Genomic DNA, 55,606 nt, shown 5'->3' with positions numbered 1-55,606 from the left:
GACACGAGCGCGACTCGACGACCACCGCAACAGCGAACGTTTAGCCCCGCACACCTCGGAAAATAAATGTGATTTTAGTCACCCAAGCGGCCACTAAGGCGATTTAGGCGCTGCGCGCTCGCTCCTTCCAGACCACGGAACTCTACCTCGATGTCCCGATCGGCATATTTCTTCTGCACCGCATCCAGCGTCGCCACCGTAGAGGCGTCCCATACCTCGGCCTTGCTCATATCAATCACCACGCGCTGAGCGTCCAGCGTGTAATCGAAGGCGTAGACCAAGTCATTGGAAGAGGCGAAGAAAAGCTGGCCGCGCACCGCATACTCGGCATCGCCTACGTGCTCCACCTCCACCAGGTGGGCCACGCGGCGGGCAAAGCCGATCGAGGCCGCCACCACGCCGAGCACCACGCCCACTGCCAAGTTATGCGTGGCCAGCGTTCCTACCACCGTCACCAGCATCACGAGCGTTTCTGATAGCGGCATGAGCTTCAGCGTGCGCGGGCGAACCGAATGCCAATCCACCGTCGTTGCGGCCACGATGATCATCACCGCCACCAGCGCGGCCATCGGAATACGACCGACGGTCTCGCCAAAGAGCAGGCAGAGGATGAGGAGGAATACGCCCGCGAGGAACGTCGACAAGCGCGTGCGCGCCTGGGACGCCTTCACTCCGATCATGGTCTGGCCAATCATGGCACACACGCCCATGCCGCCAATGGCCGCGGCGAGGATATTGCCCACGCCCTGGCCAAAGGACTCGCGCGTCTTATCGGAGTGGGTATCCGTAATGTCATCGACCAGCTTGGCTGTCAGCAGCGATTCCATCAGGCCCACCAATGCCATGCCAAAGGCATAGGGCGCAATCAGCTGCAGAGTATCCAGGTTCCACGGAATATCCGGCACGAAAAGCCCCGGCAGCGAGGTGGGCAGCTCGCCCTGGTCCGCCACATCGGGCACCTTCCACCCAGCCGCCACCGCAATGATGCTGACCACCAGAATGGTAATCAGCGGGGCGGGAATCACCGTGGTCAACCGCGGTAGCCCCAGCATGATAGCCAGGCCAATGGCCACCAGCAGATACACCATCCACGGCACATCAATAAGGTGCGGCAGCTGCGTAGTAAACATCATGATGCCCAGCGCATTCACAAATCCCGTCATCACCGAGCGCGGAATAAAGCGCATGAGCTTAGCGACGCCCACCGCGGCCAATACCACCTGCATGATTCCCGCCAACAGCACTGCGGCGACCACATAATCATGCCCATGCTCATGCGCGAGCGGAGAGACCACCAGTGCCACCGCACCGGCCGCGGCGGAAATCATCGCCGGCCTGCCGCCAGTAAAGGTGATGGCCATGGCCATCACCACGGAGGAAAACAATCCCACCCGCGGATCTAACCCTGCGAGGATGGAAAAGCTTAAGACCTCTGGGATCAAAGCAAGCGCCACCGCCAGTCCGCCGAAGACCTCCTTGCGCAGGCGCGCAGGCGAGGAAAATGCATAGCGGAAACTGGCGATGACGCCGGTAGGGGCAGGCAGTTCTTTAATCACGCCTGCACATCCTAGTGGACTTTAGGAGCCTTCCTTAAACGAGCCATCCGCGGTGATCACGGGCAGTACGGACCACGCGAAGTTGATCCACTGATCGGTCTTCTTCCACGAGAAGTCCGGCTCAAAAATGGTCTTCGGCTTGGTGTAAATGACGGCCGAGCGCACATCGTCTGCGGTTTCCTTGAGCAGGTTAACCACCAGATCGAGGGTCTTGCCGGAGTCCGCGACGTCATCGACGACCAGGACCTTCTTGCCCTTCAGCGAGTCCGTATCTAGCTGCGGGGAAAGAATTACAGGCTCGTCTAGGGTCTGGCCGATGTCAGTGTAGAACTCCACATTGATAGCGCCCATGGCCTTCACGCCGATGGCATAACCAATAGCGCCGGCTGGGATCAGGCCGCCGCGGGCGACGCCCACGATAAGGTCTGGGAACCAGCCAGATTCCACAATCTGTTCCGACAGGTTACGGCTCGCCTCGCCGAAGACCTCCCAGGTGAGGTTTTCCCGGTCCGGGTGGATCCAATTTTCAGTCACGATTGTGTGGCTCCTTTTGCGTCATGGGATTTCTTTGTAGTTTAACGAGCATTGCCTGCCAAAGAAAAGGCACCTACCGGAATGGAACCTCGCCCAAAGTCCGGCGCAACTTGCGCGTGCGCAGGCGCTCCGGATTTTCGGCTAGATGCTCCATCGCTCGCACCGCGCACATCACGTGAGCTTCCTTCGAATTGGAGTAGAAGGCCTGCGCCTGGGCCGGCAGCTTCGGCACCGCGTGTAGCGGCAGGTCAGAGACCGAAAGGAGAGTTCCATAAGGAACGCGGTAGCGGTAACCATTGGCCGCGAGCGTGCACGATTCCATATCTACGGCCACCGCGGTGGAGGTACGCAGCCACTCCCACAAATCCCGGTTAGTGCGCCACTCCCAATTGCGATCATCGGTGGAGAGCACCGTGCCCGTTCGCATGAGCGAATTATCGTCGCCGTACACCGCCTTCACCGCAGACTCGAGCATGCGCTGTACCTCCGGAATCGCCGGGATGGGAGAGGTCGCCGCGACCTTTTGATCCAAGATGTGGTCATTGCGTTGATAGGCATTACCCAAGATGAGGTCACCGATGCGCATGCGTCCGTCCATGCCAGCGCAGTGGCCGATCATGATCCAGGCCTCTGGCCGCAGCACCGCCAAGCAATCCGTAATGGTTTTGGCATTCGAGGGCCCTACGCCAATATTGATCATCGTGATGCCATCACCACCGGCAGTGATCAGGTCAAAGCGCGGCATTTGGAAGCGAGACGTCAAGGTCAGACCGTCCACATCGAGGTCCACCGCATCGTTGGGATGAATGGTCTCCCCATTGGGCAGCACCAAGGCGGTATAACGCGAGTCTTCCCTGGTCAGCTCGCGCAAACCGAATTTCACAAACTCGGTGGTGTGCATCGCGTAGTTAGTAAACAAAATGTATTTTTGCACCGTATCGACCTCGATGCCGGTGTAATGCTCAATGCGCGCACACGCGATATCAAAGCGCTGGGCACCAAAATGAAAAAGCGGCTTTTCCGCACCGTGGAAGGCATCCCATTCGCCATCAATGATTGCATCATTGACCTCATCCAGCGTCGGACGCGGAATAGGCCCGCGTTCCTGCGGGGCTTTCCTTGTGTCCTTGATGTACTCCGGTGGAATGCGCTGGTCGGATTGGCCAACAAAGATATCGCACGGATAATTCCCCGCCAGGCGAGTCAGCTGCTCGTGCAGGTAGTCCCGAATGATGTGCGGCTTGGAGATTACCGCCGAGTACTTGCCCGCCTCGTTGACGTAGCCAAACGGCTCGGAACGATCGATCGGCTGCCATTTGCGGATATCCACCGTGACCTTGGGATAGACGACATAGCGATAGTCATCAAGGTTTCCTGATTCCAAAGTCTTGCGCGCAAGCTCGCAGGAATTCTCGTAAATCTCAATCAGGCGATTTACCGCCTCATCAACGGAGTGGACATGCTGCAGATCGGTCATAAGCGCGAGTGTAGCGGGGACTTCGCAGCGCGGCAGCGGTCCGCGCATTTCATTATTCTTTTCCGCGGTAGCTTCAGTGATACCAATACTGACTGATTTACTGCGAGAAAATCAAAGACCTAGGATCAGTCCTTTTAGCTGCTAAGAGTGTCAAAGCAAAAGTCTCAAAGGGAATGCGACGAAGAGCTCGACTATGTCAATTCGGGCATCGTCCCATCAATCCGAAGTATTCCTAATTCACATTGTCCCCAGTATGAGAGCGAGAAGAGGCACTAGCCCCAATACTGCAGACGATTCCTACTAGGACTGCACCTAATGCTCCTAACAGGATTCCCGTGGAGGAGGGCAACAGTAATCCACCCACTGCGGAGCCGACTGCCGAGCCAAGGTAGTTCGCAGATGCATTAGCAGCAACAGCAGTCGCCCCTTCATCAGGGTTTGCACTAAGCATTGAATGCTGCTGCGGCGCCATTGACGACCACCCCAAAAGCCCCCAAGCAAAAAGACACACCACTGCCACCACGTGGCTCGAAGGGAAGAGCAGCAGTAGAGCGAAATCAGTCACGAGTAATGCAATGATAATGACCGTTAGTTTGCGTGAACTATTAACCTTGTCGAGCACCCTCCCAATCCCAAAAGCACCCACTGCCCCGCCGATACCCCAGACCCAAATACCAGCAATGGTGTCTACCTGCACACGATCAAGCACTACAGGAATATAGGTGTACAACCCCAGCGAACCCACTCCCACGAAGAAAGTAACTAAGGTCGTCAGGAAGTTATCCACTCGGCCGATGACTCGGAGTCGCTGCCCCAACGAGGAGGAGGGCACAGCTGGTACCACACTCGCTTTGCGCAACGCTAGACCCGCTAACGCCACTATTCCAATGGCCGAGACCAAACCGATGGTAGCCCTCCAGCCTAGCTGTTTAGCTACCCCCAATCCCACCGGTACGCCCACGACAGTTCCCACCGCTAAGCCAGCCAGCACCATTGACAGTGCGCGCCCGCGATACTTTGCTGGGACAGACATCCCCGCTACGGCTGAGGACAACGGCGAATAAATTCCCGCTGCCGCACCTGCGATTAAGCGCGACACGAGAAAAGCGCTCACTGTAGGCGAGACTGCAGTCACGACATTCGCCAAAGAAAACACAGCAACAGCTCCAAGCAGACCACTCCGCGGATCTTTGCCTGCCCTACCCGAGAACAGCGGACCAGATATTGCGTACGCGCCGGTGAAGGCGGTAACGCCCAAGCCGATCACACTGCCACTTGTACCCAAGTCGTTTGCAATCTGTGATAGCAGCCCAGCGATAACATATGCGTCCAATCCGAGCGCTACACTGCCCAAAACTAACGGCCACAGCTGTTTAAGCATTCGAAATCACCATATCGAGCAAACCAGGGAACCGTTCGTCTAGATCGCCTCTGCGCAAAGAGATAACACAAGTTCGTCCCTGGCTTCTTGTCCACGTCACACCGGCTTCACGCAGCTGCCGAGTGTGGTAGGTCAGGGTAGATCGAGGCAGGTCATCAGCGAGCGTCAAACTATCGTGCTCCTGACCGTCTGCCAGGCGCCTAACCATCTCTAACCGGATGGGATCACTTACCGCAGCCAGAACACGGACGAATTCAAGGTCCTCGGTGGCCGGATGCTCATACCTTCGTGGGCTCATCACAACTCCAATCGTGCAAGAATTCCTGAACGATTGACCACAGTAAGCTACCCGAGAGATTCGTGCAAGATTTCTTGCACGAATTCAGGTGCGCAGATAAAGCCCCACCCAGACAGCGATAAATGAACACCGGAGTCTTGAGGAGCTCTATTTTTAGATACCAAGCTTTCAACCCCAGACGTCTCTAATTCATAACCTTCAACGTTGGCACAATAAATCGAGCCAAGTTTATGAAAGTAGAGAGCCTTATTCCTTCTTCTAACGGTGCGTACAACGTAGCTTGATTTAATAGACCCTTCTACCCAAAATATGCTCGAAGGTTCTTTGGTCAGGAAAGCATGACAGACACCGTCACCCCTTCAGGGAAAAGCAACTAATCTGCAGCACCAGAAATGATTTAGAGAACGAACAATCGCTGGTGACCAGTTGAAATGTTTAGTTCTCACGCGCTTGCAGTTGGTTAAATGCGCAGAGCACACCGAAGCCTCCGACGGGCAGGAGTTATGGCTACCAACTCGCGCCACTTCACTGCATAGAATTGCCCCTGCAAGAGCAGTTCCCTGCAGAGAGTGGCGTCAGCTACTCCTAGGCTTCTGGGGAGGTAAAGAAGCGGTATCCCAATCCGGGTTCAGTAAGTAGGTATTGGGGATTAGATGGATCGGTTTCCAGTTTGCGGCGCAATTGCGAGGTGTAGATGCGCAGGTAGTGGCTTTGTCCTTCGAAGCCCGGGCCCCAAATCTCTGCGAGCAGATCTTCTTTGCGCACCAAACCGCCGTGGGCACGCAGCAGCGTCGTAAGCACGCCCCACTCAGTGGGGGTCAGGTGAAGAGGCTTTCCTGCCTTGGTGATGGAGTGTCGAGGGACGTCGATCAGCACATCGCCCGCCCGCACCATCGTGGCTTCCCGCTGGGCAGATGGATGCTGGGGACTGCCATGCCGCAAAGCCACGCGCACACGGGCCAAGAGCTCTTCCATAGAAAAGGGTTTGGTCACATAATCATCAGCACCGCGATCTAGGGCCGAGGCACTAAATAGGGGATCGGACCGGGCCGTAAGAATCAGAACGGGAATTGCTGACCACCCTCGAATCCCATCGAGGACCTCCCGCCCATCCATATCCGGCAGACCCATATCCAAAATCACCACGTCGGGCTGATGCTGGGAGACCACCTGCAGACCCTCCGCCCCGGTGCTGGCTGAATACACCTCATACCCACGCGCTTTAAAATTAATGCTCAAGGTGGTGAGCAAACGCGGATCATCATCCACAATGACTATCGTGGCCTTTTTATCAGTCATGGCTTTTCTCCTCCCGCAGCGGGAAACTCAGGATAAAGGTCGCTCCTGGAGTGGCCTCTACGGTGATAGTACCGTCCATGGCCTCCACAAATCCGCGTACAACGGAGAGGCCTAAACCCACCCCGTTGTCATTGCTGGTATCGCCCAAGCGCTGAAAAGCTTGGAAAAGCTCCTCCTGCTTTTCTGGTGAAATTCCCGGCCCTTCATCGCTCACACTCAGCTCCACGCGCTCATCTATAACCTGCGCATCAACGTTGACTGGTCCGCTCGGCGCATAACGCAAAGCGTTATCGAATAGGTTCGCCAGCACGCGTTCCAGCAAAACGCTATCCGCGCAACAGGTGCGGCCACGGAGTCCAGAACCAATATGAATGCGACCAAGTTGGTCCTTGCTATGTCCAAAGGCACAGGAAGCAATAGCCCGATTGGCTACCTCGTATAACTCCACAGTATCCCGGCGTGCAGTTACCGCTCCTGCACTCAAACGCGAGTGATCCAATAGGTTGGTCACGAGCAGCGTGAGTTGATCGATGCTAGCTGCGGTTTCCGCCAGCAGTATTTCTTGATCCTCTGGACTGAATTCGATTTCGGAATTCCGCAAAGAGGACACAGCCAGCTTGGCCGTTGCTAGGGGCGTGCGCAGATCGTGGCTCACGCTCGATAGCAGCGCACGACGCAATTCATCAGCGGCAGCAATGGCATCGGCACGTGCGGCTTCAGCCGAAAGCTTGTCGCGGCGCACGATGCCGGCTAAGTAACCTGCCACAACCGCCACCAAAGCACGGTCGCGGGCGGATAACGCTGGGCCTTCCATCACAATCTGGACCGTAGTGTCCTCGCTGGAGACCAACGTTTCTACCTCACGTTTATGAGTCTTTGCGGGGATATGCAGGTGTTTACTCTGCCAGGGCGAGGCCGCCGAAGCGTGCCAGGTAGAGAGTATGTCCCCGGAGGCGTCAAGAAGCACGGCCTTATGGCAGCCGAAGGTCTCTCCTACCTTGCGAAGCACTGTGTCGATGGGAGATACGTCCGCACGGCGGTTGAGGGCTGCGCGGGAAAAGACCGTCAAGAGCTCAGCATCGCGCGTGGCAATGGCCGCATTATGGTGCTCTATTTTGGTGCGCCGCACTTGTAAACCCACGGCCAGGGCAATGGCTACCATAACCACGAGGATGACAGCGTTAGCTGGCTCAGCAATATCGAACGTGTACAGGGGCTCGGTAAAGAACCAATTGACCGCCAAGCCCGAGGCAAACGCAATAATTACCGCCGGCCACAGGCCAGCGAGCATGCTCACGAGGAGGATCAGCGCAAAGTAAAAAGCAGAACACGTGCCTGTTCCCAATGCTGAGCCGTCGATGCCTTGCAACAGTGCGGTCAAGGCGATGAAAGCGACAGCTGCGCCTACCCAAGACACCGCCCGGCGCGGGAGGGAATGCAATGGTCGCAGCAGTGGTGAAAGAGGCGAGGGTTTATCGGACGGAAGATTAACAATGTGACAATCAATCTTGCCTGAATCCCGCAACACGGCCTCAGCAACGGTGCCGCGCCAGTGCAGGCCTAAGCGACGCCGTGGTGAAACCCCCAGGACCAACTGGGTGGCGTTGACGCTGCGGGCAAAATTAAGCAGCGCTTCTGGCACCGAGTCACCGGTGACCTGATGCAAACGGGCACCCACGTCCTGAGCCAAGGATTGTAATTTGGCCAGTTGTTGAGCGGAACCTGCAACGGAAGATTCACCGGAAGAAAAGGAGTCCCCAAAAATTACGTGGACCACATGTAGCTCGGCTGAGGATTTGGACGCGATGCGGCGCCCGCGGCGAATGAGCAGTTCTGCGTGCGCAACGTTCTGAATGGCCACGACCACCCGTTCCCGCGCCTCCCAGGTATCGGTAATATCCTGCTCAGAACGGTAGGATGCGAGAGCCTCATCAACCTGGTCCGCCAACCACAACAGGGCTAGCTCCCGCAATGCAGTCAGATTGCCCACCCTAAAATAATTATTCAAGGCTGGGGCAATGCGCGCTTCTTTATAGATTTGGCCATCACTCAAGCGGGTGCGCAAGAGCTGCGGGGATACATCCACCAACTCGATCTCATTCGCCGCACGCACCACCTCGTCTGGCACCGTCTCCTGCGGGGAAATACCGGTGATCTGGTTTATTACGTCATTGAGGCTTTCAAGGTGCTGGATGTTCAGGGTAGAAATCACATCGATTCCTGCGGCTAGGAGTTCCTCTACGTCCTCCCAGCGCTTAGCGTGTTCCTCACCGCGCGGATTGGAATGGGCAAATTCATCGACCAGAACGGTTTCCGGCTGGCGCGAGATGATGGCTGCAGTATCGAGTTCTCCGGTGGATAGCCCGGCGGCGTAGCGCCGCGGGATGGTCTCAAGGCCATCACACAGCGCCCGAGTGAATTCGCGCCCATGATCTTCCACGATGCCAATGACCACATCGCGGCCGGCCAGCACAAGGCCGTGCGCCTCGTTGAGCATTGCACAGGTCTTACCAGACCCAGGCGCCGCGCCGAGGTAGATCTTCAAAGCGCCACGCTTGGTGCGCGCCGGAACTTTCTTGTCGTTCATATAGCACTCATCTTATGAGCAGGACGGTGGAATGGGCAGTGCTCGGTTGAGAGTAGTGACGTTGACTGCGTCTTCGCCCAGGAACCCGAGGCTGGCATGCTCCGTGTTGTCCTCGATGAGGCTTCGCACCTCTTCGGTGCTCATCCCCTGCTCTCGTGCGACACGCGGAGCCTGTAGTTCAGCGTACGCAGGGCTAATGCCAGAGTCGACACCAGAGCCGGAACCGGTTACCGCATCGGTGGGAACATCTTCTGGAGCGGCGCCTTCGCGCTTGGCGATGTCCCCGCGCCGCTCCTGCACGGCTTTTTCTAGCTCGGAGCTACTAGCGCCGTAATTGCTCATGCCTTCGGCACGGGGGAAGAAGTACGGGCCTTCGGTCTGGCCATCTTGAAGCTGGGTCGAGCCAGCTAGGCACTCACCTTGGTAAATGAGGTTGCCCTCGGCCGAGTCCGGCTTGATGCGGGAGATTCCCCACACGGCAGCGGGATAGATCATTCCTAGTGCGACAACGCACAATAGTACGGCTACGAATCCAGCGGCGAGGTTACGAAAATAGACACGCATTTTTGGTCCTTCTTTTTCTATATACCTGGAAGCAGGTTGACTACCTGGTCAATCAGCCAGATGCCTAGGAATGGGGTGATAACGCCGCCTAGGCCCCAGATGCCCAGGTTACGGCGGAGCAGGGACGAAGCAGAGGCCGGCTTATAGGCCACGCCCTTAAGCGCCAATGGGATAAGAGCAACGATGATGAGCGCGTTGAATACGACTGCAGACACAATGGCGGATTGCGGCGAGTGCAGGTGCATCACGTTGAGGCGCTCAAGGTGCGGAAGCTGGGTAGAAAACAGGGCCGGCAAGATGGCGAAGTACTTCGCTAAGTCATTGGCCAAAGAGAAGGTGGTGAGCGCCCCACGGGTGATGAGCAACTGCTTGCCAATGCGCACGACATCGATAAGCTTGGTCGGATCAGAATCCAAGTCCACCATGTTGGCGGCTTCTTTCGCTGCAGAGGTACCAGTATTCATGGCCACGCCCACGTCCGCCTGCGCCAGCGCCGGCGCATCGTTGGTACCATCACCGGTCATAGCGACCATGCGGCCGTGCGCCTGCTCCTCGCGGATCCTGGCCAGCTTGTCTTCTGGGGTGGCCTCCGCGATGTAATCGTCGACGCCTGCCTCTTGAGCAATGGCCGCTGCCGTCAACGGGTTATCGCCGGTCACCATGATGGTTTTGATGCCCATCTGGCGCAGTTCGGCGAAGCGCTCCGCCATGCCCGGCTTGACGACGTCACTGAGCTGCACCACCGCAATAACCCTGCGGGTGCCGTCGGATTCTTCCACAGCAACGGGCAGCGGGGTTCCACCACCTTCAGCAATCTGGGTCACGGAGTCTTCAATTTCTTGCGGCCAGTGGCCACCCGCCTCGGTTACCCACCGGCGTACAGCATCGCCGGCGCCTTTACGCAGCTTTCGGCCTCTGAGGTCAAGCCCAGACATGCGGGTAGAAGCGCTAAATGGAATGACCTCAGCGGTCTTTTCTTCCTCTCCTGCTGCGGTAGAAAGGTGGTAGTTTTCAGTCAACCACGACACGATGGAGCGCCCCTCCGGGGTCTCATCGGCAACCGAAGCAACGCGGGCTATCTCCGCAGCTTCCTGCTCATCGACACCGCGCGCAACGATAAGCCCGGTGGCCTGCCGGTTGCCATAGGTGATGGTGCCGGTTTTATCCATGAGTAGGGTCGCTACGTCGCCCGCCGCCTCTACCGCGCGTCCGGACGTAGCCAGAACATTGTGGTGCACTAGCCGGTTCATTCCCGCGATTCCCACCGCCGACAGCAGGGCAGCGATGGTGGTTGGGATGAGGCAGACCAACAGGGCCACCAGCGAGAGCGGGGAAAGCTCCGCGCCAGTAAACAATCCCATTGGGGCCAGTGCGGTAACCGCAATGAGGAAGAGGATAGTCAGGGTAGACAGGAGGATGCTCAGCGCGATCTCATTCGGCGTCTTGCGGCGCTCCGCCCCCTCTACCAAGGCAATCATCGTATCGACGAAGGTTGATCCCGGCTCCGAGGTGATCTGTACCAAGATGGAATCAGACAAGACCACGGTTCCGCCGGTCACAGCACAGCGATCGCCACCGGCCTCGCGAATCACGGGAGCAGACTCGCCGGTAATGGCAGATTCATCGACGGTTGCCGCGCCTTCAATGACGTCGCCGTCACCCGGGATAGTCTCTCCGGCCTCCACGCGCACGATGGCGCCCTTGGTGAGCTCAGAAGCGGCGATGACCTCGATGCCGTCATCGGTGACCAGGTTAGCGGTGGCGTCATCACGCACAGCGCGCAGGCTATCTGCTTGGGCTTTGCCGCGGCCTTCGGCATATGCCTCAGCAAATGCGGCGAACGCAATGGTAAACCACAACCATACGGTCACCACCCAGCCATAAACACTGGGGCTAAAGATGGACCACAGGGTAGTCAGCGCGGCACCTACCCACACCACGAACATGACTGGGTTGCGGGCTTGGGCGAGTGGGGACATCTTGTGCGGCAAAGATTTCAACGCTGCCGCAGCCAACCCACTGTTTTTGGTGGCAGAGCGCTGAGAAGTGCGTTGCTCAGTGGTCAAAGTTGGTGTTGTCATGAGAGTGCCTCCGAAATGGGTCCCAAGGTAAGAACGGGGAAGAAGGTAAGGGCGGCGACCAACACAATGACGCCGATGGTAAGCAGAGCGAAGGTCACGCCGGACGTCGGCAAGCTGCCGGCGGTAGTGGCCTGCCGGCGTTGACCGGCTAGGCTGCCCGCCAAGTACAGGGTGAAAACGATGGGTAGGAAGCGGCCCAACAGCATGGCGATTCCGAGGGTGACTTGCCACCAGGGCTCGGTTACCGTCAGCCCGGCGAAGGCCGAGCCGTTATTATTCGAGGCCGAGGTAAAGGCATAGAGCACCTCGGAGAGACCGTGCGCGTTATCCGGGGTTCCCGGCGCGCCGAAGTTGGTCGCAGAACGCTCCACCAGCTTGCGCTGAGCCACCGATGCCCCCACGCCTACCAGGACAAGGACCGGCATGGTGAGGATGTACAAGCTCACCGCGGAGATTTCCTTGCGGCCGACCTTATTGCCCATGAACTCCGGTGTGCGCCCAACGAGCAGGCCGCCGATAAATACGGCGAGGATTGCCACCATCAGCAGACCGTAGAGGCCAGTGCCCACGCCACCCGGTGCAATTTCGCCCAGGAGCATATTGAGGATCAACAAGCCGCCACCCAATGGTGAATAGCTATCGTGCATCGAATCGACCGCACCGGTAGAAGTGCCCGTAGTAGATACCGCAAAGAGTGCGGAAGCGTCAATACCTAGGCGCTGTTCGATGCCCTCCAAGTTGCCGCCCGCAGCCTGGGCTGCCGCACCGGTGGTAGTGTGCTGCGCCCATACCACCAAGGCAACCATAACGGTCCAAATGCCGCCGATGACGCCAAGCAGGGTCCAGGCATGTTTTTGCGATTTCAGCATTACCCCATAGGCACGGATAAAGCAGAAAGAGATAACCAGCAAAGAAAAGATTTCCACGAGGTTGGTAAAACCAGTGGGGTTCTCAAAAGGGTGCGCCGAGTTGGCACCGAAGATACCACCACCATTGGTTCCCAGCAGTTTAATTGCCTCCTGGCTAGCTACCGGAGCGCGCGGAATATCCACGCCCGCGGAGCTCACCAGGTTGGACCCGAAGGTTTGCATGGTTCCGCCCAAGATGAGGACGAAGGAAATCAATAGAGAAAGCGGCAAAAGAATGCGCACCAAACCGCGGGTGAGGTCAACCCAGAAATTTCCGATGAGGTGCTGTCCGCTCTCAGTGCCCAACTTGTCACGGCTATATCCCAAGTGACCGATACCGCGAATGAGCGCAACCGCCACACACATGCCAACAGCCGCGGAGGCGAAGTTCTGGACGGTCAGGCCAAGCATCTGTGCAGCATTGGTCAGGGTTTCTTCGCCCGAATAGGACTGCCAGTTGGTATTGGACACGAATGACGCCGCGGTATTAAACGCCATCCACGGTTCCACCGCTGCGGAGCGGGAATTGCCAAAGCTAGGCACAACGGTTTGTAGGCGCTGCACCGCGTAAAGAACGAGTACGGATGCCAAGCTGAAACCAAGCAATGCACGGCTGTAATTCTTGCTGTTATGCCCGCGGTTTGGGTCAACGCGCAGGACCTTATACACCGCACGCTCTATCGCCCAGTCCTTGTCAGAGGTGTAGCTGCGTGCGATCCAGTTGCCCAAAGGAACATATGCCGCCGCGAGCAAAACGACGAGGGCGAGGAACTGCGGTAACACCGCCCCAATGCTGGCGATCATGCGAAACGCTCCGGATCAACTAAGGAAATGATGAGGTAGATCACCAAGGCCACAACAATGACGAGGCCAATGACCGCTGTAATGGTGTTCATGGTTATGCATCACCGTCCAAAAGCTCGTTGAGGACGGAGGGACAGCCAACCGTCAGGATGGCTATCAGGATTGCCACGATGTCTAACATGTGGGAAACCCCCTTGTGCGAGTGAAACTTTCCTGTGCCTGACAGGTATGCCTGCCAGGTGCCGGTACCAAGGCAGCACCTGCTACGCACAAACGTTAAGACCACACCCCCGCTGCCCTAGGCAATCTTTGCGCTATCTTTACGCCTCTCGCTCGCAATTTTTATATTTCCTTTACACCCCTTTTGCGCCACCTTTTCTTCAGGCCGGGAACCGCCCCTTATCCACAACGAAGGCCCGCCGACAGCACATCGGCGGGCCTTCTCCCCATGACTAATCTCTCGGTACCCAAGGAGGGAATGGAGCGCACCCTCCTACAAGCACCGCCCGTGATTAGGCAAGCCTAAGTTTATAAACCTTTCGTAGGATGGTCAAGGGTTTGCCCATAAATTTCTTAATTCCTACCAAAAACACAGTTAACCTGCAATAACGAGTACAATCCGGAACCATGGCTGAGTTGAAATCCACTATTTCCGAGCAACTCCGCAAATTCTGGCGTGCCAACGAGAAGGAATTGACCGATTCCCCGCGTCGCGGCGTCGCCTCCCCTGCCGAGGCCACGGCACTGCGCGAGGAGGTCGCGGCCGAAATCGCGGACCTCATCAAAGCCCAGAAGGGCAAGACCAGCCCCGGCGATACCGCGCTCGATGCTGATGCCGCCGCCACCCTGCCCCTCGGCGCACGAATCAAGCCGCGCGGCGTCTTCGAAGATGACTGGGGCGCGCGTCCTACTGCGGAGCGGCCTTGGCCGGTCATCCTCATCCACGGCACCTGCGATACCAAAGGCGTATGGCAAATCCTCGGCAATGAACTGCGCCAAGACGGCTGGGCCGTCTTCGCCCCTGATTATGGGCACCGCGCTACCCAGCCGCTCGCGGAATCCGCACGCCAACTTGGCGCTTATATCGACACCGTCCGCGCAGCCACCGGCGCAGACAAGGTTATTCTCATCGGCCACTCCCAAGGCGGGCTACTTGCCCGTTATTGGATGCGTATGGAGGGCGGGGCAGAAAATGTCCTGCACCTGATGTGCATTAGCGCGCCGAATCACGGCACCACTTATGGCGGCATCGCCAGCCGCCTCATTCGCACCCCGCGCCAAGAAGCGGTCCTGCGCTCCATCATTGATGGCTGGTTTGGGCCGGCGGGCATGGACCAGGTCGTCGGCAGTGAGGCTCTGCGCGAAACCAACCGGGACGGCGATCTAGAATCCGGCGTGAGCTATACCTGCATTGCCACGCGGTCCGACGCCGTCGTTGTTCCACCCGAGACCTGCTTCCTCGACCCCCGCGGCGTCGCAGAGGGCACGGTCCGCAATATTTATGTCCAAGACTTCGACCGCCTCGCGATGGTCATGCACGAGGATATGCCTATGGATAAGCGCGTCCGCGCGATCGTGCGCACCATTTTGGAACTGGTGGAGAGCATCCCGCGCTAGTTATAGCCCCAGCTCATCGAGTACCGCGTCAAAGGCCGGTCCCACCCGGGTGCGCCACAGCGTATCCACTTTCTTATCACCCCGGCCGGGCCCACCATTGATGACGGCCACACGTTTGCCCTGTTTCTTTGCCTCCAGCACAAAGCGATACCCGCTCATTACCGCCAGCGAAGACCCAGCAACCAGCAGCGAGCGCGCCTGTCCTAACACGGCAAAAGCGGCATCACGGCGCTCCGCCGGCACGGGCTCACCAAAGTAGACGACGTCCGGCTTCAACAAGGCAGAACCACAGCGCTCGCACCCTGCCATGCGGAAGGCTGCCACATCGGCCTCATCAAGCGTCACATCACCGTCCGGGTTCACCTGATCCGCCTCCACGACAAGGCGTTCCAGGTACCCCGGGTTCGCTGCAGCTAGACGCGCATCAAAGTGCGGCCGCGCCTCCCGCTGCCCGCACATCAAGCACACCACGGTTTCCATATCGCCATGCAGCGCCACCAAGTTCGCGGTTCCCGCCTGTTTATGCAGGCCATCCACGTTTTGCGTGACCACGCCATTGACCAGCCCGGCGCGCTCCAGTTCCACGAGCGCATAGTGCGTGCGATTCGGCACCGCGGAATCCATGACCCGCCACCCCACAAAGCTGCGGGCCCAATACCTATGGCTTGCGGCCGGGTCGTGGCGAAATTCCTGATAGGTCATCGGCCGGTGCCTACTGAGCGATCCGCGCGGGCCCCGATAATCCGGCACGCCCGATTCCGTAGACACCCCAGCCCCAGTCAGCACCATCACTGGGCCCTCGCGCAGCTGCTTTACGACGTCCCCTAAGGCCTTCCCTTCCTCCGTATGCGGCGCCGATTCTTCGACCACTCGGGCGATCGAACGCAGCGCAGACTGGTGGGCAAGGGAAACGGCGGGATCCATGCCCCCGATGCTAGCTTTCGGGCAGGTGCTCTACATAAAGCCACTCCGAATCCAGCTCCCCGTGGCGCGAGCACTTAGTATGCCAGCCATCGGGGCGCACCTGGGCCACCATGCGGCGGCCACAGATCTGGCAGTAGCGCGGCACGTCGAGGCCGGCTGCAGCCGCGGGGTGCAGCGTGAAGACCTCTTCGATCGGCTTGCCGGTATTCGGATGGAAAATCGGCTCATCCCCAGCCAGCACGGCGGCAGCCAATTCGGATGTTGGCTCGGATAAACCAGGCACTATAGGGCCTTAATCGGCAGGTCGATGCGGTTCAACATGTCCACATCCTTTTCAATCTGCTGGCCCAGGGTGGTCAGGTAGTTGCCGGCGATAATGGCGTTGATGCCGCCGAGCAGGCCGCGCTCAGTGCCGTCGTCGCCAAGCGAAAGCTCGCGGCCACCGGCAAAGCGCAAGGTGGTAGACGGCATGGCCAGACGGAACGCCGCCACGGCGCGCAGGCCCTCGCCCAGCGGAACCAGCGGGCGATCCGCAAAGGGGGTGCCAGGTCGCGGATCGAGGAAGTTCATTGGCACCTCGCACGGATCAATCTCTGCCAGCTGCGCGGCGAACTCGGCGCGCTGCTCCAGGGACTCGCCCATGCCGATGATGCCGCCGCAGCAGACCTCCATGCCTACCTCACGTACATAATCGAGGGTCTGCTTGCGCTCCTCCCAGGTGTGGGTGGTGACCACATTGGGGAAGAAGGAGCGGGAGGTCTCCAGATTGTGGTTATAGCGCTGCGCGCCCATGTCCTTCAGGCGCTGTGCCTGCTCGCGGGTCAGGGTGCCCAGGGAGCAGGAGATCTCAATATCGACGGCGTCATTAATCGCGGCAATGGCCTCGCCCACCTGGTCCAGCAAGCGATCGTCCGGCGACTTCACCGCGGCGACGATGCAGAACTCGGTAGCGCCGGACTTAGCGGTCTTCTGCGCTGCCTCCACCAGCTCAGGGATGTTGAGGCGCACGGCGCGCACCGGGGACTCAAAAAGGCCGGACTGGGAACAGAAGTGGCAATCCTCTGGGCAGCCACCGGTCTTAATGGAGATAATGCCTTCCACCGATACGTCCGGACCACACCACTTCAGGCGGGTCTGGTGGGCGATATCGGCAATTTCCTCCAGCTGGGAATCCGGAACCTGCAGTACCTGCAGCAGCTCTTCCTGGTTGAGGCCTTTGCCTTGCTCTAGGGCTTTCTCACGGGCGATGTCAACGATGCTCATGGTGCTAAACCCTACTTGAACGGCGTTCAACTTTGGTTAAAACCACATATAAATCTGTACGGAACTACCCTCGGGGGCATGACGCTTTATGATGACACCCTCTCCCTCCTCCAAGAGCTGATCCGCAATGCCTGCGTTAATGATCTCACGCCGGATTCCGGCCATGAGGTGCGCAATGCGGATAGCCTGGAAAAATTCTTCACAGGTGAAGACGTGCAGATTGAGCGCTTCGAGTCCCACCCGGGCCGTGTTTCCATCGTAGTGACCGTCCCCGGCGATCCGGACAAGGAACCGCTGACCCTCATGGGACATACCGACGTCGTCCCCGTGGACGAGCCCAAGTGGACCAAGCCGCCTTTCGAGGCGCTTATCGAGGACGGCAAGCTCTACGGCCGCGGTTCCGTAGACATGCTCTTCATTACCGCCACCATGGCCGCCGTCACGCGCGAGGTCGCCCGCGCCGGTAACACGGGCGGCACCCTCGCCTTCGTCGGCATGGCCGATGAGGAGGCCCGCGGCGGCCTTGGCGTGCGCTTTATGTCCGAGAACCACCCCGACGCCTTTTCGTGGAAGAACTGCCTGTCTGAGACCGGCGGCAGCCACCTGCCCGGCGCGGTGGGCTTCAATGTGGGAGAAAAGGGCGCGGGCCAGCGCCGCCTGCACGTGCATGGCGATGCCGGCCACGGTTCCACCCCTTATGGCAAGGACTTTGCCATCGTGAAGATCGGCGAGGTGGCCCGCCGCATCGCCACTGCGGAGCCGCCCACGGCCTCCAATGAGATCTGGGAAGGCTTTGTGCGCACCTTCAAATTTGATCCCCAGACCGAGCAGGAGCTTATCGACGGCACCGGCGACTACTCCAAGTTCGGCAACCTCGACGCCTACGCGCATGCCTTTAGCCACACCACCATCGCAGAAACCGTCCTGCGCGCCGGCGGAGCCATTAACGTGCTGCCTTCACATGCCTATCTGGAAATGGATGTGCGCCCCTTCCCCGGCCAGACCCAGGAGGATCTGGATGACTTCCTGCGCAGCGCGCTCGGGGACATGGCCGATGAGGTAGAAATCGAACACCTCATCACCGAAGATGCCACGCAATCCTCCACCGATACCGAACTATGGCGGGCGATTGAGGCCACCTCCAAGGAATTCTTCCCGGACAAGGACGTTGTCCCAGTTCACGCCACCGGCGGCTCCGATCTGCGCTTCGCCCGCCGCAAGGGTGGCAATGCCTATGGCTTTGCCATGCACGCCGAGGGCCGCGATATGGCCAGTGCCAATTCGCAGCTGCACAGCCACGACGAGCACCTCTACCTAGAGGACCTCGAGCTCACCGTGCGTGCCTACCGCAGCCTGGTCAATCGCTTCCTCGGCCTGTCACAGGCGTAACAAGTGTGGCAAGATGTCTGGCATGAGCTTTGCACGTAAGTCCGCGCTGCTATCTGCAGCTACCGCCCTGACCGTAACCCTCGCCGCCCCTGCCGCTGCCCATGCCGACGCCGTTGATAATCTCCTCGACAAGATGCCTGCCGGCCAGATTTCCTGCTCCCAGGCACAGCAGTACTGGACCAACTCCGCTGACTACAATCAGAAGAAGTCCCAGGCCCTCGCCGTTGCCACCGTGCACCCACGCGGCAACGAGGTCCGCGGCGCCATCGGCCGCATGGATGAGGCCATTGCTCGCTGCGGCCTGAACGGCACCACCGGTCAGGGCAAGCCGGTCAACACGGGCGGCCAGCGCGGCAATGCTCCCGCACCAAAGCCAGCTCCGGCTCCGGCCCCAGCTCCAGCCAAGAACGCCAAGGTCATCGAGCTGGGCACCATCCCTGGCCAGCCGACTGTCGATGTCCCCTTCCTGGGCCAGACCTTCCGCATCCCGGACGCGGCCAAGATTGCCCAGAACGCCGTATCCCAGTTCCAGCTGCCACAGATCCCACAGATCCAGCAGCTGCAGCAGCTGTCTTCCTTCTAAGACGCTGACCTCGGTGGGGCCACTTATCGGTCCAGCTGAAAATAGATCCCGGCATGCGCACTGCAGCCGGGATTAAATTTATGTCCACAGTGGGGACACGCAGGCGCGGCGGAATAGGCGTGGTAGTTCATTTCGGTGCGGCAGGCGCCGCAGAGTACCGAGGGGGCGTCGACAAGCATGGGCCCAAACTCATGCTCCGTGAGCTCGGCATGGCACAGCGCGCAGGCAAAATACTCGCGGCAGGTGGCGCACTTATTGGCCACCACATCCAGCGGCGAATGCCAGTGCTTGCACCGGCCCTCCGCATCAATCGCGCCGTGAATCTTCATGGCCGTCAGCATACGCGCCATCCTGTTGCCACTGCTGCTTCTTTTCCTCTGATTTCTTGGCATTGCGCACGGCCTGAATGCCCACCACGATGGCGATGATGAGCGGTACCCACACCTTGGTGTAATCCATGAGGAATACCAGCCAATCGGGCGGATCGATGTCGATGTTGAAGTCGAAATTCGGCACCGGCAACTCTATCTGCGGAAACTCCGGTACGGGGAGCGCGATATCCGGCAGGTTAATCTCCGGCAGCTCCCAATCCGGCAGCAACCGGGACAAAATGCGGCTGATGATCGGACCGAGCACGATCACGCCAATGGCCCAGCCGGACTTTCCCAGCCCGCCCATAAGTGGATACAGCACCCGCTTGAAGGAGCTTTCCTCCATGGCGTGGCGGCGCTTTTCTCCCAATGAGCCGGCCGGGGGCTCGAGGGCGACTGCCTCCTCCCCATTGCGGTAGTACACGTCGAGGAGCTCGCCAAAGGGAGAAGCTTGGATATCTAGATAAGGTTTGCTGCGCGGGGCGGAGTTCTCGAGCAGGGTGAGGTCTTTTTCAATCTTTTTCTTGAGCGAATAGCGGCCCGCGCGGGGCCGATCGTGGCGGCTGCGTACCTGACCGTTCACTACAATTTGCAGGCGCGGGCTGGGATTTTTCCGCCAGAGTTGGACGCGCTCCAACAGCGAAGCATCGCCCGGAACCGGGGTGAAGTCCTTCGCTTTCTTAGGCCACTGGCCCATCTCCACGAACTCGGCATCGTATCCGCGCTGCACCTCGATGGTGCCCACTTCGGGGTGCTCTAGGCGCCACGTCTCCATTAGCTCTTCCCTGCCTTGGAGCCCACCGCGGCCCCCAGCTTGCTCGCGGCCCATGCCAGGAAAACAAATACCGGGAGGTATATCCAGGTGCCCTCGTTGAAGTACAGGGACATGGCGACAAAATAGGCCAACCCTGCTACACAGAAAATGGTCCAGGAAGCGCGGAAAGTGGCGCCGTCGGCAAGAGCAATGACCACCGTCAGCACGGCCATGAGGATGAGCAGAACTACGCCGGAGACTAGGTGATAGACCGCGGGCGGCAGACCAACAAAGACCGCGGCCATGGCGATGGGCGCCCACCATTGCCACCAGACGCGGCTAGGCTCGTCTTTTGTTTCCGCTTCTTCTTCTAGCTCCTCAAACACGCACCCAACCTATCACAGGGCTTGGCAGAACTTATGGGGGAGAAATCCTCCCTATGTCCGGCTTAATCCTCCCCGCGGAGGATACCGCGATGAGCAGGGCATACCTAGCGTTGAGTGTATGAAAAGCACACCACTCATCCTCGCGGCGGGCGTGGTATTTGGCGCCATCTATGGCACCAATGCACTCCTGCCAGACATCTATGACAACCCCACTTCTGAAGTGCAGGCCGGACAGGCCCGCATCCCCGGATTATCCTGCACGGAAGAAGATGGCTCCACCAGCAGTGAACCACGCTGGGACTGTGACGGCACCCAAATCCGCGCTAAGGAAGTCGGCGTGCAAGACAAAGACCAAGCCACCCGACGCTACCTCCGGGCAATGGGTGAAGGTACGGCCATGCCGGAAGGAGACATCGACCGCGACGGGGACAAGCGCACGCTTAGCGATGGCGACCTTGTAGCCATCAGCATCGAGGGCGATGGCCCCACCACGTTCCTCTCCCTGCGCGGACCGCGCGCTGCAGAACTTGCCCAGGAGGTAGAAAAGGCATGAAGAATCTGTATTGGTTATCTATCGCTTTTGGACTGGTAGTCTCCGGCTTCTTTTTGGCCGATCGTCGGTTTACTGAGGTTGGGCTCATCGGTGCGCTCATCTGCGTGGGCCTTACACTCGGCTTGGGATTCTTGTGGTTTAGGCCGCGGCCGATGTGGCAAGGCATCCTATGGGGTGCGCTCGCCCAGCCGGTGGTGGTGAGCCTCAACAACCAAATGGTGGGGATTTCGAACAAGCTGGGGCTTACCTTCCTGGACTCGGCCTTTTACTCGCCACTTCCAGAGGAAACCATCAAACTCCTCGGCGTTGTCATTATCGTTGCAGCCTATAAGAACGTGCGGCATCCCTACCAAGCCGCCGCGATCGGCATGGCGGTAGGCCTTGGCTTCGATGCCATGGAAAATGTGCCGTTCATCCTCCACGCGGCCATCGATAACTTGGACGGCGACCTCTGGGGCGTCATCATTACCGGTATCGGACGATTCTTCACTGGCGCCTTTACCCATGCTCTGTATACGGGGGTTGCGGCGTGGGGCGTCGGCAAGCTCTATGCGGGCGCGCGCCACGGGTATTGGCAGGTCGCCGGATTCTGGCTGGCCGCTATTGCCCTACATACCTTGTTCAATGGCGCGACCATGATTGCGGGTAACTGGCCGGCGACCATCCTTGTTATCGCCCTCATCACCTGGACGCTTATTATCTGGGGCCTGCGATTCATGCGCAAGCAGGACAAGAAACACGCGGCACAAAGCAGCGAAAAGTCCCTACCCGCTAAAGATTCGGAATATAGCTCCTGAGCTGGATCAATGCGAAGAAAAAGGCTCGTGTCCGAGGGGTGTTATAAGGTGTAAATCGTACACAAGTTCACACGATAATTTAGGTACGATGCGCCATGGAAGAACCCTACTTTTCCACGACCAACACCACCGACCCCACCACACGCTTAGCCTTTGAGATGCGAAAGGCGGAGTACGAGTTCTGGGTAAGCCAAGTCCCGGATCTCGATTCTGATTTCGAATTAGTTACCCAATCCCTCTACCGCACCACCGGCGTTAATGAAGGCCGGATCGGCCATATCCTCATGGCGCTGCACCGTCTGGAGGAGCTGCCCGAGCTCCAGGCGCTGCAGCACCGCCTCTATCACTTGGACCTCGACCGCATTATTGCCATCAATAAATCCCTCAACCGCTTGGGAAACCCCACACCGGAGGTGGTGGCGCGCATCGATGAGCAGCTCACCGCCTACCTCACCCCTACCCGGCCGAACCAGGCCATGCGCACGCAGGCGCAGATCAAGCGCAAACTCAACGAGCTCATCAACCTCGCCGATGACACGCTGGCCGTCACCCAAGGCCCTACCCAGCCGCGCTACACCATGGAAAACTGGGGCGATAATACCTCGGCGGTGACTTTGAGTGCGGACCCGGCGGTTATCGCGAGCGTCGATAAGTGCATCCGGCAGACCGCGCTGGAGCTAGATTGCTCGCTTGCCGACGCCGCCGTTGCGCTCCTCACCGGCCGCACCCAAGCCCCCGAGATCATCCTCAACGCCTACAAGGCCACCGACGTGCCCAATTCCCCGGCATTTATTGAGTCCGTAGGCTGGCTCGACCCGGCGCGCTCCAATGCGCTGCCCTACACTAAAATCCGGGAGATGAACCCAAACCACGAGGTCAAGGGCTATGTCACTCCCACCGCCATGGCCGCGTACCTGGAAGGTTTCGACGGCACCTGCCGCTACCCTGGATGCAACCGCCCAGCCACGGCCTGCCAGAAGGATCACCGCATCAACCACGCGGACGGCGGGCCGACCACCCCGGCAAACCTCGCCTGCTTATGCCAGCACCACCACAACGTAAAGACCGATGGCCGAGCCTTTTATGTCATGGATCCACATACGCGCGACATCATCTGGCTTTTTGAGGATGGCACCTGGACCACCACCGAGCCCTCCGGCCCGCTGGCGCCCAAGAACAAGAATTGGGTGCAGACATTTGCTCAAACCATGACTGCCCAGCGCGCCCGAGCATATGAAGAGGCGCAAGAACTCATGCGCCAGCAGAAAACCACCCCTAGGGAGGAGGAATAAAACCAGCAGCTTCCCTACAGTGGCTGGTATGACGCAAAATTTATTCACACTTGACGAGCTCGTAATTACTCAGACCAAGTCCTTCCTCAACGATCAGTTCATGATCACCGATCTAGACGGCACTCCTGTGGGCACTATCCTGCAATCCACCAGTCTCAAAGACATGGTGTTTAAATCCTCCCGCAGCTTGGAGGTTGCCATCACGGATGCTGAAGGCAACCCGCTACAGACGGTCATGACGATTTCGGACCCGCCGAATTTTCTGCGGGATACCTATGAGGTGCACTTGCCGGGAATCGAAAAGCCCATGGCCGTCATTACCAAGCGTTTCTCCATGCTCAAGACAAAGTTGGACTTGACCATGGAGGGCTTTGCCGACGTCGAAATTCACGGCGACTTCTGGGATTGGAACCTTTCCATCACTTCAGAAGATCGCCTGCTTGCTGACGTCTCTAACGAATGGACTGGCATGGGTAATTTCTTCATGGGCAAAAACACGTATCGCCTGCGCATCACGCCGGGCCTCAATGAGCAACATCACGCCGCCATCATCGGCGCCGTGATGAGCATGGATATGCTGCGCACTAAGCAAAAGAACAGCGACTAAGAAAAATAAAAAGGTGCTGTTGCAAAATTGGGCGGAGAGCAGCGAAGACTCAGTTTCTCGTTCCCTGATGGCCGCTGCGTGTGGGCGTTGTTAGGCGGTCTCGAAGACCCGGTTGACGATCACCGCGTCCGGGTTCGGTTGCCTGTTGGCAAACATCGCGCCTTGCCCTTTCCGCAATGAGTACATCGCCTCCATCCCTTTCAACGTCCGATATGCAAATGTCCGGTTCTTAAACGCCCCTTTCGGACCGAGGATCCGCTTCAGCCGACCATGGTCGCCTTCCAGGATGTTGTTGAGGTTTTTCACCTGCCGGTGTTCCACTGTTGGCGGGCAGATTCCCTCTGACTTCAACTCGGCGATTGCCCTGGCCAGGGAGGGTGCTTTATCGGTGTTGATCACTCTGGGATACCCGGCTGACGCATTGGATCTGACGGCCTTGGCCAAAAACACTTCGCTGCGGCCACGTTCCGCTTCGAAGAGATAAAAGTCCAGGGTCTGGCCACCGGCGGTGATCGCCCGATAGAGGCCTCATCCACCCGCCAGGAACTAGCCTGCCAGTCAGGTACCTGCCGGTACCACCGTGTTTGCTTGTCCAGCTCACGGGCGTATTTCTGAACCCAGCGGTAGATCGTGGTGTGATCGACCGGCACGCCCCGCTGAAGTCATCATTTCCTCCAGATCGCGGTAACTCACCCCGTAGCGGCAGTACCACCCACTGCCCACAGAATAATGTCACGGGGGAAATGACAACCGGAGAAAATACCCATGGCTGTGACTATTTCACGTCACTCTGCCTACTGCCCCAACTTTGCAACAGCACCTTTCAGGGTCATATGGGGGCAGTGGAGAGAAGTGGTGGATCAGTGGACGGCGGTGGATGCCGGAGTAGGCATGGCGTGTTCCTCTTTCGACTCGGTCGGAGCCAGGTGAGCCGGATCCAGATCAATGCGGCGCAGCAGCTGGGCGTTCAGGGCCACCACGATGGTCGAGGCAGACATCAAGATCGCGCCCACGGCCGGGGACAGCACGAACCCGATCGAGGCGAGCACTCCGGCGGCCAACGGCACGGCGAGGATGTTGTAGCCAGAGGCCCAGATCAGGTTCTGGATCATCTTGCGGTAGCTGGCCTGGGACAGCTCAATCATCGACAGCACTGCCCGCGGGTCATCACTGGCTAGGACCACCCCGGCAGATTCCATGGCCACATCCGTGCCGGCACCGATGGCGATACCGACGTCCGCGCGGGTCAGAGCGGGGGCGTCATTGACACCGTCACCGACCATGGCCACGCTCAAACCCCGGTCCTGCAGCTGCGTGACCTTGGTGTCTTTGTCCTGGGGCAGGACCTCGGCGAAGACCTCATCAATGCCTAGGTCCTGACCAACCGCCTGGGCCACCTGCTGCGCGTCGCCGGTGATCATCGCGACCTTCACCCCGCGGTCCTGTAGGGCTTTCACAGCGGCGCGGGATTCGGGGCGGATCTTGTCCTCGACGGCCACCGCACCGATGATCTGACCGTCGCGGACAATATGGAGCACACCGGCCCCACGCCCGGTCCAGGCGCTGGTGGTGTCGGTGAGCTCGGCCGGGGTCGTGAGGTTGAACTCGCGCAGCATGTTCGGCCCGCCCACGAGGATCTCAGCGCCATCGACAGTGGCCCGGACCCCCCGGCCGGAGGCGGCGCTGAAACCAGTTGCACGGATTTGCCGACGGGAAGCCTCGGGATGGGCGGCCGCGGCCGCCACGATGGCGCGGGCCACGGGGTGCTCACTGTCGGCCTCCGCGGCGGCGGCCAGGGCCAGCAGCTCTCCCTCGGTGACGCCGACAGCTGCCGCGACACCGGTGACCGCGTGCGCGCCCTCGGTCAGGGTGCCGGTTTTGTCGAAGAGCACCACGTCGATGGTGCGCATCCGCTCGAGCGCCATACGGTCCTTGATGAGCACCCCGGATTTCGCGGCCCGCTCGCTGGAGATCGCAATGACCAGCGGAATCGCCAGGCCCAGGGCATGCGGGCAGGCGATGACCAGCACCGTGACCGTGCGCACGACGGCATCGTCCGGGCTGCCGATAATGGTCCACACCACCGCGGTGATCAGAGCGGAGATCAGCGCGAACCAGAACAACAACGCCGCCGCCCGATCCGCCAGGGCCTGGGCCCGGGAGGAGGACTCCTGGGCGTCGGCAACCATGCGTTGGATCCCAGCCAAGGCTGTGTCACCGCCGGTAGCCTCCACCCGGATGCGGACGGTGTTGTCGGTGGCCACGGTACCAGCGACCACCTTGTCACCGGTGTCGCGGAAGACGGGACGGGATTCGCCGGTGATCATCGCCTCATCGAATTCGGCGGCTCCATCGAGGATGGTTCCGTCGGCCGGCACCCGGGCACCGGCCCTCACCAGCACGACGTCGTCGACGACCAGGTCGGAGATGGCCACGGTGCGGGTGGTCCCGTCGATGACTTTCTCGGCCTCATCCGGCAGCAGGGCAGCCAGCGCGTCAAGCGCGGAGGACGCGGCCCCGAGAGCAGACATCTCCAGCCAGTGGCCCAGCAGCATGATGGTCACCAGCAGGGCCAGCTCCCACCAGAAGTCCAGCTCAAAACCGCCCAGCCCCAGAGTGGTGACCCAGGAGGCGACAAACGCCACGGTGATGGCCATGGCGATCAGGAGCATCATCCCGGGTTGGCGGGATTTCAGTTCTCTCCATCCGCCCTTGAGGAAAGGCGTTCCGCCGTAGACGAAGATGATCGTGCCCAGCACCGGGGGGATCCAGGTGGATCCGGGGAATGCCGGGAGGTGGTAGCCGAGCAGGTTGGCGACCATGGGGCTGAAAATAACTACGGGAATGGACAGAATCAGCGACCACCAGAAGCGGTCCCGAAACATTGCGGTGCTGTGTCCGGCGTGTTCGCCGTGACCATGAACGTGGTGGTCTTCGTCCAAGGCGGAGTGTGGGTGATCGTGGGGCATCGCCTGGCCGTGGGTGTCGGCATCCGCGTGGTGTTCCTGGCCGGCATGATCCGGGTGGTGGGTGTGGTCTGTTTCCGGAGCGGGGTGATCACCATGGTGACCACCCGAATGGTGGGGAGTGCTCATGACGTTCCTTTCGCTCAACCCGGTCGGGGTCGAGATGATGGGTAAAACTGATCAGGATAAGACGGTGTAGCCGGCCTCCTCGATGGCCCAGCGAACCATCTCCGGAGGTACGACACCGGTGACCGTGACGGTGGAAACTTCACCAGCAGCGAGATCAATCTGGACGTCGTCGACCTGGGGGAGGGCCTGAAGGGCCTGGGTCACGCTTTTCGCGCAGTGCCCGCAGGTCAGGCCGGTGACCTGGTAGCTAGGGGAGGACCCTCCTGCTGACGAGTCGCTGGTGGCAGGGGTGGAGGCGGTGTCGGCACGTGAGGCAGGTCCGCAACAGCTGCAGCCGTGGGAGGCCATCGGCAAGAGGCGGGGCGGGGAGGTGATCATGGGAAAGCTCCTTCGGTTCGGTGGGGTGCGGCGATGCCGCTCTCTAGCGCATACCCCCCTGGGGTATATTCCCTAGCGTATACCCCGGGGGGGTATATTTTCAAGGGGTGAAGGGCACGGCCCTCACGCGGGGCAGGGTGTGGTCACCGAGCAGCCTCCTCACTGTCGGGAGGGGACAGCGGGAGGCGGAGGGCAAACACCGCTCCGCGACCGGGTCCGGGGGAGGTGGCGGTGAGAGTGCCGCCGTGAGCCTCGATCAATGCCTTGGAAATGGTCAGACCGATACCGGCCCCGCCGTTGTCCCGGCTACGGGCGGCATCCCCCCGGTAGAAGCGTTCGAAGATGTGTCCGAGCTGGTCAGGTGGGATGCCCTCGCCGTCATCGGCGACCTGGATGAGTACGGTGGACGCCCCCTGTCGGTGGACGCTGATCCGGACCTGCCCGCCGGCCAGGGTGTGTCGTAGCGCGTTCGACAGGAGATTGCTCATCACCTGGCCGAAGCGTTGCCGGTCCACGAGCACCCGGGCGGTGTCCGTAATGGTCTCGACCTGTAAATCGACGCCTTTGTCAGCATAAGCTTCCCCCGCGGCAGCAGCGGCGGTATGGAGCAGATCCCCGAGCCCTTCCTCCGCCAGGTCCAAATCGATCCGGCGTTCCTGGGCCCGGGAAACATCGTCAATGTCTTCCATCAACCGGGTCAGGCGGGTGAGTTGGTCAGCCATGATCATGTGGGTGGCATTATTCCAGTCCACGACTCCGTCCTGGAGACCATCGAGGTAGACCGTAAGCACCGATAAGGGGGTGCCCATTTCGTGGGCCAGATCAGAGAGCATCTGGCGGCGGACCTGTTCGATGTGTTCCAGCCGGTCGGCCATGGTGTTGAAGGCATGCGCCAGGGTGGCGACCTCGGGGCCTGCTTTTCCGGCGGGCACGCGGATACGGGAGTTGCCGGCCGTCAGACTGGTAGCGGCGCGGGTGAGATCCTGCAGGGGAGTGCGCAGACGACGCGATAACCACAGGCTGGCCAGCAGGGCACTGATCAAGGCGGTGGGCAGGGCGACGGCCAGGGTGATCAGGTTGGCGCCCCGGTAGGCCTGCTCGGCATGGAACAGCTCCAGCGAGGGGTCCTCCTGGCCGGTCATCAACATATGATCATGGAACAGGGTCGGCCCCACCATCGTGGCCACGGCCGCGGCCACCAGCAGGCTAATCACCACAACCAACACCTGGGCGGCCAGGAAGCGGAAGGTCAGGCCGGGTCCGTGATTCATGGCTGCCCCACCCGGTAGCCCACGCCACGCACGGTGCCGATAAACCCCCGGCCCCGGGTGTCGGTGCCGAGCTTGCGACGCAAGTTGCCGATGTGGACATCGACGATGCGTTCATCACCGACCCAGGTGGTGTCCCAGACCTCGGTGACCAGGTCGTGGCGGGTCAGCACCTGGCCGGGGCGCCGGGCCAGGGCAACCAGCAGCTCGAACTCCGTGCGGGTGAGCTCCACGGTCGTCTCCCCCACCCGCACCTGATGGGCGACGGGGTCAAGGATGAGGTCACCAACGATCAAGGGGGTGGTCACCTGCGGTGAGGTGGTGCTGGTGCGCGGGCGGCGCAGCACCGCATGCACCCGGGTCACCAGTTCCCGGATGCTAAAAGGTTTGGTGATGTAGTCATCCGCCCCCAGGGTCAAACCGCTGATCTTGTCGTCCTCGCTGCCCCGCGCGGTGAGCATGAGGATGTAGCAGTCCGAAAAGGTGCGGATCCGTCGGCACACCTCCAAGCCGTCGAGTTCGGGCAGCCCCAGATCCAGCACCACAACATCGGGGGAAAAGCGACGGGCCTCATCCACGGCCTGGGTGCCGGTGTGCGCCTGGCGGGTATCGAAGCCGGCCCGGATGAGGTAGGAGGCCACCATCTGAGCCAGGGGTTGTTCATCATCGACGACCAGCACCCGCCCCGGGGGCGTGGCGATGGTCGGTGTGCGGTCAGCCATAGACCCCAGTATCGCTCCGGCCAGGGGGGAATACCACCCTCGCTCAGTACCCGGCGGGGAAATCTTCATCAAATCTTCAAACATCACCCTTCGACCGCCGTCACCCCTGTGCCCCACCCCGGGCCGGCGGCATCGCCTCCCCTGGTCGGTTCAGCAGGCGCCACCAGGGATTTCACTGCCTGCACCGCATACCCGGGGCGGGTAGAAGGACATCGCCCACGGCTGTGGGGCGGTGTCCCGGTGGTGACCCAGCTCACCGAATTCACCCCCTTTTCGCCCTGTTATAAGGCTGTGAGCAGGGTTTTTGATTTCTAGTCCGTCAGGCCCCGTGCTAGATAAAGGTATGGCATCGACCTTGAGGCGGTGTCTTCTCACGGTCTTACCACGATCCAAGGAGATTGACGTGAAACGAGCAGCGATCGCAGCCGCCGCCCTTGCCCTCGCCCTCACGGGGTGTTCGGCCGCCGACCCGGAACCCACCGCCGACGGGACGGTGTCCCAGGATACATTCCTGACTACCCATGGCCTGGCCGGCATGGACGCGGTGGAGATCATTGATCACCTCGACCGGCAGAAGGTCTCTGAGCGTCCCACGGATCTGAACGCTTCAGTGCGTGCCGATGAACTGCTGCTCTCGAGCGATGACCAGGAAGTCGTGGTCGATCTTCCCGACAATCAGACGTATGTCTCGATCGCACCCTATCTCACCTCCACCCACGACTGCTTCTACCACAGCCTCACGACCTGCCAGGGGGAACTCGACAATGAGGATATCCAGGTCACGATCACCGATGAGGCGACCGGTGAGGTTCTGGTGGACGAGGCGACAACCACCTTCGACAACGGGTTTATTGGCTTCTGGCTTCCCGATGATGCCACCGGCCTGATTGAGGTGAGCTACCAGGGGCGTACCGGCACCGCGGAGTTTTCCACCGCCGACGACGGTGCCACCTGTGTCACAGACCTGCACCTGACGTGATGGCTCAGCAGGGTCCTCACCTGCGCCTGTCTCCCGTGTCACTGAAATCTAGCACCAAGGAAGGTTAAATCATGATGAACGCGTTTTCCCGACGACAGTTTCTGCTCGGCGGGCTCGTTCTCGCCGGCACTGGGGCCGTGGCCGCCTGCACCAGCGACCCTGGACCCGCTGCCTCGGCACCAGGTTCCTCTCTTCGCCCCACTCCCACCCCCACTGCGCTCGGTGAGCCGACGGTGCGCCGGACCTTGACCGCCCGGCCCCTCTCTCTGGATATCGGCGGCATCGAAGCCAAGACGTGGGGATACGTCTCTGACACTGGGGATGCGGCCATTGAGGCCACCGCCGGCGACGTCCTCCAGGTCGATATCACCAATGAACTGCCTGAGAGCACCTCCATCCACTGGCATGGCATCGCACTCCACAACGCAGCCGACGGTGTGCCCGGCATGACCCAGGACCCCATTGAACCTGGCGAGTCTTTCTCCTATGTTTTTGAAGTCCCCCACGGTGGCACCTACTTCTACCATTCCCACTCCGGCCTGCAGCTTGATCGCGGCCTCCACGCCCCACTGATCATCCGTGACCCGCAAGACGCTGAGGACCAGGACGTCGAGTGGACCATCGTGCTCGACGACTGGGTCGATGGCATTCAAGGCACTCCCGACGATGAGCTCGACAAGCTCACCGGAATGGGTTCGGGCGACCATAACGGGAAGAAGGGGATGGGAGGTCACGGCCATATGATGCACGGCACCCCGGACCGGGTACTGGGCGGGGATGCCGGCGATGTGATGTATCCGCACTACCTCATCAACGGACGTATCCCCCGTGCTCACCGGACCTTCGAGGCTCGCCCGGGCGACAAGGCCCGCCTGCGGTTTATCAACTCCGGCGGTGACACCATCTTCAAGGTGGCCCTCGGTGGTCACCGCATGACCGTCACCCACACCGACGGCTTCCCCGTCCAGCCCCGGGAGACCGAATCGATCTACCTGTCGATGGGCGAGCGTGTCGACGTCGAGGTCATCCTCGATGACGGCATCTTCCCGCTCACGGCTTTGGCGGTCGGTAAAGACGACCGCGCCTTCGCCGTCATCCGCACCGCCGGCGGCCAAGCCCCCCACCCCGATGTCAACTTCCCCGAGTTGTCGTCCACCGGACTGCTTCTGTCCTCCCTGAAGCCAGCAGACCGTGCACTCCTGCCCGAGGACACACCAGACCGAGAAGTCAGCATCGACCTGGGCGGGCAGATGATGCCGTATGAATGGAGCATTCTCACCGACGGCCAATCCTCCTCCGCGACCGTGCAGGAGGGCCAGCGCCTGCGGATGGTCATGCGCAACAGGACCATGATGCCCCATCCCATGCACATCCACGGCCACACGTGGGCGCTGCCCGGCAGCGGCGGGCTACGCAAGGACACCGTCCTTCTCCGCCACGGTGAAACCATGATCGCCGACCTGATCGCTGACAACCCCGGTGAGTGGGCATTTCACTGCCATAACGCCTATCACATGGAAGCCGGGATGCTCAGCTCGCTTCGCTACGAGTAACCCCCACAGCAGGGTTGAGTGCCGAGGTGGGCGGGGCGTCCCCCGAGTAGTGGACACGACGTTGGCGTCAGGGTTGAGCAATGTGTGCTAGGAGTCGACGGGATTGAAGTATGCGTCAGCGCGCACGGCAGCAAGTTCAATGATGCGGTCGTAACGCTTGTTAAAGCCGGTGGTTTCGGTATCAATGACCGCAAAGACCGGCTTGCCCGGTGTGCACGGGGCGTAGCGGTTGAGGAGGTTTTCTAAGAAGCCTATGGCCTCAAGCCAAGAGGCCCATACCGACATGCCCACCTAAACGCTATCGAACACTGCAACCAACGTGGATTTCTGTGGATAACCACACTAGCCGTGTGCGGGTTGTCCACAAGGTTAATGTGGTTGGCCTTTCGTAGCGGGCGTGGGTGTGGTTGCCTTAGTGCTATGAGCACTTCGCAGGACTATCCGAACTCCACCCCAGCCCCCGCTACTACGACCACTGGGGAGGGTCAGCGGCGGGGGCCGAGTTTGCGGGATATTTCCCAGCAGGAATTAAATACTGCTACCCAGTACATGATTGATGAGCATGGATATGCTGCGCACTAAGCAGAAGAACAGCGACTAGGGAAATAAAAAGAACCGGAGTGGAAACTACTGTGGTTTCCATCTCCGGATTTCGATGGTGCCCGGGGCGGGACTTGAACCCGCACGTTCTTATCGAACACTGGCACCTGAAGCCAGCGCGTCTGCCAATTCCGCCACCCGGGCAGGGTGTGGTTGTCTTAGCGACTTGATAAAGATACCACGAAGATCGCACCGAACCACAAATCTGCAGGAAAACTAGACTATTCCGGGGAGGCAGCGGCGAAAATTCTGGGAACTTTCGCGTCGCCATCTACGTTTCGAGGGGGTGAACAAACTATACTGATCGCTACTGATCGCTGCATGGTGGAAAGGAGAATGGCTCGTGGCGTTTTTGGAAAAGCTGGCGAAGCTGGACTCCGCCATGCAACGCGGCCTTGATAACGGCATGGCACTTGTCTTCGGCGGCAAGGTCGTTCCCGCGGAAATTGATGAGCTTTTGAAGCAAGAGGCTCAGGACAATCTTGCGCGCGGCGACGATGACAATCTTTATAGTCCAAACGTGATGACTGTAGGTGTCTCCTCCAAGGATTTGGAGAACTTGTCCCAGGATCGCAACCTGCCGGCCGATTGTGCAGACCAGTTGACGCGCTTTATTCGCAATAGCGGATGGTCCCTTGCGGGCCCCGTGATCGTGCGGGTGGCGGAGGAATCTGGTTTGCGTACGGGTCAGCTTCGCGTGTCCTCGTTTATTGATCACGAGCCCACGGAAGAGACCGGTTTTGAGGCTATTTTCCACGACTTTGATGGTCAGGAGGACCAGATGACCGAGCAGCACGACAATACTGCCGATGATGCAGTAACTACCGCTTTCATTGCTCCAGATAGTCAACCCGCCCCGCAGCCGCAGGGCCCAGCAGTCAACCTGATGCTGCAGGACGGCTCGTCCCGCGTGTACCACGTCCAGGAAGGCTCCAATATTATCGGCCGCAGCAACGACGCCGACCTGCGCCTTCCGGATACGGGCGTATCCCGCCAGCACGCGGAGATTACCTGGAACGGCCAGGATGCGGTTCTGGTGGATTTGCAGTCCACCAACGGCACCACTGTGAATGAGACGCCGATTGATAATTGGCTGCTTGCCGATGGCGATGTGATCACCATGGGCCATTCCCACATCGAGGTCCGCATTACGGGCCTTGATTCGCACAGCTACTAAGTTCAGTTAAGGAAGGGAGGTCGCCATGGATGCAGTCATCATGCTGGCGCTTCGCATCGGCTTGTTGGCTCTGCTCTGGATTTTTATCCTGGTGGCCTTGAACGCCATGCGCCGCGATACTAATAAATCTGCCGGTGCTATCCGCCAGCAGTCGAAGAAGGTTGGCGCACCGCGGCGTCGGGAAGCGATTAAGCAGCTGTCCATCGTGGAGGGTCCCCTGCAGGGCTCCCATATGGAGTTGGGCACATTGGAGGACTGCACGCTGGGCCGCGCCTCGGACTGCGATTTTGTCACGGGCGACGATTATTCTTCTGGCCACCATGCCCGGCTATTCCGCCGCGGCAGCGAATGGGTTGTGGAGGATTTGGAATCTCGCAATGGCACCTTTGTCAATGGCGTGCGCATCGACCAACCCGAGGTAGTCGGCGCGGACTCCGAAATTAAGCTGGGCCGCACCACCGTGAGGTTGAACGCATGACACTGAAGCTGAACTTCTTTGCTAAGTCCGATCGCGGCCTCATTCGCGATAACAACGAGGACTCGGGCTACGCCGGTCCTCACCTTTTGATCTTGGCCGATGGCATGGGTGGCCATGCGGCGGGCGAGGTTGCCTCCGAGCTGATGGTCAACCACCTAGAAATCTTGGACCAAGATCCGGGTCAGGAAGACACCAAGGCCCTGCTGGAAGCGGCCGCCGAGCAGGCCAATGAGGCCATCAGTGACCACGTCAAGGCGCATCCAGAAACCGAAGGCATGGGCACCACGCTGTCCACCATGCTCTTTAACGGCACGGATTTCGGCGTCTGCCACGTGGGGGATTCCCGCGGCTACCTGCTGCGCGACGGCGAGCTCAAGCAGATCACCAAGGACGACACCTACGTGCAATCCTTGGTGGACAAGGGCGAGCTGGACCCGGGCGACGTCTCGTCACACCCGCAAAAGTCCCTCATCCTAAAGGCCTATACGGGCCGTCCGGTTGAAGCAACGCTGTTTACTCTCGACGCCAAGCCGGGCGACCGCATCTTGCTGTGTTCCGATGGCCTTTCGGACCCCGTGACCGCGTCCACCATTGAAACCGCGCTGGGTCAAGGCAGCATCGAGCAGGCCGGATCCGCCCTAGTGGACCTGGCTATCCGTTCGGGCGGCCCGGATAATGTCACCGTCGTAATCGGTGAAGTAACTGAAGAAAAGCCCAAGGAACATGAGCCGTTCCGCGTGGGCGCGCTCGCCGGCCCGACGGAAGAGCCCACCCACCCGGATTCTTCTGCTTCGCGGGCGGCACAGCTCTCCCGCAAGCCGCAAGTAATTCCACCGGCCGTCATGGCCGAGGGCGAGAACGAGCGCCCCGAGCATGCCGACGACGACACGGAGGACGAAACTTCCGGCCGAAAGATCGGCTGGAAGGTACTCCTTGCCTTGCTCATCGTCCTAGCGTTGGTCATCGGTGCCGGACTGTGGGCGAAGAACTTCTTGTCCAATAATTACTACGTGGCTACCAACGAGGCACAGGAAATCACCATCCAACAGGGTGCTGACTACTCCGTCTTTGGCAAGGAACTACACTCCACGCACCAAAACGTGTGCATTAATGACAGCAACTCGCTGCTATTTTCCAGCCAGCTGTGCGAGGGCGACTTCACGCCGCTGAAGGTCACGGACCTGCCGGAATCTGAGCGCAGCGCCGTCGACCATCTCTCCACTGGTGATCTAGGTGAGGTGCAGCAGCAAGTCAATGATTTGGGCGATAAGGCGCTCAAACCATGTATCACTGCGCCGAGCCAAAAAGATAAAAAGGATGCCAAGAAAAACAAGCCTGGCGTCACCTGCCGGGAGGTGTAGGTTGTGAAAAAGTTTTTTAGCCGAGGAACCGAACTCGGCCTGCTCATCCTAGCCGCCATCGTCTTTGCTATTACTTTGGTCAGCTTGGAGCTATCCCAAGACAACGCGCTGACCATGGACCTGGTTTATCTCATTGGCGGGTTCATTGGAGTCTTTACTGTCGCCCATTTGGTGATGTGCTTTTTAGCGCCTTATGCCGATCAGATCATGCTGCCCATCGTGGCGATCCTCAATGGCATCGGGCTCATCATGTTGGCCCGCCTGGATCTGGTCAATGAAAGCGGCCTCGCCGTGCGTCAGGTCATGTGGACCATCGTCGGACTCGTGCTCTTTGTGCTGGTCTTAGCTATTTTGAAGGATCACCGCTCGCTGACGCGCTACTCCTATATCTTGGGCGCCGCAGGCCTTGTCCTGCTGGCCCTGCCACTGGTGTGGCCGCAGCCTGACGGCGTAGAGGCACGCATCTGGCTCAACCTGGGCCCCTTCTCCATCCAGCCGGGTGAGTTCTCCAAGATCCTGCTGATCTTGTTCTTCGCCATGCTGCTGACGCAGAAGCGCTCCCTGTTTACCGTCGCAGGCTACCGAGTATTCGGTATCTCCCTGCCGCGCCTTCGCGACCTCGCACCCATCTTGATCGTGTGGGCCATCGCGATCGTCATCATGGGTATCTCCAATGACTTCGGCCCGGCACTGCTGCTGTTTAGCACCGTCCTCGGCATGCTATTCATGGCCACCGGCCGGGTGAGCTGGCTGCTTATCGGCGTCGTTCTCGTCGGTGTGGGCGGTTTTGGCATTTACCAGATTTCTTCAAAGATCCAGCAGCGTTTTTCTAACTTCCTAGACCCGCTGGGCAATTATGATGGCACGGGCTTCCAGCTTTCCCAGTCGCTATTCGGCATGTCTTCTGGCGGAATCTCTGGCAGCGGCTTGGGCGAGGGGCATCCAGAACTAGTTCCGGTGGCCCACTCGGACTTCATCCTTGCCGCTATCGGTGAGGAGTTCGGTCTCATTGGCCTCGCCGCCGTACTGGTGCTTTTCGGTATGCTGGTCACCCGCGGTTTCGGTACCGCTCTGCGCACCCGCGATACCTACGGCAAGCTGGTAGCATCTGGTCTTTCTCTTACCTTGGCCGTGCAGGTCTTCGTGGTCACAGGCGGCATCTCTGCACTGCTGCCGATGACTGGCCTGACCACGCCATTCATGTCTGCCGGTGGTTCCTCTCTCATGGCTAACTACGTGTTGTTGGCGATTCTGCTGCGGATCTCTAACGCGGCTCGTCGCCCCATGCAGGAGACCTCGGGCGATGCTCCGAGCGATACCTCCATGTTCCCGTCGGTCCAGGAGGCTCACCGATGAATCGATCCATCCGTCTAGTGTCGCTGTTCGCCATCATTTTGACGGCCATCTTGCTGGTCAACTTGACGGTGATTCAGGCTTTTTCTGAAGATAAATATGCCCATAATCCGCGGAATATGCGCGGCTTCATGGAAATGCAGACCACCCCGCGCGGCCAAATCTTTGCGGGTAATACCGTATTGGCACAGTCGACGCAGAACCCAGACGAGACCTACTCGCGCTCCTACCCCATTGATTCACCGGCCTTTGGCAACATAACCGGCTACTTGTCGAGCCAATTTGGTGCCTCGGAACTAGAGTCCTCCCAAAATGACATCCTCAATGGCACTGATGATTCTTTAATGAAGCAAAACTGGCTCGATGCTCTAGCCGATAAGCCGAAGCAGGGTGCAAATGTAGAGGTCACCATCGATCCTGCACTCCAGCAGGCGGCTTACGATCAGCTTGTGGGCCCAGGTTACGAGGGCTCGGCGGTTGCCATTCAGCCCTCCACCGGCAAGATTCTAGCTATGGCCTCCAACCCTGGCTATAACCCGAATGATCTGATGGGTGATTCCGCCGAGGAGAATTGGGCCAACCTGCAGGAGCAAGAGGGACAGCCGCTGGTCAACCACGCCGGTGCAGAAACGCTGCCTCCGGGTTCCATCTTCAAGATCATTACCACCGCAGCAGGCCTTAACAATGGCTTTGATCCTTCCTCCACCCTGACCGGTTCCAATGTCATTACCTTGCCAGACACGGTGACAGAGCTGACTAACTACGCCAACCAAAAGTGCAATGGTCAGGATGCGGTAACCCTGCAGACCGCCTTCGCGCTGTCGTGCAATACCGCGTTTGTGGAAATGTCGGAGCAGCTCGGCGCTGATGAGCTGCGCAAGTACGCCAAGGCCTTTGGCGTGGGCGAGAACTACGACCTCGGCGTGTCTACCTCCGCCGGCACCTTGGGTGATTTGCCGGATGGGGCGGCCACGGCGCAGTCCGCCATCGGCCAGCGCGACGTCACCATGACCGCGCTGCAGGCTGCCGTCATGGCGGGCACCGTGGCCAATAAGGGCACCCGCATGCAGCCCTACCTGGTCAATCGCATTACCGACGCCCAGATGAAGGATGTCCGCACTACCAAACCGAAGAAGGCAGACCAGGCAGTTAATGAGGAAACTGCGGCGACGCTTACTGACTTGATGTACGCCTCCGAGCGTTCCTCCGCCGGATATGACGGTAATGGCTTTGCCTCGAAGACCGGCACCGCCGAGCACGGCGAGGGGCTGGCCCCGCATGTGTGGTACGTTGCCTTCGATCCGGAACGCGATATCGCCGTAGGCGTCGTGGTGAAAAATGGTGGTAACTTGGGTGAGTCCGCGACGGGCGGCAAGGTTTCCGGCCCAATTGGCCGCGCCATCCTGCGCGCATACCAAGGGGAGCAGTAATGAATAGCGCCGAGAATAAGGAACATCTCCAGGCACTGATTGGCAGCGACTACGAGCTGCAGTGGATCATCGGTCACGGCGGAATGTCCACCGTGTGGTTGGCCGATGACACCCGCAATGATCGTGAGGTGGCGCTCAAGGTTCTGCGTCCGGAATTTTCCGATAACCAGGAGTTCCTCTCGCGCTTTCGCAACGAGGCGAAATCGGCCGAATCCATTCAGTCCGAGAACGTGGTGGCCACCTATGACTACCGCGAGCTAGAGGATAACGGCCGCAAGTTCTGCTTCATGGCCTTGGAGTATGTGCGCGGCGAATCCCTCGCAGACCTTTTGGCGCGCGAAAATACGCTGCAAGAAGAGCTCGCTCTCGACGTCCTCGAGCAGGCGGCGCATGGCCTATCCATCATTCACCGCATGGAGCTGGTCCACCGCGATATTAAGCCCGGCAACCTCCTCATCACGCAAAATGGCCAGGTCAAGATCACGGACTTTGGCATTGCCAAGGCGGCCGCGGCCGTGCCGCTGACCCGCACCGGCATGGTGGTGGGTACCGCGCAATATGTATCGCCCGAGCAGGCACAGGGCAAGGACGTCACGCCGGCTTCCGACGTCTATTCGCTCGGCGTCGTCGGCTATGAAATGCTCGCCGGCAAGCGCCCCTTTACCGGAGACTCCTCCGTGTCCATCGCCCTGGCCCACATCAACCAGGAGCCGGAGCCACTATCGACGAATATCAGCGCCCCGGCTCGCGAGCTCATCCGCATTGCGTTGCGCAAGGACCCCTCTACCCGCTACGCCGATGGCAATGAGTTCACTCTGGCTATTTCCGCAGTCAGACTAGGCAAGCGCCCTCCGCAACCCAAGTCTGCACCGCTAGCACAGCGCGCGCCGGAGCCATCGCCGTCTGCCTCGACGGAGATGTTGGGCAATGTCGCCCAACCCACCACCATCCACCCAGCCGCGGGGACCGCCCCCACAAAAGAGTCCAAGGGCGGCTCCTCTTTCCTGAAGGGATTAGGTATCACCCTGCTCCTCGCAGCCTTGGCCGGTGGGGGCTATGCCGCCTACCAGCACTTTAGCGATAGCGAGGGACAAAGCGAGCCCTCCAGCGCTCCGGAGACCTCGGTAGTTACGAAGTACCGCGATCCCACCACCACCCCGCAGGACACCCCGGACGAAGATACGGAAGAGGCCCCTGCACCGGTGACGGTGACAGAGACCGAGCCGAAGGAATCCGATCAGGAAGAGGCTCCGCGCACGACTCACCGCGAGACACCCACGCGCCACTCGCCTACCCGCCAGGAACAGCCCCCGGCCGTGCCGACGCAACAGAATCCGCAGGATACGCACGTTGAAACTACACCTGAGCTGGATACTCCAGTAAACTCGCAGGCTAATGAGCTCCCCGGAGACTTGGCCGATCTACTTACACAGGAGGGTGACTAAGCGATGGTCAATGACCGCTATCGGAGAGGCGAGATCATCGGCGCCGGCGGCATGTCTGAGGTCTATGCTGCCGAAGACACCGTCCTAGGCCGCCAAGTAGCGGTAAAGATGCTCCGCCCAGAAATGGCGCGCGACGTCAACTTCCGCGAGCGTTTTTACCGCGAGGCCCAGAACTCGGGCAAGCTGAATCACCCCAATATCGTAGCGGTTTATGACACCGGCGAAACCGAACTGGATGGCATGACCATCCCATATATCGTCATGGAGCGGGTCAACGGCCGCACTCTGCGCGATATCATTCGCGAGGATGGCGCCCTGTCCGCCCAAGAAGCGGCGGATATCCTCAAACCGGTAGCGGATGCACTGCAAGCCTCGCACGAGGCCGGGATTATCCACCGCGATATCAAGCCGGCAAATATTATGCTCACTAACACCGGCCAGGTGAAGGTGATGGACTTCGGCATCGCCCGTGCCTTGGATGATTCCACCTCGGCGATGACGCAAACCTCCGCCGTTATCGGCACCGCCCAGTACCTTTCCCCGGAGCAGGCCCGCGGTAAGAACGCGGATGCCCGCTCCGATGTCTATGCGCTGGGCTGCGTACTCTATGAGGCACTCACCGGTCATACTCCTTTTGAGGGCGAAACCCCCTTCGCGGTTGCGTATCAGCATGTGCAGGAAGAGCCGACGCCGCCGTCGGAGCTCATCGCGGATCCCTCGCTGACTCCTACCCAGCGCGTCAATATAGATGCGGTAGTCCTTACCGCTATGGCCAAGCACCCGGCGGATCGTTATCAGTCCGCTTGGGAGATGGCCGGCGATTTGGAGCGCCTGCGCAATGGGCAGGTCACCGCTGCGGCCCGCATGCACGTCAACGAGGAAGAAGACGAGCAGCCTACTGAAATGGTCGGTGCCGCCGCACCAGCTGCGGCCGCGCACCGCGCGCCAATCCAGTCCACCCGCCCCACCGAGGACGATGATAATCAAGGTGGTGGCTGGATGAAGTGGCTGGCGGCATTCCTGGCCGCCCTCTTGGTGGCCATCGTGGGCTACTTTGCCTGGGATTTCTTCTCCAACGATAAAGACTCTGAAGATAAGCCACGCCAGACCCAATCGGCTCACCAGGACAAAATCACCGTGCCCGAGGTGGAAAACCGCCCGCGCAACGAGGTGGTTAAGGAACTAGAAGACATGGGTCTGCAGGTCACCGTCAATGAGGAGGCCAACCCGGATATTCCACGCAATAATGCCATCCGCATTAATCCGGCCCCAGGCTCCGAGCTGCAAAAGAATGCCTCGGTGACCTTAACCGTTTCCTCTGGCAAGGAGATTACGGACGTCCCAGATATCACCGGCATGACCTTGGATGAGGCCGCTCGAGCCCTCGAAGGAGCAGGCTTGGTGCTCAATTCCGATGTCTCGGAAGAAAACGATGAGTCCCCGGCCGGCCAGATCATCAAGCAGGACCCGGCCGGCGGCACGCAGCTGTCCAAGGGATCGAAGGTACGGGTAACGGTTTCTAAGGGCGTCGAAAAGAAGCGCGTGCCCAATGTCGCCGGCATGGACGTCGAGGATGCCCAGAGCCGTCTCGAGTCGAATGACTTTGATGTAGACGTCCGCGAGGTGGATTCCTTGGAACCAAAGGGCACGGTGCTCAGCGTCTCCAATCAGGGCGCGGAGCTGGAAAAGGGCAAGCCGGTTACCGTTGAGGTATCCAATGGCATGCTCTTTAAGGCCCCTGACCTGGTACGCAAGAATCAAGGCCAGGCCGAGGCCGCGTTGCGGGAGGCTGGCTGGACCGGCCAGTTCGTCGTGGGCGAGCCGGCACCTACCGGTGCGCTGGTGGATGCCAATAAGATTGGCTGGGCGTCTGTGAACCCGGGCGATACCATGCGCAAGGATCAAAATATTGATATCCGCCTGTGGAGCTTCGACCCCGCTGCACTTCTGCCGCAGCCATAACTGCTGGTATCCTAAGGCCTCAGTACGAACTTAGATAAGACTTTAAATCTAGAAAAGGTATCTTATGCCGAAGTCAAAGATTTCCCAGAGCTCCTCCGTCCCTACCTCGAGCTCTGCTACCAACCGCACGCCCGTCAAGATCAATTCTGAGGGCACCCCGAAGTGGTACGTCGCCATCATGCTGGGCCTGATGGTCATCGGCCTGCTGTGGCTTGTGGTCAATTACCTCGCTGGCGAGGACATCCCATTCATGGCGGAACTCGGCCCTTGGAACTACGGCATCGGCTTCGGGCTGGCCATCATCGGCCTGCTGATGACCATGGGTTGGCGCTAAGCTCAATCTCCCAGCCTGTTCCCTCGCTCCCTACCTCCTAGGCGGCGAGGGTTTTTCATATCTAGGAGCCACATGTCTCGCCATATTCTTGCTGCTGGCCTCATCATTTCGGTGGCCTACGCGGCCGTGCACATCGCGTTTGCCGACGCCACCCTACTCACCGGCGCCGCTCCCCTCCGCCTTTCCGTGCGCAACTACCTAGGCAACGTCCTGGGCTCAGGCATGGTGTGGGGAATCTTTAGCTACCTCTTGGGTAAGGATTTTCCGGGCCGGTGGCTCAAGGCACTCCTGGCCGGTACAGGAATCATCGTGATGATGCTGGCCGTGCACTACACCTTGCTCGTGGTCTTCGGTGTATATAGCTGGAGCGAGGCTTTCGAGTACAACGCCCAGTGGTTCTTCCTAGCGCTCCTCTCTGGACCGGTACTGGGGCTAGCCGGCGCGGCCTCGGCACGGTTCCGCTGGTTCGACTACCTCGCCGTCCTTGGTTTTCTCCTCGAGCCCGTGGTTGCCGGACTCATCCCAGGCAGTTCCTACCTGCCCCGCACCACGACCATCCCTGGGTACTGCGCCGCCGCGACTCTGTGGCTCATCGGCGCGGGCTTCCTTATTTGGAAGCGCCATTCCACGCGCTAAGCGCTTCTTCGGCGGCCCACCACCCCGGCATGCCGTGCACGCCAGCGCCGGGAGCGGCGGAGCTAGAGGCCATAAATACTCCCGGGGTGAGGCGGTGCGGATGGGTCGACAGGCGTGGTCGCAGGAGGGTTTGCAGCCCGGTCATGGAACCGCCGGCGATATCGCCGTCCACCAAATTTGGGTTCCATCGCTCCAGATCGGCCGGGCTCGTAGCACGGGTGGCCAGGATGGTATCGCGAAATCCGGGGGCAAAGCGCTCGATCTGGGCGGCAATCAGCTCGGTGACCTCGCCCGGATAGCGCTCCACATAGCCGCGGGGGACGTGCGCATACGTCCACAGGGTGTGCCCTCGGGATGGGTCTGCCACGTATTGCTGGCATGCCAATACTAAGGGGCGCTTAGGCATGCGCCGCTTGCCGACGTCCCCCTCAGCCCCACAGATTTCCTCCATGGTGCCTCCCACATGCACGGTGCCGGCCCGACCCACGCGCGGATCGATCCATGGCACGGGTTCGCTGAGGTGGAAGTCAACTTTGAATACGGCGCTGCCATAGCGCCAGCGCGCGAGGCTCCGCCGAGTGCCGTCCCGCAGTTCCAGTCCGCTCAGGCTCAGAATCTGGCGCGGGGTGAGGTTCACAATGATCGCATCGGCCGGAGGCAGCTCCCGCAGGTCGGTGACTTCGCATCCGGTGTGGAGGCGGGCATGGTGGGAACGGAGGAGGTTAAGGAGGGCGTCGATAAGAGCACCGGTGCCACCCTCCACCACGGGCCAGCCGCGGGTCATCCCTAGCCCGCCAAAGAGCAGGCCGAACGCCGAGGTAAAGGGCGTGGTCGGCGAGGTGATCGCGTGTACCGCGCTGCCCGCAAACAGGGCGCGAGCCTGGGGCGTGCGGAAGGCCGCCCGCGCCAAGCTGCTGGCGGGCAACGCCCCGGCCGCGCCAAACTGTGCCAGACGCACAGGGCGATGGGGCCAGCGCACCAGCGGGGTAAGCGCGTTGTCCACATGCTCATCGATGTGGCGGACGATGTGCCCGTGCAGCCGCCTCCACGCCTGGGCATCGGTCCCCAACTCCGCCGCCGTGTCCGCCAAGGAACCGTGCAGGATCCCGGCCGGCGCGCCTTCTAGCGGATGCGCCATGGGATAAGGGGCATTGAGCCACCGCACACCGTGGGCTTCCAAGTCGAGGGCGCGAAAGGCCGGGCTCGCTACGCCAAAGGGGTGCCCAGCCGCACCGAGATCCACAATCGTGCCCGGGAAAACCTCCGCGGAGGATGCCGCTGCACCACCGGCCCGGCCGGCGCGTTCGTAGACATCCACACTCCATCCGGCCATGGCCAAGCGCGCCGCGGCCGTGAGCCCATTCGGGCCTGCGCCGACGATCACAGCGCGAGGTTGATAATCCACAATGCTCCTTATGCAGGTCAGTGCCCAAATTTATCAGTCTTGTTAACACAATGGGTAGAAAGTTATCCACAGGCTGTGGAGAAAACCTGTGAAATGTGAATTTCACACAATTATTAACACCCTGTGGATAACTGTTTTCACGGGCTTCCACAGACTGATTTTCACACTTTCACACGGGCTAGACCAGCGTGATCAGGGAAAACTCCGGAAAGGCGTTCGGTAAATTACAAAAATGTAGTTATTCACAATGTGGATAACCATTGTGGAATTCTTTCGCACACGCTTTCCGGTGATCAAATTCCACAGTTATCCCCAAACCCCAGCTTGTTGGGCTAATAGTGCGAGGACTACCGCGGCCACCGCAGCAACGCCGCCCCAGCGGAGGCTGGAGCTATTTCGATAGAGGAAGAGGCTCAACACGATGCCTGTGCACAACCCGCCAAGGTGTCCCCACAGGGATACGCCATCGGCGAGAAAGGTATAGGCCACATTCGCCAGAACGAGCGCGATGGGCGCACGGAGATCGAGCCCGCGCTGGCGGTAAGAACCCACCAGCATGGCCATGAGCGCGAAGAGCGCGCCCGAAGCGCCGACGGTGGGGGTCTCAAAATCGAATGTCAGGATCATGGCGGACGCGCCGAGGCAAGAAATGAGGTAGGCGGCGAGGTACAACCCGGTGCCAAGAGCCCGCTCCACCTCCTTGCCTATGAGAAGGAGCATGATCATGTTCACCGCCAAGTGGCCCGCGTCCAGGTGCATAAACGCGGAGGACAGGGCGGTCTGCGGCGCAATCGGGTATTGCGGGCCCCACAGGCCCCAGTCCACCGCGAGGTCGGAATCATAGAAGGTAGCGCCCAGCGTCCGCGCCTGCACCGCGGTAATAAGCCAGGCAATGATGCAGACGGCCGCGATGAGCGCGGTCGCCGGGGTAGTGCGGACATAGTTTCTCACCATGGTCATGAAGTTGTCAGTCCTTGAGGCGGGGTCTAGTGGTGGGTGGCTCGAGGTAAAACTGCAACGAGCCCGCCGCCGCATGGATAATGCGGTGACGGGCCCGAGGGAAAAGGCGATTACGCGATATCGATGGACTCGATAACAACGTCCTCGTGCGGACGGTCCATGCGGTCGGTATCAACCTTGGCGATCTTGGACACAACCTCCTGGGAGGCAGCATCGGTAACCTCACCAAAGATGGTGTGGTGGTTGTTCAGGTGCGGGGTCGGCGCCACGGTGATGAAGAACTGGGAGCCGTTGGTGCCTGGGCCAGCATTGGCCATGGCCAGCAGGAATGGGCGGTCGAACTGCAGCTCCGGGTGGAACTCGTCCTGGAACTGGTAGCCCGGGCCACCGCGGCCGGTGCCGGTAGGGTCGCCGCCCTGGATCATGAAGTTATCGATGATGCGGTGGAAGATTGCGCCGTCATAGAACGGGCCGGACTGCTCGCCCTTTGCGTTCTGGGTGGAGTAGTCCTTCTCGCCCTTGGCCAGGCCGATGAAGTTTTCAACGGTTACCGGTGCGTGGTTACCGAAGAGATCGATAACAATGTCACCGTAGTTGGTATGCATCGTTGCAGTTGCGGTCTTCTGAGTCATGCCAGCCATTGTAAAGAATTTAACGCGCGCCTGCCGCGCATGACATAACGCTGTCAGCGATCGCGCTAGCCTGAAGGCATGATTCGCGCGCTACTTTTTGATCTGGATGACACCTTGCTCGACCACACCGGCGCGGCCCGGGACGCGGTGGATCAGTGGTGCCGCGAGCTAGGCCTGCCCGAGGGCCAGCATGCGCGCTTTGCGGCCATCGAGAGCACCTGGTTCAACGCCTACGAGCGCGGCGAGGTCACCCACCAGGGTCAGCGGGCGGCGCGCTGCCGCGAATTCCTCGGCCGGGACATGAGCGATGCCGAGGCGCTGGCCGCTTATGACGGCTATCTTTCCGCCTACCGGGAGCAGTGGCGCGCTTTTGCCGACGCCCTGCCCACCCTCACCTGGGCCCTCGAATCCGGCTTCCAGGTGGGCGTGCTCACCAATGGCGAGCGCGAGATGCAGCAGGCCAAGCTGGAGGCGACAGGCCTTGCGCTTGCCGACGTCCACCTCATCCCCACCGTCGACCTCGGCTGCCCCAAACCGCAGCGCGCGGCCTACCTCGCCGCCTGCGATCAGCTGGGTGCGGCCCCCGTGGCCACGCTGATGGTGGGCGATTCCCTCACCAACGATGTACAGGGCGCGCGCACGGCGGGCCTGCACGCGCTCCACCTCGACCGTGCGGGGAATGGGGATCTGAGCTCGCTTAGCGCGTTGAAAGAGGTTCTTTCCCAGATAGCCAGCTGACTACGCTGGCACCGAGGCTTGCGCACCCAGTTTGCGGATCTTTCTCGCTAGTGATGTTTTTAACCCAAAGGGTAGAACGAGAAAAGAAACATACCGGTTCCATTCGGACACCCAGCAGATTCGCAGCTACTTTGCAGTTTGCGGAGGATACTAAAAGAGCTACTAAGAAAGGATCCGCACATGGATTTCTTGTCCTCCCTCCACAACCTCATGGACGCGGGCTCGCTGCTCCAGAGTTTCGGACCTTATATCCTGCTCGGCGTCGCCGTCGTCATCTTCATCGAGTCCGGCGTGCTTTTCCCATTCCTGCCGGGTGATTCACTGCTCGTAACCGCGGCCATCCTGCGCCACGAACTCGATATCAACGCCTGGCTGCTCTTTGTCGTGGCCGCGGTGGCCGCCTTTGCCGGCGACCAGGTGGGCTTCTATTTAGGCCGCCGCTTTGGCCGCAAGCTCTTCAAGGACGATGCCCGCATCCTGCGCACCGAACACCTCGATAGCGCGGAGGAGTTCTTCCAGCGCCACGGCCCGGTGGCCCTGGTATTGGGCCGCTTCGTGCCGATTGTGCGCACCTTCGTCCCCTTCGCCGCGGGTACCGCAGAAATGGGCTACTCCTCGTTCCTGCGCTGGAATATCCTCGGCGGCGTGGGCTGGGTAGGTTCCATGCTGCTCGTCGGCGTACTGCTGGGCGGCATCCCGGGCATTGCTCACTCCATCGACATCATCATGCTGATCGTGGTGGCAATTTCCGTGCTGCCGATGATCATCGGCTGGATCAATAAGCGCCGCAAGGCACAGCGCGAAATCCCGGCCACGTAAGAACTTTTATTCTTTACCCGGCCGGGATTGCGGTGCGATTAGGGAGGATTTAGAGGGACTCACGCACCTCATCGCGAGCCAGCACCATATTGCGCAGGGAGGCCTCGGTCTCCTCGTAGCCGCGGGTCTTCAGGCCGCAGTCCGGGTTGACCCACAGGCGCTCGACCGGCACGTGCTTGAGCGCGGCGCGGATGAGCTCGGCCATCTCCGCTACGGAAGGCACGCGCGGGGAATGAATATCGTAGATGCCCGGGCCGATCTCGGAGTGGAAGGTCTCGTCGATATCCTCCAGCAGCTCCATGCGGGAGCGGGCCGCCTCGATGGAGGTGACATCGGCATCCAGGCCGGCAACGGCATCGATGATCTGGCCGAACTCGGAGTAGCACAGGTGGGTGTGGATCTGGGTGGTCGGCTTGGCCTCGAGCGCTACCAGGCGGAAGGAACGCACGGCCCAGTCCAGGTAGGCCTTGCGGTCTTCCTCGCGCAGCGGCAACAGCTCGCGCAGGGCAGGCTCGTCGATCTGGATGATGTCGATGCCGGCCTCTTCCAGGTCATGCACCTCATCCGCCAGCGCGACGCCGAGCTGGTCCGCGGAGACGGACTGGTGTACGTCATCTCGCACGAAGGACCAGGCCAGAATGGTCACCGGGCCGGTGAGCATGCCCTTAACATGGTGCTCCGAAAGCGACTGGGCGTACTTGGACCACTCGGTGGTCATCGCAGCCGGGCGGGAGATGTCACCCACAACGATTGGCGGACGGGTGCAGCGGGAGCCATAAGACTGGACCCAGCCGTTTTCGGTGGTGACGAAGCCATCGAGCAGCTCGGCAAAGTACTGAACCATGTCATTGCGCTCCGGCTCGCCGTGGACGAGGACATCGAGGCCGAGGCGCTCCTGCAGCTCGATGACGGACTTGACTTCGTCCTTGAGGGCGGCGTTGTAGTCGGCGTCGGAAAGCTCGCCCTTACGGTGCGCCGCACGCGCCTGGCGGATCTCCTTGGTTTGGGGGAAGGAGCCGATGGTGGTGGTTGGCAGCTGCGGCAGGCCGAGTTCCTTCTGCGCCTCGTTGCGCTCAGCAAAGGCAGGCTCGCGCTTAACCTCGCCGGCCGGCAGCTTTTCGATGCGCGCCTTCACCGCCGCGTTGTGGATGCGCTCGGATTCGGCACGGGTGCGCACTGCGCGGTCGCTGATGCTATACGCTTCCGGTGCCTCTAGCGGACCCTGGGAGAGGGCGACGACTTCCTTGACTTTCTCGTTGGCGAAGGAGAACCAGGTAGCGACGTCGGCCGGCAGCTTGGTTTCCGCCTCCACGGTGTGCGGCACGTGCTGCAGGGAAACGGAGGTCGATACGGAAAGGGAATCGAGGCTACCCTCCAGGTCCTCGTACTTGGAACGCAGGTCGCGCAGGTTGGCGGCCCAGACATTGCGGCCGTCGATAAGGCCGGCAACCAGGTGGGACTTCAGATTCTTCACGCGCTCGAGGTAGCCCTCATCGAGTGCCAGGGTGCCCACGGAAAGGTCCACCTGGACGGCCTCTGGCTTGAGCTCCGCCAGCACGTCGAGGCCCTTGCGCGCAGAACCGTACGGGGTGGTGAGATATACCTGCGGGCGGTTGTCCGCACCCAGGATGGCCTCATAGGCGCGCTTGGTGTGGGCGGCCAGTTCCTCATCATTGGCAATGGTCAGGTCCGCTACCAGGGCAGGCTCGGCCAGCTGTACCCACTTCACGCCGGACTTATCCAGCTCGGCCAGTACCTCCTGGTATGCCTTGACGGCATCATCCAGGCGGTCGAGCGGGGACTTGGTAGCACCCTCTGCCTGCTTAGACAGGGCCAGCAGAGTAACCGGGCCGACGAGGTATGGGCGCACGGTGTGGCCTGCCGCGCGGGCCTCTTCCACCAGCTTGATAACGCGCTGCGGGTGCGTCTTGAAATCTTGGTCATCGGCGATTTCCGGGACGATGTAGTGGTAGTTGGTGTCGAACCATTTGGTCATCTCCAGCGGCGCGGTGTCCTTATTGCCGCGGGCCAAGGTGAACTCATCATCCAGGGTCTCGCCGGCCACGGCGCCAACGGTCAGTGCGGTCTCGAGCACCTGGTCGTAGTAGGCGACGTCGGCAGGAATGGCGTAGTCCTCAGTAAGTCCCAGGTCGCGCAGGCGGTTATAGGTATCCAGGCGCAGGGAATGTGCGGCGGACTCGAAGGTTTCCGCATCGATGCGGCCTGCCCAGTAGGATTCCAGCGCACGCTTGAGTTCACGGTTAGCGCCGACGCGAGGGTAGCCCTCAATCGTCGCCTTGGGGAAATTAGTGTTCGTCATTGTCTACTCCGATTCGAGATAACAGGTCTTGCGTAATGTCCGGGTTGTTGTGGGTATAGATATGGAGGCCGTCCGCGCCGCCGGCCACGATGGTGCGGGCCAATTGGGCGGTAAGCTCCATGCCGATTTCGTATTCCTCTTCTGGGGTTGTCGCTGCCGCGAGCTGAGTGCGCACCCTCTCGGGTACGGTCAGCCCGGACAGCTGCCCCATTCGCTCCAACCGGCGCAGGCTGGTCATGGGCATAATCCCCGGAATGAGGGGGATCTTCACCCCGGCCAATTTCGCCCTTTGGGCGAAGCGGAGGAAGTCCTCCGCGTCGAAGAAAAGCTGGGTGATGGCGAAGTCCGCGCCGAGACGCTGCTTATTGAGCAGGACGTCGAAGTCTTCGTCTTCGTTCTTGGATTCGGCATGGCCGCTGGGGTAGCACGCCACGCTCACCGCCAGGCGGCCGGCGGCGAAGCGGGCAGCCTGGTGGCTTTCCAGCTGGCGGATGAGGCGAACCAGCTCATCGGCATGCTGCAGGTAGTGCTCAGGCATGCCCCCTTCGGGGAGGTCACCGCGCAGGGCCAGCAGGCCGCGCACGCCGGCATCCACCAAGCGATTAATCCACCCGATGAGCTCGTCGCGCGTCCCGGCCGTGCAGGCCAGGTGCGCCAGGGGGCGCATAGAGGTGTTCTGCGAAATCTTCTCAATGAAGGCCGCGGTTCCCTCCAACCAACCGGAGCGCTGGGAACTGGTCACCGCGATGTAATCGGGGTGATAGCTTTCCAGCACCTCAAGTAAGCGGTCAATCTTGGCGGCATCGGCATCGTGGCGCGGCGGGATTACCTCAAAGGAAAGGGCCAGGCGTTCGGGCGCAGGTGCTTCCTCTTCACTTTCATAGTCCAAGGGCGCAGAAGCCGAAAGTCGCGGGCTCATGGTCACCTCCTTTGCTGGTCGTCGTTGGCGTGTTGAGAAAAACGTACCAAGCTGTTCAGTTTGCACGGTAGCGATTTTTCAATGGTGATACCTTTGCAAGCCCACAAACTGCGAGGTTGACGAAAAATCGGGTGAATAATAATCGTTAATTCTGAACCAAGCGGTCTACTTCTAGCGCGTTCCCCCTGCACGCCACGACGCCAACGGTGGTACACCACCCACCACGTCACTATGCTGGGTGAAAGCGAATTGATAAATCTGAGTTAAGGAGTGTTCCACCCCATGAACCCCACCACACTGAACGTGGCCTTTAAGACCGCATCGAACCTGTGGAGCCAGTTCAATAACTACCGCGAGGAAAAGTCCCGCGAGGCCTACACCGCCCTGGAAGAGGCCGCACAGAAGATGGACGAGCGCGATAACGGCACCTTCGCCGAGCCGCGCCGTCAGGCAGGCGCTGTTACCCGCGCCGCACACTCCCGCCTCGAGCGCGCCCTGGAGGAGTTCAACGACTACCGCGAAGACGCCACCGAGCACCTGAACGACGCCAAGGAAGAAGCCACCAAGAAGGCTAAGAAGGCCCGCAAGCAGGCCAAGAAGGATTCTCAGAAGGCCCAGAAGAACCTCAAGAAGAAGTCCGCCAAGGTAGCCAAGAAGCAGAAGAAGAATAAGAGGTCCTCTAAGGGCTGGATCTTCGCCGGCATCATCGCCCTGCTGTCTGCTGCGGCCGGTGCCGCCTATTACTGGCTGCGCTCCAACGACAAGCCGTCCCAGACCCCGCCGCGCGTGGATGATTTCCAGTCCGATTCCCACACCGCTCCGGAGTCCACCTTGGTCTACACCTCCACCAGCGAGAATGACACCCAGTCTGACCTCGTTGAAGAAGGTGCCGTACGCGATGAGGAGCTCCTCGGTTCCATCGATGAGCAGCTGGCCAAGCACCGCGAGGAAGAAGCAGCTCAGCCGGCCGATACCACCCGCGTTACCGATGACCACCAAAACGAGGGCAAGCACCGCTTGTAAACCGAGGAATAAATACGCTTACCACCCCGCCGTGGGGGTATGCGTAGCGTTGTCTAGATCTCATTGCTTTGCCTAAACAAAAGTCTCTTGATTGAATTCCCACATTAGGGATCTTTCTACAAGGAGATGAACAATGAGCTTTGAGTCCCTCACCGTCAAGCTCAAAGACGGCTCAACGTACTACTTCCCGGCAGGTGCGGTGTCCAAAGACCCTTCCTCTCGCGTGGATAACCTGCGCTTCGCCATCGATAACGGAACCACCTTCCACTCCGTGGATGAGGCCGGCATCGAGCGCGAATTCAACGGTCACGACGTCCGCAATTACCACCTAGCCTAAGCGTTAGCACAATCCCTTCCCCGCAGGTCACCAACCTGTGCGGAGGGGATTTTCGCATGCCCACCCCCACGCTGCTGCCCCGCCGTCTATCGTGGATCTTATGGAACTTCGCGCAACGCAGGAATCTGACCGCACCTACCTCGCTCGCCTCAATTTCCTTACCGATACCTTCGGTGACGAGCACGGCGAGCTCTCCCCCGATTTCGCCGATGATTTTGCCTTCTACGTGGAAAATTGGGATCCCAACCAGGGCGGTTTCATCGCCTGGCAGGAGCTCGTCCCGGCTGGCGGCGTGTGGCTCAACTGGGGTACGGAGGACAATCACGGCTTTGGCTTTGTCGAACCCGCCATTCCGGAGCTTGCCATCGCGGTCGAGGCCCGCTACAAGGGTCAGGGCATTGCCACCGCGCTTATCGACGCCGCCATTTCCCTCGCCCAGACCCTGCGCGCCCCCGGCATCTCGCTAGCCGTCCACCCCGATAATCCCCGCGCCAAGGGCCTCTACGAGCACCTCGGCTTCGAGCACGTGGGCAGCCACAAGGATCACTTTGTGATGGTCAAGCGCTTCTAAATCGAACGCAGGCGGGCGTGGGTGACGTAGATCGGCTCGTTATCCACGGCCGTCTTAAACTCTTCGGTCAGGCCAGCCATAACTGCCTCACGCGCCTCTTCGCGGGTGCTGTGAAAGCTCACAACCTCACCATCCACCGCGGCTTCGCCGCGCTTGCGCACTACAACGAATTCCGCGCCCTCCGGCGCCGCGACTTCCTTGTCCGCGGAGGTAAAGGGATCACTGTAGCGAACATTGGCGGTCATGGTTGGTCTCCTAGTGGTATCGCGGGACAGTAATGATTCCCCGTTCACTGTACTGAAAGTTTCTCCCCAGCGACCTTGCACACTTCCGCCCTCTTCTTTCACTGTTCACTATTTTCGTCCATATAAACCGGCACAATCGTCGACGGAAACCACAGTTTGTATGGACGAAAATCGCTAAATCACGCCCCCTGAACCCCTCCACATAGAAAAAGTCCGGCCCCTCCGAAGAGGAAGCCGGACTTCATGCTGTGGAGCATAGGAGAATCGAACTCCTGACCTTCTGCTTGCAAAGCAGATGCTCTACCAATTGAGCTAATGCCCCAGTGCCTAAATACTTTACTACCGCAGGCGAAGTAACTCCAAACCTGAACCACGCAAACCACTTTGGCCACTTTAGGCATGTCCTATCACTTCCGTAACGCGCAGGCGCTAGGGTCATGGACACATCGTGTCCACTTACCCTCGTCCCTAGGAAAACCATGCGTCGCATTCTCACCTCCGCCCTGACCGTGCTCGTCGCCGCTGCCGTTCCGGCGGCCGCTAACGCACAGTTGCCGCAGATTCCACAGCTACCTGCATCCTCCAGCTCGAATATCCAAGACGAAATCAACCACCGCATCGATGACGCCCGAGCGCAGGTCGAGGACATCTCCTCCAAGGCCTTCCCTCACAAGGCTCCTAAACAGAAGGCGCCAACCCCAGCCCAGGAGAAGAAAACAAAGCCACGCAATAATGGTGGCGTCGACTGTGCCAACTGCGTAGCTATCACCTACGACGACGGCCCCGGCGCCGAAACCAACCGCCTGCTGGACAAGCTCAAAGCAAAGAACGCGCACGCAAGCTTCATGGTTCTCGCCCCCAGTGCTGAGCAGCACCCTGAGCTCCTCCAACGCATGAAGGCCGAGGGCCACACCATCGGCAACCACACCAAGAGCCACCGCCAACTCAACACGCTGTCCCCTGAGCAGGTATCCCAAGAAATCGACGCCGGCAACGCCGCTATTAAGAAGGCCACCGGCCAGGGGACGCGCTGGGTACGCCCGCCCTACGGAGCTACCAACGCCACCGTGGATCAGGTAACCCGCGATAAGGGCGTCTCCCAGGCGCTCTGGGACGTCGACACCGTGGATTGGAAAGACCGCAACTCTGAGCACGTCTGTTCCTCGGCCGTGCAGGGTGCCCGCGCCGGCTCCATCGTCTTGATGCATGATATCCACCCCACCACCGTGGACGCTGCCGATTGCGTCATCGATGGCCTACGCGCCAAGGGCCTCGAACCTGTGAGCCTGGATCGCCTCCTGCGCACCCCCGTGGCAGGTAAGCGCTACTACGCTCGTGGTTAATGATTGATTTTGCCCTGACTGCCGACGCCGTCGCTCCCCAACTCCTCGGCTGCACCCTCACCCATGCCGGAGTGAGCATCCGCCTCACTGAGGTCGAGGCTTACCTAGACGCCGAGGACTCCGCGGCGCACACCTTCAATGGCAAGACCCCGCGTAATGCGGCCATGTTCGGTCCTCCGGGCAGGTTCTACGTCTATATTTCTTACGGTATCCACCGCAACGTCAATATCGTCTGTGCCCCTGAAGGCACTGGCCAGGGCTGCCTGCTGCGCGGCGGTGAAATCATCGAGGGCGCCGATACCGCCTTCGCCCGCCGTGGCACCTCTGATTTTCATAACCTCGCCCGCGGGCCGGGAAACCTCGGCAAAGCCCTCGGCTTCACGCTCGAAGACAACCACCAACCAATACAGATTGTCGAGCGAACCACCGAGCCAGAATGGGTCCGCGGACCGCGTATCGGTATCTCCAAAAACAAGGAAGCGGCCCTCCGGTTTTGGATCCCCTTCGATAAAACCGTCTCGGGCCGCCGCGGCTATCCCAAGAAATAGCCCTGCTAGTTCCACTATTTAATAGCGCCCACCGTAGCGCTCATCATTCTCGATGGCCTTAATGATCCGCTGATTAATCTGCAGCATCTGGCGAATCTGCGTACGGGTGAGGCTATCCATTACGGACTTGCGCGCCTGCTTAGCGTGCCCAGGCGCAGTCTCTACTACCTTGTCCCAGCCGCTATCCGTCAGCTGTGCCATGGTGGTGCGCCCATCAGTCGGGCATGGCTGACGCACGACCCACCCCTGCTTTTCCAGGCGCGTAACGACCTGGCTCAAGCGGGACAAAGATCCATTGGAGGTAATCGCCAAATCGCGCATACGCATCTCGCGACTTTCCGCCTCCGATAGCCGAGATAGCACTGTATATTCAAAAAAGCTCAAGCCTGCGTCATCGCGCAGCTGAGCATCCAAAATATTGGTTAAGCGAATATTTACGCTCATTAGAGACATAAATGATGTGAGTTCTTCATCATCCAGCCAGTAGTCATCGCGCTCGGTCATGGGATTTATTCTATCAACTTGGCTTTAATTCTAAAGTGACTCGTCACTGCCCTAAACGCAAAGGCCTTAGTGTCCAGAGGACGGCTCGATCGGCCGCTGCCTTCTCGGCAGCTTCTCTACCACCAAACGATAAGAATCCGTGACCAACTCCTCTATCAGCTGTTGGTGCAGCTCTGCGTGTGGATAGACGGAAACCCAATGCCGTTTATTCATGTGGTAGCCCGGCGCAATGAATGGATACTGCTGCTGTAGCGCTTGGCAGTCTTCCGGCTCGGCCTTAATGATCATTTGCTGTTGACCGGTCACCGCTGTCAACAGCAAGAAAATTTTGCCGCGTACTTTGAATACGTCCCAGTCGGGACCAAAAGGATGCAGCACCTGCGAGCCGAACATCTCTTCGGCGCGCTGCCGCGCAACCTTGTAGATGCCGCTCCCGTCCAACATCG

55 protein-coding genes, 2 tRNA genes and 1 pseudogene are annotated in these 55,606 nt (G+C 60.0%); 26 read left to right on the top strand and 32 right to left on the bottom strand.

Annotation, left to right across the window (positions count from 1 at the left end; genetic code table 11):
• Positions 1–74: 74 nt before the first annotated feature.
• The 10 genes from QKD99_RS07820 to kdpF all read right to left on the bottom strand — a co-directional run bounded on the left by QKD99_RS07820 (position 75) and on the right by kdpF (position 13,581).
• Entirely contained in the window at positions 75–1,556 is a 1,482-nt protein-coding gene (locus QKD99_RS07820; RefSeq protein ID WP_347951162.1) for a SulP family inorganic anion transporter, read from the bottom strand.
• 21 nt (positions 1,557–1,577) lie between these two features.
• Positions 1,578–2,090, bottom strand: a complete 513-nt coding sequence (locus QKD99_RS07815) for a phosphoribosyltransferase (RefSeq protein WP_150851023.1) — start codon at positions 2,088–2,090, stop codon at positions 1,578–1,580.
• 73 nt (positions 2,091–2,163) lie between these two features.
• Positions 2,164–3,567: an AMP nucleosidase gene (gene amn, locus QKD99_RS07810; protein ID WP_239206738.1), complete on the bottom strand. Its 1,404-nt coding sequence runs from the start codon at positions 3,565–3,567 to the stop codon at positions 2,164–2,166.
• Positions 3,568–3,799: 232 nt separating this feature from the next.
• Positions 3,800–4,948 carry an MFS transporter gene (locus QKD99_RS07805; RefSeq protein WP_347951161.1) on the bottom strand — a complete coding sequence of 383 codons (1,149 nt, stop codon included), beginning with the start codon at positions 4,946–4,948 and terminating at the stop codon, positions 3,800–3,802.
• An 883-nt stretch (positions 4,949–5,831) separates the two neighbouring features.
• Positions 5,832–6,545, bottom strand: coding sequence for a response regulator transcription factor (locus QKD99_RS07800; protein ID WP_308572899.1), 714 nt, complete (start codon positions 6,543–6,545; stop codon positions 5,832–5,834).
• Positions 6,538–9,132: an ATP-binding protein gene (locus QKD99_RS07795; protein ID WP_308572898.1), complete on the bottom strand. Its 2,595-nt coding sequence runs from the start codon at positions 9,130–9,132 to the stop codon at positions 6,538–6,540. The genes QKD99_RS07800 and QKD99_RS07795 overlap by 8 nt, the downstream gene beginning before the upstream one ends.
• Positions 9,133–9,144: 12 nt before the next feature.
• Positions 9,145–9,696 (bottom strand): potassium-transporting ATPase subunit C, encoded by a 552-nt coding sequence (locus tag QKD99_RS07790; protein ID WP_284844790.1) that lies wholly within the window; start codon positions 9,694–9,696, stop codon positions 9,145–9,147.
• Between the two features lie 17 nt (positions 9,697–9,713).
• Positions 9,714–11,777 carry a potassium-transporting ATPase subunit KdpB gene (kdpB, locus tag QKD99_RS07785; protein ID WP_308572897.1) on the bottom strand — a complete coding sequence of 688 codons (2,064 nt, stop codon included), beginning with the start codon at positions 11,775–11,777 and terminating at the stop codon, positions 9,714–9,716.
• Complete coding sequence (gene kdpA / locus QKD99_RS07780; protein WP_308572896.1) at positions 11,774–13,489, bottom strand: potassium-transporting ATPase subunit KdpA; 1,716 nt, start codon at positions 13,487–13,489, stop codon at positions 11,774–11,776. Before kdpA ends, kdpB begins: the two co-directional genes overlap by 4 nt.
• On the bottom strand, positions 13,486–13,581 hold the full coding sequence (gene kdpF / locus QKD99_RS07775) for a K(+)-transporting ATPase subunit F (protein ID WP_225746162.1): 96 nt from the start codon (positions 13,579–13,581) through the stop codon (positions 13,486–13,488). The genes kdpA and kdpF overlap by 4 nt, the downstream gene beginning before the upstream one ends.
• A 535-nt stretch (positions 13,582–14,116) precedes the next feature.
• Between kdpF and QKD99_RS07770 the strand changes: the two genes are divergently transcribed.
• The gene (locus QKD99_RS07770; RefSeq protein WP_297553470.1) at positions 14,117–15,106 is read left to right on the top strand and encodes a triacylglycerol lipase; all 990 of its coding nucleotides are present in this window, start codon (positions 14,117–14,119) and stop codon (positions 15,104–15,106) included.
• Here QKD99_RS07770 and QKD99_RS07765 read toward each other — a convergent pair whose 3' ends face one another.
• Genes QKD99_RS07765 through bioB form a run of 3 tightly spaced genes read right to left on the bottom strand, consistent with a single transcriptional unit; the run spans position 15,107 to position 17,293 of the window.
• Positions 15,107–16,030 (bottom strand): Sir2 family NAD-dependent protein deacetylase, encoded by a 924-nt coding sequence (locus tag QKD99_RS07765; protein WP_284844786.1) that lies wholly within the window; start codon positions 16,028–16,030, stop codon positions 15,107–15,109. It abuts the gene before it with no gap.
• 10 nt (positions 16,031–16,040) lie between these two features.
• Positions 16,041–16,313 (bottom strand): hypothetical protein, encoded by a 273-nt coding sequence (locus QKD99_RS07760; RefSeq protein WP_150850254.1) that lies wholly within the window; start codon positions 16,311–16,313, stop codon positions 16,041–16,043.
• Positions 16,313–17,293, bottom strand: coding sequence for a biotin synthase BioB (gene bioB / locus QKD99_RS07755; protein ID WP_239194695.1), 981 nt, complete (start codon positions 17,291–17,293; stop codon positions 16,313–16,315). The genes QKD99_RS07760 and bioB overlap by 1 nt, the downstream gene beginning before the upstream one ends.
• A gap of 78 nt (positions 17,294–17,371) precedes the next feature.
• Here bioB and QKD99_RS07750 point away from each other — a divergent pair, with 78 nt between their 5' ends.
• Together QKD99_RS07750 and QKD99_RS07745 are read left to right on the top strand one after the other, a co-directional pair.
• Positions 17,372–18,682: a M20/M25/M40 family metallo-hydrolase gene (locus QKD99_RS07750; RefSeq protein ID WP_347951160.1), complete on the top strand. Its 1,311-nt coding sequence runs from the start codon at positions 17,372–17,374 to the stop codon at positions 18,680–18,682.
• A gap of 22 nt (positions 18,683–18,704) precedes the next feature.
• On the top strand, positions 18,705–19,265 hold the full coding sequence (locus tag QKD99_RS07745; RefSeq protein ID WP_239279309.1) for a hypothetical protein: 561 nt from the start codon (positions 18,705–18,707) through the stop codon (positions 19,263–19,265).
• Positions 19,266–19,288: 23 nt separating this feature from the next.
• Here QKD99_RS07745 and QKD99_RS07740 read toward each other — a convergent pair whose 3' ends face one another.
• The 3 genes from QKD99_RS07740 to QKD99_RS07730 are packed head-to-tail and all read right to left on the bottom strand — an operon-like array spanning position 19,289 to position 20,776.
• Positions 19,289–19,594, bottom strand: coding sequence for a CHY zinc finger protein (locus QKD99_RS07740; protein ID WP_250409468.1), 306 nt, complete (start codon positions 19,592–19,594; stop codon positions 19,289–19,291).
• Positions 19,572–20,411, bottom strand: a complete 840-nt coding sequence (locus tag QKD99_RS07735) for a hypothetical protein (RefSeq protein ID WP_347951159.1) — start codon at positions 20,409–20,411, stop codon at positions 19,572–19,574. Before QKD99_RS07735 ends, QKD99_RS07740 begins: the two co-directional genes overlap by 23 nt.
• Positions 20,411–20,776 carry a heme transporter gene (locus tag QKD99_RS07730; RefSeq protein ID WP_347951158.1) on the bottom strand — a complete coding sequence of 122 codons (366 nt, stop codon included), beginning with the start codon at positions 20,774–20,776 and terminating at the stop codon, positions 20,411–20,413. The genes QKD99_RS07735 and QKD99_RS07730 overlap by 1 nt, the downstream gene beginning before the upstream one ends.
• A gap of 118 nt (positions 20,777–20,894) precedes the next feature.
• Here QKD99_RS07730 and QKD99_RS07725 point away from each other — a divergent pair, with 118 nt between their 5' ends.
• The 4 genes from QKD99_RS07725 to QKD99_RS07710 all read left to right on the top strand — a co-directional run bounded on the left by QKD99_RS07725 (position 20,895) and on the right by QKD99_RS07710 (position 24,025).
• Positions 20,895–21,329: a hypothetical protein gene (locus QKD99_RS07725; protein ID WP_239273655.1), complete on the top strand. Its 435-nt coding sequence runs from the start codon at positions 20,895–20,897 to the stop codon at positions 21,327–21,329.
• A complete protein-coding gene (locus tag QKD99_RS07720; protein WP_347951157.1) occupies positions 21,326–22,126 on the top strand; it encodes a PrsW family glutamic-type intramembrane protease in 801 nt (266 codons plus the stop codon). The genes QKD99_RS07725 and QKD99_RS07720 overlap by 4 nt, the downstream gene beginning before the upstream one ends.
• 95 nt (positions 22,127–22,221) lie before the next feature.
• A complete protein-coding gene (locus tag QKD99_RS07715; protein WP_347951156.1) occupies positions 22,222–23,418 on the top strand; it encodes an HNH endonuclease in 1,197 nt (398 codons plus the stop codon).
• Between the two features lie 28 nt (positions 23,419–23,446).
• Positions 23,447–24,025: an LURP-one-related family protein gene (locus QKD99_RS07710; protein ID WP_005326299.1), complete on the top strand. Its 579-nt coding sequence runs from the start codon at positions 23,447–23,449 to the stop codon at positions 24,023–24,025.
• Positions 24,026–24,115: 90 nt separating this feature from the next.
• On the opposite strand, the pseudogene QKD99_RS07705 reads toward QKD99_RS07710, so the two are convergent.
• From QKD99_RS07705 to QKD99_RS07685, 5 genes and pseudogenes are all read right to left on the bottom strand, one after another.
• Positions 24,116–24,792 (bottom strand): annotated as a pseudogene (locus QKD99_RS07705) (IS6 family transposase).
• A 93-nt stretch (positions 24,793–24,885) separates the two neighbouring features.
• Complete coding sequence (locus QKD99_RS07700; protein ID WP_347951155.1) at positions 24,886–27,120, bottom strand: copper-translocating P-type ATPase; 2,235 nt, start codon at positions 27,118–27,120, stop codon at positions 24,886–24,888.
• A 51-nt stretch (positions 27,121–27,171) separates the two neighbouring features.
• Entirely contained in the window at positions 27,172–27,498 is a 327-nt protein-coding gene (locus QKD99_RS07695; RefSeq protein WP_347951154.1) for a heavy-metal-associated domain-containing protein, read from the bottom strand.
• Between the two features lie 143 nt (positions 27,499–27,641).
• Entirely contained in the window at positions 27,642–28,769 is a 1,128-nt protein-coding gene (locus tag QKD99_RS07690) for a HAMP domain-containing sensor histidine kinase (RefSeq protein WP_347951153.1), read from the bottom strand.
• Entirely contained in the window at positions 28,766–29,488 is a 723-nt protein-coding gene (locus QKD99_RS07685; RefSeq protein ID WP_347951152.1) for a response regulator transcription factor, read from the bottom strand. Before QKD99_RS07685 ends, QKD99_RS07690 begins: the two co-directional genes overlap by 4 nt.
• A gap of 403 nt (positions 29,489–29,891) precedes the next feature.
• On the opposite strand from QKD99_RS07685, the gene QKD99_RS07680 reads away from it, so the two are divergent.
• Entirely contained in the window at positions 29,892–30,467 is a 576-nt protein-coding gene (locus tag QKD99_RS07680) for a CueP family metal-binding protein (RefSeq protein ID WP_250409461.1), read from the top strand.
• Positions 30,468–30,538: 71 nt separating this feature from the next.
• On the top strand, positions 30,539–32,020 hold the full coding sequence (locus QKD99_RS07675) for a multicopper oxidase family protein (RefSeq protein WP_347951151.1): 1,482 nt from the start codon (positions 30,539–30,541) through the stop codon (positions 32,018–32,020).
• A gap of 87 nt (positions 32,021–32,107) precedes the next feature.
• Here the strand turns inward: QKD99_RS07675 and QKD99_RS07670 are convergent, their stop codons facing one another.
• Positions 32,108–32,305 (bottom strand): exonuclease domain-containing protein, encoded by a 198-nt coding sequence (locus QKD99_RS07670; RefSeq protein ID WP_347951150.1) that lies wholly within the window; start codon positions 32,303–32,305, stop codon positions 32,108–32,110.
• Positions 32,306–32,440: 135 nt separating this feature from the next.
• On the opposite strand from QKD99_RS07670, the gene QKD99_RS07665 reads away from it, so the two are divergent.
• Entirely contained in the window at positions 32,441–32,602 is a 162-nt protein-coding gene (locus QKD99_RS07665; RefSeq protein ID WP_284844772.1) for a hypothetical protein, read from the top strand.
• Between the two features lie 74 nt (positions 32,603–32,676).
• Here QKD99_RS07665 and QKD99_RS07660 read toward each other — a convergent pair.
• Positions 32,677–32,764: transfer RNA gene (locus QKD99_RS07660), tRNA-Leu, on the bottom strand.
• 199 nt (positions 32,765–32,963) lie between these two features.
• Here QKD99_RS07660 and QKD99_RS07655 point away from each other — a divergent pair.
• The 9 genes from QKD99_RS07655 (at position 32,964) to QKD99_RS07615 (ending at position 42,796) form a co-directional block, all read left to right on the top strand.
• Positions 32,964–33,797, top strand: a complete 834-nt coding sequence (locus tag QKD99_RS07655; protein ID WP_150851627.1) for a DUF3662 and FHA domain-containing protein — start codon at positions 32,964–32,966, stop codon at positions 33,795–33,797.
• A gap of 25 nt (positions 33,798–33,822) precedes the next feature.
• The gene (locus QKD99_RS07650; protein ID WP_005329668.1) at positions 33,823–34,275 is read left to right on the top strand and encodes an FHA domain-containing protein; all 453 of its coding nucleotides are present in this window, start codon (positions 33,823–33,825) and stop codon (positions 34,273–34,275) included.
• Positions 34,272–35,636, top strand: a complete 1,365-nt coding sequence (locus tag QKD99_RS07645; RefSeq protein WP_347951149.1) for a protein phosphatase 2C domain-containing protein — start codon at positions 34,272–34,274, stop codon at positions 35,634–35,636. Before QKD99_RS07650 ends, QKD99_RS07645 begins: the two co-directional genes overlap by 4 nt.
• 3 nt (positions 35,637–35,639) lie before the next feature.
• Positions 35,640–36,992 carry an FtsW/RodA/SpoVE family cell cycle protein gene (locus tag QKD99_RS07640; protein WP_347951148.1) on the top strand — a complete coding sequence of 451 codons (1,353 nt, stop codon included), beginning with the start codon at positions 35,640–35,642 and terminating at the stop codon, positions 36,990–36,992.
• Complete coding sequence (locus QKD99_RS07635) at positions 36,989–38,419, top strand: penicillin-binding protein 2 (protein WP_347951147.1); 1,431 nt, start codon at positions 36,989–36,991, stop codon at positions 38,417–38,419. The genes QKD99_RS07640 and QKD99_RS07635 overlap by 4 nt, the downstream gene beginning before the upstream one ends.
• On the top strand, positions 38,419–39,864 hold the full coding sequence (locus QKD99_RS07630) for a protein kinase (RefSeq protein ID WP_347951146.1): 1,446 nt from the start codon (positions 38,419–38,421) through the stop codon (positions 39,862–39,864). The genes QKD99_RS07635 and QKD99_RS07630 overlap by 1 nt, the downstream gene beginning before the upstream one ends.
• A gap of 3 nt (positions 39,865–39,867) precedes the next feature.
• The gene (gene pknB / locus QKD99_RS07625; protein ID WP_297553364.1) at positions 39,868–41,826 is read left to right on the top strand and encodes a Stk1 family PASTA domain-containing Ser/Thr kinase; all 1,959 of its coding nucleotides are present in this window, start codon (positions 39,868–39,870) and stop codon (positions 41,824–41,826) included.
• A gap of 64 nt (positions 41,827–41,890) precedes the next feature.
• Positions 41,891–42,160 carry a cell division protein CrgA gene (gene crgA, locus QKD99_RS07620; protein ID WP_238801878.1) on the top strand — a complete coding sequence of 90 codons (270 nt, stop codon included), beginning with the start codon at positions 41,891–41,893 and terminating at the stop codon, positions 42,158–42,160.
• 72 nt (positions 42,161–42,232) lie between these two features.
• The gene (locus QKD99_RS07615; protein ID WP_347951145.1) at positions 42,233–42,796 is read left to right on the top strand and encodes a hypothetical protein; all 564 of its coding nucleotides are present in this window, start codon (positions 42,233–42,235) and stop codon (positions 42,794–42,796) included.
• Here QKD99_RS07615 and QKD99_RS07610 read toward each other — a convergent pair.
• From QKD99_RS07610 to QKD99_RS07600, 3 genes are all read right to left on the bottom strand, one after another.
• Complete coding sequence (locus QKD99_RS07610; RefSeq protein WP_347951144.1) at positions 42,768–44,201, bottom strand: NAD(P)/FAD-dependent oxidoreductase; 1,434 nt, start codon at positions 44,199–44,201, stop codon at positions 42,768–42,770. The two genes, QKD99_RS07615 and QKD99_RS07610, sit on opposite strands and share 29 nt — an antisense overlap.
• A gap of 306 nt (positions 44,202–44,507) precedes the next feature.
• A complete protein-coding gene (locus tag QKD99_RS07605) occupies positions 44,508–45,161 on the bottom strand; it encodes a rhomboid family intramembrane serine protease (RefSeq protein WP_284815527.1) in 654 nt (217 codons plus the stop codon).
• A gap of 110 nt (positions 45,162–45,271) precedes the next feature.
• The gene (locus tag QKD99_RS07600) at positions 45,272–45,802 is read right to left on the bottom strand and encodes a peptidylprolyl isomerase (RefSeq protein ID WP_005326254.1); all 531 of its coding nucleotides are present in this window, start codon (positions 45,800–45,802) and stop codon (positions 45,272–45,274) included.
• A 69-nt stretch (positions 45,803–45,871) separates the two neighbouring features.
• Here QKD99_RS07600 and QKD99_RS07595 point away from each other — a divergent pair, with 69 nt between their 5' ends.
• Both QKD99_RS07595 and QKD99_RS07590 read left to right on the top strand, forming a co-directional pair.
• Positions 45,872–46,531: an HAD family hydrolase gene (locus tag QKD99_RS07595; protein WP_347951143.1), complete on the top strand. Its 660-nt coding sequence runs from the start codon at positions 45,872–45,874 to the stop codon at positions 46,529–46,531.
• Positions 46,532–46,711: 180 nt separating this feature from the next.
• Entirely contained in the window at positions 46,712–47,350 is a 639-nt protein-coding gene (locus QKD99_RS07590; protein WP_284815531.1) for a VTT domain-containing protein, read from the top strand.
• A 49-nt stretch (positions 47,351–47,399) separates the two neighbouring features.
• Here QKD99_RS07590 and metE read toward each other — a convergent pair whose 3' ends face one another.
• Positions 47,400–49,670: a 5-methyltetrahydropteroyltriglutamate--homocysteine S-methyltransferase gene (metE, locus tag QKD99_RS07585; protein ID WP_347951142.1), complete on the bottom strand. Its 2,271-nt coding sequence runs from the start codon at positions 49,668–49,670 to the stop codon at positions 47,400–47,402.
• Positions 49,657–50,589, bottom strand: coding sequence for a methylenetetrahydrofolate reductase (locus QKD99_RS07580; RefSeq protein ID WP_239279060.1), 933 nt, complete (start codon positions 50,587–50,589; stop codon positions 49,657–49,659). Before QKD99_RS07580 ends, metE begins: the two co-directional genes overlap by 14 nt.
• Before the next feature lie 282 nt (positions 50,590–50,871).
• On the opposite strand from QKD99_RS07580, the gene QKD99_RS07575 reads away from it, so the two are divergent.
• From QKD99_RS07575 to QKD99_RS07565, 3 genes are all read left to right on the top strand, one after another.
• The gene (locus QKD99_RS07575; RefSeq protein ID WP_347951141.1) at positions 50,872–51,612 is read left to right on the top strand and encodes a hypothetical protein; all 741 of its coding nucleotides are present in this window, start codon (positions 50,872–50,874) and stop codon (positions 51,610–51,612) included.
• 133 nt (positions 51,613–51,745) lie between these two features.
• Positions 51,746–51,949, top strand: coding sequence for a hypothetical protein (locus QKD99_RS07570; protein WP_005326240.1), 204 nt, complete (start codon positions 51,746–51,748; stop codon positions 51,947–51,949).
• A gap of 100 nt (positions 51,950–52,049) precedes the next feature.
• Positions 52,050–52,520 (top strand): N-acetyltransferase, encoded by a 471-nt coding sequence (locus QKD99_RS07565; protein ID WP_238801888.1) that lies wholly within the window; start codon positions 52,050–52,052, stop codon positions 52,518–52,520.
• On the opposite strand, the gene QKD99_RS07560 is transcribed toward QKD99_RS07565, so the two are convergent.
• The gene (locus QKD99_RS07560) at positions 52,517–52,765 is read right to left on the bottom strand and encodes a hypothetical protein (protein WP_284769327.1); all 249 of its coding nucleotides are present in this window, start codon (positions 52,763–52,765) and stop codon (positions 52,517–52,519) included. The two genes, QKD99_RS07565 and QKD99_RS07560, sit on opposite strands and share 4 nt — an antisense overlap.
• Positions 52,766–53,014: 249 nt before the next feature.
• Positions 53,015–53,087: transfer RNA gene (locus QKD99_RS07555), tRNA-Ala, on the bottom strand.
• Between the two features lie 157 nt (positions 53,088–53,244).
• On the opposite strand from QKD99_RS07555, the gene QKD99_RS07550 reads away from it, so the two are divergent.
• Both QKD99_RS07550 and QKD99_RS07545 read left to right on the top strand, forming a co-directional pair.
• Positions 53,245–54,108 carry a polysaccharide deacetylase family protein gene (locus QKD99_RS07550; protein WP_347951140.1) on the top strand — a complete coding sequence of 288 codons (864 nt, stop codon included), beginning with the start codon at positions 53,245–53,247 and terminating at the stop codon, positions 54,106–54,108.
• The gene (locus QKD99_RS07545) at positions 54,108–54,656 is read left to right on the top strand and encodes a DNA-3-methyladenine glycosylase (RefSeq protein ID WP_347951139.1); all 549 of its coding nucleotides are present in this window, start codon (positions 54,108–54,110) and stop codon (positions 54,654–54,656) included. Before QKD99_RS07550 ends, QKD99_RS07545 begins: the two co-directional genes overlap by 1 nt.
• Before the next feature lie 18 nt (positions 54,657–54,674).
• Here QKD99_RS07545 and QKD99_RS07540 read toward each other — a convergent pair whose 3' ends face one another.
• Together QKD99_RS07540 and QKD99_RS07535 are read right to left on the bottom strand one after the other, a co-directional pair.
• Entirely contained in the window at positions 54,675–55,160 is a 486-nt protein-coding gene (locus QKD99_RS07540; RefSeq protein WP_284769330.1) for a MarR family transcriptional regulator, read from the bottom strand.
• A gap of 66 nt (positions 55,161–55,226) precedes the next feature.
• Positions 55,227–55,604: an MmcQ/YjbR family DNA-binding protein gene (locus tag QKD99_RS07535; RefSeq protein WP_005326232.1), complete on the bottom strand. Its 378-nt coding sequence runs from the start codon at positions 55,602–55,604 to the stop codon at positions 55,227–55,229.
• Between the last annotated feature and the right edge of the window lie 2 nt (positions 55,605–55,606).

This window comes from Corynebacterium sp. c3Ub_189, assembly GCF_039907195.1.
GTDB lineage: Bacteria > Actinomycetota > Actinomycetes > Mycobacteriales > Mycobacteriaceae > Corynebacterium.
The sequence above is the reverse complement of the archived record's forward strand: the minus strand, read 5'-3'. Positions and strand labels throughout refer to the sequence as shown.

What these genes read in the sequence shown, in the direction of transcription:
- pknB (WP_297553364.1), top strand. Translation starts at nt 39,868, where the DNA reads ATGGTCAATGACCGCTATCGGAGAGGCGAGATCATCGGCGCCGGCGGC.
- metE (WP_347951142.1), bottom strand. Translation starts at nt 49,670, where the DNA reads ATGACGAACACTAATTTCCCCAAGGCGACGATTGAGGGCTACCCTCGC.
- QKD99_RS07725 (WP_239273655.1), top strand. Translation starts at nt 20,895, where the DNA reads ATGAAAAGCACACCACTCATCCTCGCGGCGGGCGTGGTATTTGGCGCC.
- QKD99_RS07570 (WP_005326240.1), top strand. Translation starts at nt 51,746, where the DNA reads ATGAGCTTTGAGTCCCTCACCGTCAAGCTCAAAGACGGCTCAACGTAC.
- QKD99_RS07770 (WP_297553470.1), top strand. Translation starts at nt 14,117, where the DNA reads ATGGCTGAGTTGAAATCCACTATTTCCGAGCAACTCCGCAAATTCTGG.
- QKD99_RS07700 (WP_347951155.1), bottom strand. Translation starts at nt 27,120, where the DNA reads ATGAGCACTCCCCACCATTCGGGTGGTCACCATGGTGATCACCCCGCT.
- QKD99_RS07740 (WP_250409468.1), bottom strand. Translation starts at nt 19,594, where the DNA reads ATGAAGATTCACGGCGCGATTGATGCGGAGGGCCGGTGCAAGCACTGG.
- QKD99_RS07800 (WP_308572899.1), bottom strand. Translation starts at nt 6,545, where the DNA reads ATGACTGATAAAAAGGCCACGATAGTCATTGTGGATGATGATCCGCGT.
- kdpA (WP_308572896.1), bottom strand. Translation starts at nt 13,489, where the DNA reads ATGATCGCCAGCATTGGGGCGGTGTTACCGCAGTTCCTCGCCCTCGTC.
- QKD99_RS07645 (WP_347951149.1), top strand. Translation starts at nt 34,272, where the DNA reads ATGACACTGAAGCTGAACTTCTTTGCTAAGTCCGATCGCGGCCTCATT.
- QKD99_RS07600 (WP_005326254.1), bottom strand. Translation starts at nt 45,802, where the DNA reads ATGGCTGGCATGACTCAGAAGACCGCAACTGCAACGATGCATACCAAC.
- kdpF (WP_225746162.1), bottom strand. Translation starts at nt 13,581, where the DNA reads ATGAACACCATTACAGCGGTCATTGGCCTCGTCATTGTTGTGGCCTTG.
- bioB (WP_239194695.1), bottom strand. Translation starts at nt 17,293, where the DNA reads ATGAGCATCGTTGACATCGCCCGTGAGAAAGCCCTAGAGCAAGGCAAA.
- QKD99_RS07805 (WP_347951161.1), bottom strand. Translation starts at nt 4,948, where the DNA reads ATGCTTAAACAGCTGTGGCCGTTAGTTTTGGGCAGTGTAGCGCTCGGA.
- crgA (WP_238801878.1), top strand. Translation starts at nt 41,891, where the DNA reads ATGCCGAAGTCAAAGATTTCCCAGAGCTCCTCCGTCCCTACCTCGAGC.
- QKD99_RS07715 (WP_347951156.1), top strand. Translation starts at nt 22,222, where the DNA reads ATGGAAGAACCCTACTTTTCCACGACCAACACCACCGACCCCACCACA.
- QKD99_RS07745 (WP_239279309.1), top strand. Translation starts at nt 18,705, where the DNA reads ATGAGCTTTGCACGTAAGTCCGCGCTGCTATCTGCAGCTACCGCCCTG.
- QKD99_RS07560 (WP_284769327.1), bottom strand. Translation starts at nt 52,765, where the DNA reads ATGACCGCCAATGTTCGCTACAGTGATCCCTTTACCTCCGCGGACAAG.
- QKD99_RS07590 (WP_284815531.1), top strand. Translation starts at nt 46,712, where the DNA reads ATGGATTTCTTGTCCTCCCTCCACAACCTCATGGACGCGGGCTCGCTG.
- QKD99_RS07695 (WP_347951154.1), bottom strand. Translation starts at nt 27,498, where the DNA reads ATGATCACCTCCCCGCCCCGCCTCTTGCCGATGGCCTCCCACGGCTGC.
- QKD99_RS07535 (WP_005326232.1), bottom strand. Translation starts at nt 55,604, where the DNA reads ATGTTGGACGGGAGCGGCATCTACAAGGTTGCGCGGCAGCGCGCCGAA.
- QKD99_RS07580 (WP_239279060.1), bottom strand. Translation starts at nt 50,589, where the DNA reads ATGAGCCCGCGACTTTCGGCTTCTGCGCCCTTGGACTATGAAAGTGAA.
- QKD99_RS07565 (WP_238801888.1), top strand. Translation starts at nt 52,050, where the DNA reads ATGGAACTTCGCGCAACGCAGGAATCTGACCGCACCTACCTCGCTCGC.
- amn (WP_239206738.1), bottom strand. Translation starts at nt 3,567, where the DNA reads ATGACCGATCTGCAGCATGTCCACTCCGTTGATGAGGCGGTAAATCGC.
- QKD99_RS07710 (WP_005326299.1), top strand. Translation starts at nt 23,447, where the DNA reads ATGACGCAAAATTTATTCACACTTGACGAGCTCGTAATTACTCAGACC.
- QKD99_RS07765 (WP_284844786.1), bottom strand. Translation starts at nt 16,030, where the DNA reads ATGGATCCCGCCGTTTCCCTTGCCCACCAGTCTGCGCTGCGTTCGATC.
- QKD99_RS07605 (WP_284815527.1), bottom strand. Translation starts at nt 45,161, where the DNA reads ATGACCATGGTGAGAAACTATGTCCGCACTACCCCGGCGACCGCGCTC.
- QKD99_RS07630 (WP_347951146.1), top strand. Translation starts at nt 38,419, where the DNA reads ATGAATAGCGCCGAGAATAAGGAACATCTCCAGGCACTGATTGGCAGC.
- QKD99_RS07540 (WP_284769330.1), bottom strand. Translation starts at nt 55,160, where the DNA reads ATGACCGAGCGCGATGACTACTGGCTGGATGATGAAGAACTCACATCA.
- QKD99_RS07545 (WP_347951139.1), top strand. Translation starts at nt 54,108, where the DNA reads ATGATTGATTTTGCCCTGACTGCCGACGCCGTCGCTCCCCAACTCCTC.
- QKD99_RS07790 (WP_284844790.1), bottom strand. Translation starts at nt 9,696, where the DNA reads ATGCGTGTCTATTTTCGTAACCTCGCCGCTGGATTCGTAGCCGTACTA.
- QKD99_RS07550 (WP_347951140.1), top strand. Translation starts at nt 53,245, where the DNA reads ATGCGTCGCATTCTCACCTCCGCCCTGACCGTGCTCGTCGCCGCTGCC.
- QKD99_RS07575 (WP_347951141.1), top strand. Translation starts at nt 50,872, where the DNA reads ATGAACCCCACCACACTGAACGTGGCCTTTAAGACCGCATCGAACCTG.
- QKD99_RS07690 (WP_347951153.1), bottom strand. Translation starts at nt 28,769, where the DNA reads ATGAATCACGGACCCGGCCTGACCTTCCGCTTCCTGGCCGCCCAGGTG.
- QKD99_RS07665 (WP_284844772.1), top strand. Translation starts at nt 32,441, where the DNA reads ATGAGCACTTCGCAGGACTATCCGAACTCCACCCCAGCCCCCGCTACT.
- QKD99_RS07735 (WP_347951159.1), bottom strand. Translation starts at nt 20,411, where the DNA reads ATGGAGACGTGGCGCCTAGAGCACCCCGAAGTGGGCACCATCGAGGTG.
- QKD99_RS07635 (WP_347951147.1), top strand. Translation starts at nt 36,989, where the DNA reads ATGAATCGATCCATCCGTCTAGTGTCGCTGTTCGCCATCATTTTGACG.
- QKD99_RS07670 (WP_347951150.1), bottom strand. Translation starts at nt 32,305, where the DNA reads ATGTCGGTATGGGCCTCTTGGCTTGAGGCCATAGGCTTCTTAGAAAAC.
- QKD99_RS07720 (WP_347951157.1), top strand. Translation starts at nt 21,326, where the DNA reads ATGAAGAATCTGTATTGGTTATCTATCGCTTTTGGACTGGTAGTCTCC.
- QKD99_RS07650 (WP_005329668.1), top strand. Translation starts at nt 33,823, where the DNA reads ATGGATGCAGTCATCATGCTGGCGCTTCGCATCGGCTTGTTGGCTCTG.
- QKD99_RS07595 (WP_347951143.1), top strand. Translation starts at nt 45,872, where the DNA reads ATGATTCGCGCGCTACTTTTTGATCTGGATGACACCTTGCTCGACCAC.
- QKD99_RS07675 (WP_347951151.1), top strand. Translation starts at nt 30,539, where the DNA reads ATGATGAACGCGTTTTCCCGACGACAGTTTCTGCTCGGCGGGCTCGTT.
- QKD99_RS07750 (WP_347951160.1), top strand. Translation starts at nt 17,372, where the DNA reads ATGACGCTTTATGATGACACCCTCTCCCTCCTCCAAGAGCTGATCCGC.
- QKD99_RS07685 (WP_347951152.1), bottom strand. Translation starts at nt 29,488, where the DNA reads ATGGCTGACCGCACACCGACCATCGCCACGCCCCCGGGGCGGGTGCTG.
- QKD99_RS07795 (WP_308572898.1), bottom strand. Translation starts at nt 9,132, where the DNA reads ATGAACGACAAGAAAGTTCCGGCGCGCACCAAGCGTGGCGCTTTGAAG.
- QKD99_RS07615 (WP_347951145.1), top strand. Translation starts at nt 42,233, where the DNA reads ATGTCTCGCCATATTCTTGCTGCTGGCCTCATCATTTCGGTGGCCTAC.
- kdpB (WP_308572897.1), bottom strand. Translation starts at nt 11,777, where the DNA reads ATGACAACACCAACTTTGACCACTGAGCAACGCACTTCTCAGCGCTCT.